Origin of the sequence: Streptomyces sp. NPDC020747 (genome assembly GCF_044334695.1) — a bacterium.
Lineage (GTDB): Bacteria > Actinomycetota > Actinomycetes > Streptomycetales > Streptomycetaceae > Streptomyces.
On record NZ_JBIRTJ010000006.1, the window covers coordinates 299935 to 357605 of the forward strand.

The 57671-nt window shown below is 70.9% G+C and carries 44 protein-coding genes and 1 tRNA gene (1 of these 45 running past the window's edge); 17 read left to right on the forward strand and 28 right to left on the reverse strand.

What is annotated here, in order from left to right:
• The 6 genes from ACH4YP_RS18685 to eccD all read right to left on the reverse strand — a co-directional run.
• The coding region (locus tag ACH4YP_RS18685; protein ID WP_398491222.1) for an AAWKG family protein at positions 1-2233 on the reverse strand (2233 nt) is incomplete at its 3' end.
• A 58-nt stretch (positions 2234-2291) separates the two neighbouring features.
• On the reverse strand, positions 2292-2828 hold the full coding sequence (locus tag ACH4YP_RS18690; protein ID WP_398491224.1) for a type VII secretion system-associated protein: 537 nt from the start codon (positions 2826-2828) through the stop codon (positions 2292-2294).
• Positions 2829-3090: 262 nt separating this feature from the next.
• Positions 3091-3411 (reverse strand): WXG100 family type VII secretion target, encoded by a 321-nt coding sequence (locus ACH4YP_RS18695; RefSeq protein WP_361072434.1) that lies wholly within the window; start codon positions 3409-3411, stop codon positions 3091-3093.
• Positions 3412-3544: 133 nt separating this feature from the next.
• A complete protein-coding gene (locus ACH4YP_RS18700; protein ID WP_361072431.1) occupies positions 3545-3922 on the reverse strand; it encodes a hypothetical protein in 378 nt (125 codons plus the stop codon).
• 383 nt (positions 3923-4305) lie between these two features.
• Positions 4306-5784 (reverse strand): type VII secretion protein EccB, encoded by a 1479-nt coding sequence (eccB, locus tag ACH4YP_RS18705; protein WP_361072428.1) that lies wholly within the window; start codon positions 5782-5784, stop codon positions 4306-4308.
• A gap of 18 nt (positions 5785-5802) precedes the next feature.
• The gene (eccD, locus tag ACH4YP_RS18710; RefSeq protein WP_398491227.1) at positions 5803-7200 is read right to left on the reverse strand and encodes a type VII secretion integral membrane protein EccD; all 1398 of its coding nucleotides are present in this window, start codon (positions 7198-7200) and stop codon (positions 5803-5805) included.
• Positions 7201-7475: 275 nt separating this feature from the next.
• On the opposite strand from eccD, the gene eccCa reads away from it, so the two are divergent.
• Positions 7476-11462: a type VII secretion protein EccCa gene (gene eccCa, locus ACH4YP_RS18715; RefSeq protein ID WP_398491407.1), complete on the forward strand. Its 3987-nt coding sequence runs from the start codon at positions 7476-7478 to the stop codon at positions 11460-11462.
• Between the two features lie 161 nt (positions 11463-11623).
• On the opposite strand, the gene ACH4YP_RS18720 is transcribed toward eccCa, so the two are convergent.
• A complete protein-coding gene (locus tag ACH4YP_RS18720; RefSeq protein ID WP_398491228.1) occupies positions 11624-12814 on the reverse strand; it encodes a S8 family serine peptidase in 1191 nt (396 codons plus the stop codon).
• Positions 12815-12924: 110 nt separating this feature from the next.
• Between ACH4YP_RS18720 and ACH4YP_RS18725 the strand changes: the two genes are divergently transcribed.
• The gene (locus tag ACH4YP_RS18725) at positions 12925-16260 is read left to right on the forward strand and encodes a right-handed parallel beta-helix repeat-containing protein (RefSeq protein ID WP_398491230.1); all 3336 of its coding nucleotides are present in this window, start codon (positions 12925-12927) and stop codon (positions 16258-16260) included.
• Between the two features lie 168 nt (positions 16261-16428).
• Here the strand turns inward: ACH4YP_RS18725 and ACH4YP_RS18730 are convergent, their stop codons facing one another.
• Entirely contained in the window at positions 16429-17277 is an 849-nt protein-coding gene (locus tag ACH4YP_RS18730; RefSeq protein WP_398491232.1) for a hypothetical protein, read from the reverse strand.
• Here ACH4YP_RS18730 and ACH4YP_RS18735 point away from each other — a divergent pair.
• Positions 17243-17848 carry a hypothetical protein gene (locus ACH4YP_RS18735; protein ID WP_361072587.1) on the forward strand — a complete coding sequence of 202 codons (606 nt, stop codon included), beginning with the start codon at positions 17243-17245 and terminating at the stop codon, positions 17846-17848. The genes ACH4YP_RS18730 and ACH4YP_RS18735 overlap by 35 nt on opposite strands.
• Before the next feature lie 98 nt (positions 17849-17946).
• Here the strand turns inward: ACH4YP_RS18735 and ACH4YP_RS18740 are convergent, their stop codons facing one another.
• The 5 genes from ACH4YP_RS18740 to ACH4YP_RS18760 form a co-directional block, all read right to left on the reverse strand.
• Positions 17947-21213 (reverse strand): hypothetical protein, encoded by a 3267-nt coding sequence (locus tag ACH4YP_RS18740; protein WP_398491234.1) that lies wholly within the window; start codon positions 21211-21213, stop codon positions 17947-17949.
• Positions 21210-21896: a type VII secretion system-associated protein gene (locus tag ACH4YP_RS18745; RefSeq protein ID WP_398491236.1), complete on the reverse strand. Its 687-nt coding sequence runs from the start codon at positions 21894-21896 to the stop codon at positions 21210-21212. The genes ACH4YP_RS18740 and ACH4YP_RS18745 overlap by 4 nt, the downstream gene beginning before the upstream one ends.
• Positions 21897-21990: 94 nt before the next feature.
• A complete protein-coding gene (locus tag ACH4YP_RS18750) occupies positions 21991-23193 on the reverse strand; it encodes a sugar-binding transcriptional regulator (protein WP_398491238.1) in 1203 nt (400 codons plus the stop codon).
• Complete coding sequence (locus ACH4YP_RS18755) at positions 23190-23744, reverse strand: YkgJ family cysteine cluster protein (RefSeq protein ID WP_398491240.1); 555 nt, start codon at positions 23742-23744, stop codon at positions 23190-23192. The genes ACH4YP_RS18750 and ACH4YP_RS18755 overlap by 4 nt, the downstream gene beginning before the upstream one ends.
• Positions 23741-24391 carry a hypothetical protein gene (locus ACH4YP_RS18760; RefSeq protein ID WP_398491242.1) on the reverse strand — a complete coding sequence of 217 codons (651 nt, stop codon included), beginning with the start codon at positions 24389-24391 and terminating at the stop codon, positions 23741-23743. The genes ACH4YP_RS18755 and ACH4YP_RS18760 overlap by 4 nt, the downstream gene beginning before the upstream one ends.
• Before the next feature lie 847 nt (positions 24392-25238).
• Between ACH4YP_RS18760 and ACH4YP_RS18765 the strand changes: the two genes are divergently transcribed.
• Positions 25239-26603 carry an EamA family transporter gene (locus ACH4YP_RS18765; protein WP_398491244.1) on the forward strand — a complete coding sequence of 455 codons (1365 nt, stop codon included), beginning with the start codon at positions 25239-25241 and terminating at the stop codon, positions 26601-26603.
• 54 nt (positions 26604-26657) lie between these two features.
• Here ACH4YP_RS18765 and ACH4YP_RS18770 read toward each other — a convergent pair whose 3' ends face one another.
• Complete coding sequence (locus tag ACH4YP_RS18770) at positions 26658-29570, reverse strand: LuxR C-terminal-related transcriptional regulator (RefSeq protein WP_398491246.1); 2913 nt, start codon at positions 29568-29570, stop codon at positions 26658-26660.
• A gap of 198 nt (positions 29571-29768) precedes the next feature.
• Here ACH4YP_RS18770 and ACH4YP_RS18775 point away from each other — a divergent pair, with 198 nt between their 5' ends.
• On the forward strand, positions 29769-32771 hold the full coding sequence (locus tag ACH4YP_RS18775) for an AAA family ATPase (RefSeq protein ID WP_398491248.1): 3003 nt from the start codon (positions 29769-29771) through the stop codon (positions 32769-32771).
• A gap of 156 nt (positions 32772-32927) precedes the next feature.
• Complete coding sequence (locus ACH4YP_RS18780) at positions 32928-33569, forward strand: response regulator transcription factor (RefSeq protein WP_361069433.1); 642 nt, start codon at positions 32928-32930, stop codon at positions 33567-33569.
• A gap of 25 nt (positions 33570-33594) precedes the next feature.
• Here ACH4YP_RS18780 and ACH4YP_RS18785 read toward each other — a convergent pair.
• Positions 33595-33671, reverse strand: a tRNA-Thr gene (locus tag ACH4YP_RS18785).
• 259 nt (positions 33672-33930) lie between these two features.
• Here ACH4YP_RS18785 and ACH4YP_RS18790 point away from each other — a divergent pair.
• The 3 genes from ACH4YP_RS18790 (at position 33931) to ACH4YP_RS18800 (ending at position 36632) form a co-directional block, all read left to right on the forward strand.
• Positions 33931-35067 (forward strand): sn-glycerol-3-phosphate ABC transporter ATP-binding protein UgpC, encoded by a 1137-nt coding sequence (locus ACH4YP_RS18790; protein WP_361069436.1) that lies wholly within the window; start codon positions 33931-33933, stop codon positions 35065-35067.
• Positions 35068-35303: 236 nt separating this feature from the next.
• Positions 35304-35786 carry a hypothetical protein gene (locus tag ACH4YP_RS18795; protein ID WP_055612807.1) on the forward strand — a complete coding sequence of 161 codons (483 nt, stop codon included), beginning with the start codon at positions 35304-35306 and terminating at the stop codon, positions 35784-35786.
• A 114-nt stretch (positions 35787-35900) separates the two neighbouring features.
• Positions 35901-36632: a nucleotidyltransferase family protein gene (locus ACH4YP_RS18800; protein ID WP_055612808.1), complete on the forward strand. Its 732-nt coding sequence runs from the start codon at positions 35901-35903 to the stop codon at positions 36630-36632.
• Positions 36633-36767: 135 nt separating this feature from the next.
• Here the strand turns inward: ACH4YP_RS18800 and ACH4YP_RS18805 are convergent, their stop codons facing one another.
• The 6 genes from ACH4YP_RS18805 to ACH4YP_RS18830 all read right to left on the reverse strand — a co-directional run bounded on the left by ACH4YP_RS18805 (position 36768) and on the right by ACH4YP_RS18830 (position 43467).
• Entirely contained in the window at positions 36768-38432 is a 1665-nt protein-coding gene (locus tag ACH4YP_RS18805) for a DoxX family membrane protein (RefSeq protein WP_398491251.1), read from the reverse strand.
• A 191-nt stretch (positions 38433-38623) separates the two neighbouring features.
• On the reverse strand, positions 38624-39580 hold the full coding sequence (rlmB, locus tag ACH4YP_RS18810; protein WP_361070231.1) for a 23S rRNA (guanosine(2251)-2'-O)-methyltransferase RlmB: 957 nt from the start codon (positions 39578-39580) through the stop codon (positions 38624-38626).
• Positions 39581-39702: 122 nt separating this feature from the next.
• Complete coding sequence (gene cysS, locus ACH4YP_RS18815; RefSeq protein WP_361070234.1) at positions 39703-41100, reverse strand: cysteine--tRNA ligase; 1398 nt, start codon at positions 41098-41100, stop codon at positions 39703-39705.
• A 300-nt stretch (positions 41101-41400) separates the two neighbouring features.
• Positions 41401-41901 (reverse strand): 2-C-methyl-D-erythritol 2,4-cyclodiphosphate synthase, encoded by a 501-nt coding sequence (gene ispF, locus ACH4YP_RS18820; RefSeq protein ID WP_361058365.1) that lies wholly within the window; start codon positions 41899-41901, stop codon positions 41401-41403.
• Positions 41891-42640, reverse strand: a complete 750-nt coding sequence (gene ispD, locus ACH4YP_RS18825) for a 2-C-methyl-D-erythritol 4-phosphate cytidylyltransferase (RefSeq protein ID WP_398491255.1) — start codon at positions 42638-42640, stop codon at positions 41891-41893. The genes ispF and ispD overlap by 11 nt, the downstream gene beginning before the upstream one ends.
• A gap of 344 nt (positions 42641-42984) precedes the next feature.
• On the reverse strand, positions 42985-43467 hold the full coding sequence (locus ACH4YP_RS18830; protein ID WP_006380568.1) for a CarD family transcriptional regulator: 483 nt from the start codon (positions 43465-43467) through the stop codon (positions 42985-42987).
• Between the two features lie 791 nt (positions 43468-44258).
• Here ACH4YP_RS18830 and ACH4YP_RS18835 point away from each other — a divergent pair.
• Positions 44259-44957 (forward strand): DUF461 domain-containing protein, encoded by a 699-nt coding sequence (locus tag ACH4YP_RS18835; RefSeq protein WP_398491257.1) that lies wholly within the window; start codon positions 44259-44261, stop codon positions 44955-44957.
• Between the two features lie 74 nt (positions 44958-45031).
• Here the strand turns inward: ACH4YP_RS18835 and ACH4YP_RS18840 are convergent, their stop codons facing one another.
• Together ACH4YP_RS18840 and ACH4YP_RS18845 are read right to left on the reverse strand one after the other, a co-directional pair.
• On the reverse strand, positions 45032-45712 hold the full coding sequence (locus ACH4YP_RS18840) for a response regulator transcription factor (protein WP_033322296.1): 681 nt from the start codon (positions 45710-45712) through the stop codon (positions 45032-45034).
• A complete protein-coding gene (locus ACH4YP_RS18845; RefSeq protein WP_361058371.1) occupies positions 45709-46986 on the reverse strand; it encodes an ATP-binding protein in 1278 nt (425 codons plus the stop codon). The genes ACH4YP_RS18840 and ACH4YP_RS18845 overlap by 4 nt, the downstream gene beginning before the upstream one ends.
• 369 nt (positions 46987-47355) lie before the next feature.
• Between ACH4YP_RS18845 and phoU the strand changes: the two genes are divergently transcribed.
• The 5 genes from phoU to ACH4YP_RS18870 all read left to right on the forward strand — a co-directional run bounded on the left by phoU (position 47356) and on the right by ACH4YP_RS18870 (position 50948).
• Entirely contained in the window at positions 47356-48033 is a 678-nt protein-coding gene (phoU, locus tag ACH4YP_RS18850; protein ID WP_361058373.1) for a phosphate signaling complex protein PhoU, read from the forward strand.
• A gap of 241 nt (positions 48034-48274) precedes the next feature.
• Positions 48275-48427 (forward strand): hypothetical protein, encoded by a 153-nt coding sequence (locus ACH4YP_RS18855; RefSeq protein ID WP_361058375.1) that lies wholly within the window; start codon positions 48275-48277, stop codon positions 48425-48427.
• A 329-nt stretch (positions 48428-48756) separates the two neighbouring features.
• Positions 48757-49206, forward strand: a complete 450-nt coding sequence (locus tag ACH4YP_RS18860) for a hypothetical protein (RefSeq protein WP_398491260.1) — start codon at positions 48757-48759, stop codon at positions 49204-49206.
• Between the two features lie 160 nt (positions 49207-49366).
• Positions 49367-49999, forward strand: coding sequence for an RNA polymerase sigma factor (locus ACH4YP_RS18865; protein ID WP_398491262.1), 633 nt, complete (start codon positions 49367-49369; stop codon positions 49997-49999).
• Position 50000: 1 nt separating this feature from the next.
• Positions 50001-50948 carry a CU044_5270 family protein gene (locus ACH4YP_RS18870; protein ID WP_398491264.1) on the forward strand — a complete coding sequence of 316 codons (948 nt, stop codon included), beginning with the start codon at positions 50001-50003 and terminating at the stop codon, positions 50946-50948.
• A 71-nt stretch (positions 50949-51019) separates the two neighbouring features.
• Here the strand turns inward: ACH4YP_RS18870 and ACH4YP_RS18875 are convergent, their stop codons facing one another.
• Positions 51020-51781 (reverse strand): phosphoglyceromutase, encoded by a 762-nt coding sequence (locus ACH4YP_RS18875; protein ID WP_143639553.1) that lies wholly within the window; start codon positions 51779-51781, stop codon positions 51020-51022.
• 152 nt (positions 51782-51933) lie between these two features.
• Between ACH4YP_RS18875 and ACH4YP_RS18880 the strand changes: the two genes are divergently transcribed.
• The gene (locus tag ACH4YP_RS18880; RefSeq protein ID WP_398491266.1) at positions 51934-53196 is read left to right on the forward strand and encodes an MDR family MFS transporter; all 1263 of its coding nucleotides are present in this window, start codon (positions 51934-51936) and stop codon (positions 53194-53196) included.
• Positions 53197-53239: 43 nt separating this feature from the next.
• Here the strand turns inward: ACH4YP_RS18880 and ACH4YP_RS18885 are convergent, their stop codons facing one another.
• Positions 53240-53737 carry a DUF2000 domain-containing protein gene (locus ACH4YP_RS18885; protein WP_361058383.1) on the reverse strand — a complete coding sequence of 166 codons (498 nt, stop codon included), beginning with the start codon at positions 53735-53737 and terminating at the stop codon, positions 53240-53242.
• Positions 53738-53786: 49 nt separating this feature from the next.
• Here ACH4YP_RS18885 and ACH4YP_RS18890 point away from each other — a divergent pair, with 49 nt between their 5' ends.
• Positions 53787-54611 carry an AraC family transcriptional regulator gene (locus ACH4YP_RS18890; protein WP_398491268.1) on the forward strand — a complete coding sequence of 275 codons (825 nt, stop codon included), beginning with the start codon at positions 53787-53789 and terminating at the stop codon, positions 54609-54611.
• Here the strand turns inward: ACH4YP_RS18890 and ACH4YP_RS18895 are convergent.
• The 3 genes from ACH4YP_RS18895 to mshA all read right to left on the reverse strand — a co-directional run.
• Positions 54586-56271: a glycosyl hydrolase family 28-related protein gene (locus ACH4YP_RS18895; RefSeq protein WP_398491270.1), complete on the reverse strand. Its 1686-nt coding sequence runs from the start codon at positions 56269-56271 to the stop codon at positions 54586-54588. The genes ACH4YP_RS18890 and ACH4YP_RS18895 overlap by 26 nt on opposite strands.
• 168 nt (positions 56272-56439) lie before the next feature.
• Positions 56440-56940, reverse strand: a complete 501-nt coding sequence (locus tag ACH4YP_RS18900; RefSeq protein ID WP_361058389.1) for a YbjN domain-containing protein — start codon at positions 56938-56940, stop codon at positions 56440-56442.
• Positions 56933-57671 carry the 3' portion of a D-inositol-3-phosphate glycosyltransferase gene (gene mshA / locus ACH4YP_RS18905; protein WP_361058391.1) on the reverse strand. It continues 599 nt past the right edge of the window, so the window shows 739 of its 1338 coding nt (coding positions 600-1338); the start codon falls outside the window, past its right edge; it ends in the stop codon at positions 56933-56935. The genes ACH4YP_RS18900 and mshA overlap by 8 nt, the downstream gene beginning before the upstream one ends.

A 57671-nucleotide genomic window follows, 5' to 3' on the forward strand; every position in this document is an offset into this window, starting at 1 on the left:
CCTCCGCCTTCGCGGCGGCCTGCTCCTGCTTCGCCTCGGCCTGGGCTTCGGCCTGCTCCTTCTTGGCCTCGGCCTTCTCCGCGTCCGCCTCCGCCTTCGCGGCGGCCTGCTCCTGCTTCGCCTCGGCCTGGGCTTCGGCCTGCTCCTTCTTGGCCTCGGCCTTCTCCGCGTCCGCCTCCGCCCTGGCGTCGGCCTGTTCCTTCTTCGCCTCGGCCTTCTCCGCGGCCTGCTCGGCCTTGGCTTCGTCCTTCTCCCTGTCCGCCTCCGCCTTCGCGGCGGCCTGTTCCTTCTTCGCCTCCTCCTTCGCGGCGGCCTGCTCCTCCTTGGCCGCGGCCTTCTCCGCGTCCGCTTCGTCCTTCTGCTTCTTCGCCTGGGTGAGGGCGAACGCCTGCTGCGCGGCTGCCTGTTGCTTCGCCTCGGCCCGGTCCTGGTCGTTCTGCGCCTTGGCCTCGGCCTTCTCCCTGTTCGCCTCGTCCTTCGCCGCGGCCTGTTCCGCCTTGGCTTCCGCTTTCTCCTTGTCGGCCTCGGCCTTCGCGGCGGCCTGATCCGCCTTCGCCTCGGCCTTCTCCCTGTTCGCCTCGTCCTTCGCGGCGGCCTGGTCCGCCTTGGCTTCAGCCCTGTCCTTGTCCGCCGCGGCCTTGGCCTCGTCCTTGTCCTTCCGCGCTTCCTCCCTGTCCTTGTCCGCCGCCGCCTTGGCCTCCTCCTTGTCCTTCCGCGCCTCCTCCCTGTCCTTGTCCCGCTCCGCCTTGGCCTCCTCCTTGTCCTTCCGCGCCTCCTCCCTGTCCTTGTCCCGCTCCGCCTTGGCTTCCAACTTGTCCTTGTCCGCGGCGGCCTTGGCCTCGTCCTTGTCCTTCCGCGCCTCCGCCTTGTCCTTGTCCGCCGCCGCCTTGGCGTCGTCCTTGTCCTTCTGGGCGTCGTTCTTCTCTTTCTGGTTCTCCACCTTTGTCGAGATCTCGGAAAGAGTCCGCTTGTCCTTGTCCGTTATCCTGGTGTCAAATGCCTTCTCCGCCGCTCTGAAGGCGTTCTCAACGGCGACAATGGCATCGGCACCTGCCGCGGCGAGCCAGTCCTGCGCGGTCTGTTCCCACCGCCTGACGGCCTCGGCGCCTATCGCCTTCCACGTCTCCATGTCGTTGGGCGAACCATAGGACTTGCCCTCGATCACGATGTCGTTACGGAACGTCGCCGTCGCGACGACCACGGTTCTGTATACATGCCCCGAACCCGCGACCTGGAAGTCGGTACCTTTGTTGTAACTGCCCACGAGGTCGAATCTGGCTGTTTCCAGCATGTCGTACAGCCAGCGCTGCGGGTTGCTCTCCGACTTCCATATCTCCCACGCGGTCTGGAGAGCCTTCGCCTGTTCGAATATCACGGTCTGGACGGCGGCCAGGGCCCTCGCGGGTTCGGACCTCGTGGACACTCCGTCGATGGTCGAGTAGGCGCCTTCGCCGCTCTTGCCGTCGCCGTTTATCTGGTCGGCGTACCCTTCATAGTTTCTTGCCAGTTTATGGATGAGCTGCTTGAAAATGGCCGCCGAGGTACCGTCCCAGGACTTACTGCCCTCGCCGATGTCCTCGGTGTCCCATTTCCCAAGGGTGACCGCACTCTCGTCGAAGAACGTGACGACCCGGTCGTACGCCTTCGCCGCCTCGGTGAAGGAGGCCAGGTCGACGTAGAGGCCGTCGCCCACGGGCCGGCCGTTGCTGGTGAACCCATGGGTGTTGTAGGGGTACGTGGTCAGGTGCCGGAGGGCGGCCACGGAGCCGTGGACGTACTGGGACAGGAGCGCGCTGTCCCACTTGACGGCCTCCCCTTCCTTGTTCCAGCCCCCCTTGTTCTTCAGGTGCTTGCTCGTGTGCTCGCCGCCGCCGAACACGTCGTCGCCGCTCGGCACCCGGTGGTCGGCGAAGGTGCCCAGGAAGGTGATGTGCGCCCGGTACTTGTCGAGCAGCGTCCCCTGGTCCGAGTCCTCCGCATCGCTGCCGGAGCGGTAGAACGGCATGACGTAGTCGGTGTTGAGCACTCTCCAGCCGCCCCTCGTGAGGAAACCGGGCTTGTAGTCCGAACCGCCCACACGATCCAGCCGGACATGCATCAGCGGGATTCCTTCGTTCCCCTTCAGACTGTCGAACAACGTGTTCCGCGGTGGAAGCTGGTAGCCGGTGAGCATGTCGACCGCTATTTTCCAGTTGTCGTCGTTGTTTCCTGTGACGTCTTTCGTTTCGGCCATCGACGTACTCCGCGAAATCGTTTGCGAAAATGGGCTGCCGGTTCTGCTTCAGGCCGCCCTAGTCCTCTCCGCCACCACTGCCACTGCCACTGCCACTGCCACTGCCACTGCCACTCCCACCGGAGTTTTCGCCGGAGTTTCCGAAATCGCTGTCGACGTCCTCGAAGATGTCCAGGAATTCATTCGCGGCGATGCTCTCCAGGTTCTTCCCCTGGCTTTCGGCCAGCTCTTTGATGGTTTCTTCCAGTGCTTCCTTGATGTCCTCGAAAAGCACTTTCTGATCCTCGAATATCCGCAGGATCTCACCCGCGGATTTCTGGATGACCGTGTTCAGCTCGCCCCCGCCGGCCCCGCCCGCCTTGTTCGGGTCGTCGGTCCCGCCCGGGGTCGGCGGGGCGGCCATGAGGCCGATGATGAGCGGGCTCGTGACCTTGAGCGTGGTGTTCGTCCGGCCGTCGGAGATGTACGAGATGGGCTTGGCGTCGGTGACCTCGTTGTGCTTGAGCATGGCTTCCAGTGCCACCGAGAACTTCTCGACGTGTTCTTGGATGAACTTCTTCAGATACTCGCTGTCGAGGACCGTGACGTCGGCCACGTCGTTTCCCTTCCGTCGGCGCCGTGGACCGGGGCGGTCCCGCGCACAGGGCTCCTGAAAGATCTGCGGTCACGTGAGAGATCCGCGGTAGAGATCCGCGGTCAAGCGTCGGGCGCCGTCGGCCTCGGCCGTTCCGGGCGATGTCCTCGGCGCCCGGAACAGCTGAGGCCGACGGCGCCCGGTCGTGCTCCTGCCGTTCCCCGCCGTCTTCGACCCCGTGCCGTCGTGCACGGGGAGGGCGGAGAAGGTCCGTTCCGCGCGGTCAGCTCCCGCCGATCCTGACGTCGCCCCACCTCTGCGAGCGGCTCTGCTCGTTCCTCCGGTAGTTCTCGGAGATCTCCTCCAGCAGTACGGAGTGATTGCCGAGCAGGTTCCTGATGTTGTCGACCGCGCCGTTCCACTGCGCCTGGACGTTGGTGTAGACGTCCTTGTCGTCACCGACCCAGCTCGCCTGGAGCGTGGTCAGATCCTGGTTCAGCTGATCGATGACGGCGTAGATGTCCCCCGAGATGGTGCGCATCTCCTCCACCGCGACCTCGGCGCCGCCGTAGTCGATGTGGATGAAGCCTTCGCTGAAGTCCATTGGAGTCCTCGATTCGCCGCGAGTGCGGTGGGTGTGCGATGACGGCCTGTGGGCGAGACCGTGACGGCCGAGCGGTGTTCCCCGGGGCTGTGCCGTACGAACGCGCGGGCGCTGACGGGGCGCCCGCCGGCCGTCAGGCGTTGGGGTTGGTGCCGCCCTGCCCGTTCGGGCCGGTGTTGTACCCGTTGAGCTGGTCGAACACTGCCGTGGACCTTGAGTACTCCTGATCGATCGCGTCGCTCGACGAACCCTGCGTCAGGCCCTGGTCCATGAGGGTGTTGTTGAGCTCGTCGACCATCCGGTCCAGGTTGAGCAGAATGGTGTCGACGTGCCCGTCCCACGCGGCCAGCAGGTCCTTGAACCTCTTGCCGTCCTCACCTCCGTAACTGGAGCTGAGATTCACCGAGTTGGTCTGGACGGCCTGCTGGGTCCGCTGGATGGAGGTGAACGCCAGCTCCAGCGCCTTGATTCCGCCGCGTGTCGCCTGTTCTTCGGACTGCTGCATGACCATGAGGGAATTTCCTTTCGGCGACAAACACCGACGTGTGGAGCCCCTACCACCCCGTGGGCAGACAAGGTGGCCCCTGCGATCAATCAACCGGCTCGCCGGGACACGGGGTGGCCAGATGCTAAGCAGGCGGCAACTTGTTTGGCAATCGACCGCCGAACCGAAAGGGAGCCCGATTCAAGGCCCTTTAATGCTCGATTGAGCAAGGGCCGTGAATTCACGCCGCTCACTTGAGCGTTGGCGTGGGTCGAGAGGGACAGACCGGGCGTAACTCCCCGTTCTGGTGTCGCCGCCGGACACGCGGACTTAACACCGAGTGACCGCGGAGAATCCAGAAGTTTCCTTTCCGGAAGATCCACCGCCGGGCCGCTACGCCCTATTGCCCACTAGGTCTTGGGACAACGCAGCGTGACGCGCGCCTCGCCCGAGGACGCCGCCTCGGGGGTGAGGTCCGGGCCGCTCGGCAGCATGGCCAGCATCGGCGAGGGCATCGTCCGCTCCTCCACGCCTTCGTATCCCAGCGCCTTGAGCCCCTCCTGGGACAGCAGCCGGTACTTCACGCCCTCGTCCGTCACCAGGTACGTGGTGTCGCCCAGCGCGCTGCCGCCCGCGCCCAACACCCTTACCAGCGCGCCCTTTCCGGCACGTACCGCGATGGCGTCGACCTTCAGACAGCCCGGGACGATCTCGGGGCCCGGTGGCTGCACGGCCTGTGGCAGGGCGCTCTCCGGCAGCACGGACGTGCCCACCCGTACGCTCCCCGTCGCGGAGTCGACGCCCGCGCACGCGACGGAGCCGGCCGCGACCCCGACCCCCTCCGGCGGCTTCGCGGGCAGCCGGGCCGAGTCGACCGCACTGTCCCCGGACCGCGGGGCGAGGTGCTCGGTCAGCACGTCGGCCCCGAGGGTCGCCACGGTCGCCGAGGATCCCCCGTACGCCTTCTCGCGGGTCGCCGGATCGCCCAGCAGAAGAGCCGCGCCGGTGGCCGTGAGCGGGACGAGCCCCTCCTTCCTCAGCAGGTGGTAGCGGGGCGCGGCGCCGGGTACGTCGACGCGGAAGAGCTGTCCGATCCGGGTGCCGCGGCCGGCGAGCGCGGGCCCGTTCGCGCCTCTGTCCGGCACGTCGGCCGGGGCCAGGTCGGGTCCCTGGGGGAAGGCGTCGAGGAACGCGGCCGTGACGGGCCGGGGGGTGACATCCCCGTATCCCAGGGCCTCGGCGGCGTTCGCCCGCTTGTCCAGGCGCAGCCGGCTGCCCTGCCACAGCAGATACGTGGTGCCGTCGGGCCCGGCGACCAGCAGGCCCTCGCTCTTCCCCAACTGCCGTCCGCCCGGCACGTCCTGGGCCTCGTCGGCGCCGAGGGCGAGCGTGGTGGTGGCCGTGACGACGCCCGTGGTCCTGGGCAGGACGCCGGAACACACCAGCCACGGCTTGCTGTCCAGGTCACCGGTGGCGGGCAGCGCCTCGGGCCCGTCCGGGATGCCGACGGGCGCCCCGTGCGGTGTGCCGGCGAGCGAGGAGGTCCCCACCGTCGTGACACCGAGGGCGCCGCCTGCCATCAACTGGGCCGACGCGTAGTTGCGTACGGGGCGCAGCCTGCCGTCCAGATACAGGTAGCGGGCGCCCGTCTGCTTGTCGACGATGAGGTCCTGCGACGTACGCCAGGAGTCGTTGCCGCCCGGTCGGATGAGCCCGAAAACGAAGGCGCCGGCGCACACCAGCACGGCGATGACCACGCCTATCGCGGCGCCGCGGTTGGTTCTGCCCAGGGGGCTCTCGGGTTCGTCGGGATCGGCCCGCAGCATGGCCGAGGCCAGTCTCCCCATGACGAAGAGATGCGCCTGTACCTGGTCGCGTTTGCTGTGCATCGGTGCGGTTCTCCCGGATCAGCCGTTGATGCCGCGGAGCATGCCGTAGACGCCCATGGACCAGAGCGTCAGCGGCAGCATGCTGATGGCGGCGAGCGAGTGCAGCAGCTCGGCGGCGCGTCCCCAGTACGGCACCAGCCGCCGCCCGGGCACGGTCCACGAGGCGATCGTGATCACGGCCGCCAGTGCCAGCAGACCGGCCGTCAGGACGAGCCGGTCCCGCGGGGCGAAGCCGTCCGCCGCTTCGAGCAGCAGCAGCGCGGTGCCCCAGGCCCCGGCCGTGGTCAGCGCGACCCGCTGCAGGACGTTGCCCAACCCCCTGCTGTGCAGCAGCAACAGCAGCGACAGGGCCACGACGGTGAGGACTCCGGGCAGGTCCGGGTCGGCCACGAGCGCCGTCAGACAGGGCAGACAGATCAGCCCGATGGCGATGTAGAAGGCGGTCATCCAGCCGTCCGCCAGCGTCGCGCGGGCCTCGACGTCCGAGGCCTGGTACGGATCGATGCCCTCCTGCAACTGCTGGACGTTGGTGGGCAGCGGCGGCATCCGCATGCCGGAGAGCCGGAACGACAGCGAGGGTACGAAGCCGCCGAACAGCACCACCACGACGGCGACCACGCCGGCCGCCTGCTCGGGCGTCAGGTCCAGGATGATCAGGGCGGCGCCGAGGGCCCCGGCCACGGCGACGGAGGCCGTGCCGAGGAACAGCGCCGGGTACATGCCGACCGCGGCCAGCGCGAGCACCGCGGCGCCGCCACCCGCGGCGGAGGCCGCCAACAGCCGTGCGCCCAGCACCGCGTCGCCCTCGGCGCCACCCAACTCCCCGCCGGGCAGCAGCCATCCGGCCGTCGCGAAGTAGGGGGCCGCCATGAGGCCGAGCATCGAACCCGCGCCGGAGTCCCCCACGGCACGGGTCGCGGAGCCCGCCCCGGCGAGCAGCAGCAGACCGGCGGCCGCGGCCACCACGGCCCGCAGCCAGCCGGGCGTGCCGGGCAGGGCCAGCAGCACGATGCCCAGGGTGAGGGTGGCGACGGCCATGCCGTGCAGCAGCCGCCGGGCGGCCTCCGCGCTCCAACTGTGCGGCCGTTGGCGCATGGTGGTGGAGATGCCGTCCACCAGGTCGTCGAGGTGCACCTCGGGGAGCGCCTCGTTGCGGGGGCCGAGGAAAAGAGCCTCGCCGTCGCGCAGGCCGAGGGAGTCCAAGGTACTCTCGGGGTCGAGCGGTGGGCCGCCGAGACGTTGCAGCACCCAACCGCCGTGCTCCAGGCCTGATTCCTCCAGGTCGTCACCTCCGTACCCGATGACTGTGGGCAGCAGATCGGCGACGGAGACATCGGAGGGCACAGCCAGGTCGACGGTCCTGGCCGGAGCACGCACGGTGACGCGGCACAGGCTTGCCGCATGAATTTCAGTCATGGGCTTCGGGTTCACGCTTTCTGGGTGACAGCAATTCGGGCGTGGTACGTGCCGGACGAGTTTGTCGGCAGCCGGTCCTTTTCGCAACTCCCCGAAGACACAACGTATCCCGCTTTCGCAGCGCCGACTTCCACACCCCTTACCGGAATCCGGCTGCTGCTACCGGAAACCGACTGCCATTGCCGGTTCCGGTAAACATCGGATTACGCCGCACTGTTGCCACGGAAGTCATACGGATTTTATTCCGACACCATCGAGGAGGCCATTCGTTGAGCGTGATCCTGTTCCGCAGGCCGGCACGCCGCAAAGGTCCGGAACTGCCGTCGGGAGACCTGAGTCTTCAGGAACCGCCGACACTTCCCGAGGTCGTGCCGGACAGTTCCGCGGTATGGACATACTTGCCGATGGCGCTGATGTCCGTTTCCATGATGCTGATGTTCATGCGGCCCGGTATGGCCAAGGCCAGCGGTGGATTCATCTATATCGCGCTCGGCATGATGGTGATCGCCTCGGCGGCGATGATGGTCGGCCAGGTCATGAAGCGCAACGCCGAGCGCAAGCAGCGGATGAAGGGCGAGCGGCGCGACTACCTGCGCTATCTGCGCCAGACGCGGCGCAAGGTGCGGTCCACCGTCGTCGACCAGCAGCGCGCCCTCGCCTGGCGGCATCCCGAGCCCGACGCGCTGTCGTCCTTCGTGCGCACCACCCGGCTGTGGGAGCGCCGGACGTCCGACGAGGACTTCGCGGAGGTCCGGATGGGCGTCGGTGACCAGCGCATCGCGATGAAGCTGACCCCGCTGTCGACCAAGCCCGTCGAGGACCTCGAACCGCTGTCCGCGCACGCCCTGCGCAGCTTCACCCGGGCCTATTCGACCGTACGCGACCAGCCCATCGCGATCTATCTGCGGGCCTGGTCGAAGGTGCTCCTGCGCGGCGACGAGGAGCGGATACGCGGCCTGGTGCGCGGCCTGCTCGCCCAGTTGGCGGTCTTCCACTCCCCCGACGACCTGTGGATCGCGCTGTGTGTGTCGGACGAGCGGCGGGCCGACTGGGAGTGGGCCAAGTGGCTCCCGCACAGCCTCCACCGGCACGAGGAGGACGGCGCCGGACCGGTCCGGATGATCACCTCCGCCTTCAACGAGCTGGAGAACCTGCTCGGCGCCGAGTTCCACGAGCGCCCCGGCGCCGACCCCGACGCGGCACCGGGCCGCGAGGAGCCGTACACCGTCATCGTGATCGACGGCTGCACCGTTCCGGCGGGCCACCGCTTCGACGGGCACGGGTTCCGCAACGCGGTGGTGCTCGACCTCTCGGGAGCCCTGGCCTGGAAGCCGGGCCGCACCACCCTGCGTCTTGAGGTGGACGAGGACAGCGTCGCGCTGGTGCGCACCGACCGCGACCGCAAGGAGCAGTCGACGGTCCTCGGCAGGCCCGACCGCCTGGGCCCGGTGGGAGCGCTGGCGCTCGCGCGGCTGCTCGCGCCCTACCGGATGACCATGGGCGGCGACGACTCCAAGCCGTTCTCCAACGACGTCGAGCTGACCGCCCTGTTGAACATCCCCGACCTGCACCGGCACGAGCCGGCCACCCTGTGGGACCGGTACACCGGCAGTGCCCGGCTCCGGGTGCCCATCGCGGTCAGCGGTGAGGGCAGGCCCGTGGAGCTGGACATCAAGGAGTCCGCGCAGGGCGGCACGGGCCCGCACGGCATGCTCATCGGGGCCACCGGCTCCGGCAAGAGCGAACTGCTGCGCACCCTGGTGCTGAGCCTCGCGCTGACCAACTCCTCCGAGACGCTGAACTTCATCCTCGTCGACTTCAAGGGCGGCGCGACCTTCCTCGGCCTCGACGAGCTGCCCCACACCTCCGCGGTCATCACCAACCTCGCCGACGAGGTGTCGCTGGTCGCCCGGATGCAGGACGCCCTGCACGGCGAACTGATCCGCCGCCAGGAGCTGTTGCGCTCCGCCGGCAACTACACCTCCGCCCTGGAGTACGAGAAAGCTCGGGCCTCCGGGGTGCCGTTGCAGCCGCTGCCCAGCCTGTTCGTCGTGGTCGACGAGTTCAGCGAACTGCTGTCCGCGCACCGGGACTTCATGGAGCTGTTCGTGATGATCGGGCGGCTCGGGCGGTCGCTGGGCGTGCATCTGCTGCTCGCCTCGCAGCGCCTCGACGAGGGCCGCATGCACCAGCTGGAGAGCCATCTGTCGTACCGGATCGGGCTGCGTACGTTCTCCGCGATGGAGAGCCGCGGTGTGCTGGGCGTGCCGGACGCCTACGAACTGCCCGCCCAGCCTGGCGCCGGTTTCCTCAAGAGCGGTGTCGACGCGCTGACCCGCTTCCGTGCCGCGTACGTGTCGGGCCCGTACGAGCGTCGCCGGGCCGTCGTCCAGGCGCAGGTGGCACGGCAGGTGGTGCCGTGGACGGCGGAGTGGGTGGTGCCGCGCGCGCTCGCGGACCCGGACCTGACGGGCGAGGGCGGCGAGGAGGAGCCGGAGGCGGAGGGTGCCGACGAGGAGAGCGGCGAGACGCTGCTGTCGGTGGCGCTCGACCGGCTGCGGCACTCGGGCCCGCCCGCGCACCAGGTCTGGCTGCCGCCGCTCGGCATGCCGGCCACTCTGGACCAGATCCTGCCTCCGCTGACCCCCGATCCGCGGTACGGCCTCACCACGGCGGACTGGCCGTTGCGGGGCCGGCTCACCGTGCCGGTGGGCATCGTGGACCGGCCGTTCGACCAGCTCCGCGATCTGCTGACGGTGGATCTCTCGGGAGCCGGCGGCCATGTGGCCATCGCCGGCGGCCCGCAGAGCGGCAAGAGCACGCTGCTGCGGACCCTCGTCACCGCGCTCGCGCTCACCCACACGCCACGCGAAGTGCAGTTCTACTGCCTGGACTTCGGCGGCGGCACGCTCGCCGCCCTCGACGAACTGCCCCATGTGAGCGGGGTGGCGGCCCGCGTGGACACCGAGCGGGTGGGCCGGGTGATCGCCGAGGTCAACACGGTCCTCAGCAGACGGGAGCGGTTCTTCCTGGAGCACGGCATCGACTCCATGCCCACGTACCGCAAGCGGCGTGCGGCGGGCGAGTTCGCCGACGAGCCGCACGGCGACGTCTTCCTGGTCATCGACGGCTGGTCCACCGTGCGGCAGGACTTCGACCGGCACATCCCCACCTTCAACGCGCTCGCCGCCCGCGGCCTCAACTACGGCGTCCACCTGGTGATCACCACGGCCCGCTGGGTGGAGCTGTCGTCCGCCGTGCGCGACCAGACCGGCACCCGGCTGGAGTTGAGGATGGGCGACTCGATGGACTCCCAGATCGACTCCCGCAAGGCGGCGACGATCCCGCGCAGCCCCGGCCGGGGCCTGACCGGCGACAAGCTGCACTATCTGGCGGCGCTGCCGCGCGTAGACGGGGTCGAGGACGCCGACGACCTCGCCGACGGTGTCGCCGGTCTCGTCGCCGCGATCGGCGAGAACTGGACGGGTCCGGCCGCGCCCCGGGTACGGATGCTGCCGACCAGCCTGCCCGTCGCCGAACTGCCCGCGCCGGAGGGCGACATCGGGCTGCGGATCGCCCTCGGCCTGGACGAGAACGAACTCGCCCCGGTCTGGCACGACTTCACCGAGAACCCGCACATGATCGTGGTGGGCGACACCGAGTGCGGCAAGACCAACCTGCTGAAGCTGATCGCCCGGGGCATCACCGAGCGGTACACCCCCGCCGAGGCCCGCATCATGACGGTGGACTACCGGCGGGAACTGGTGGAGAGCGTTCCCGAGGCGTACCGGCTCGGCAACGCCGTCTCGCTGGACATGCTGCGGGAACTCGTCGACGGGGCCGCCAGGGCGGTCAAGCAGCGGGCGCCCGGGGAGGACATCGCCCCCTCCCGGATGCGGCTGTGCGACTGGTGGCAGGGGCCGCGGCTGTTCATCCTGGTCGACGACTACGACATGGTCGGCAGCAGTTCCATGGCCCAGCCGTTCGCCCCGCTGCTCGACCATCTCGCGCTCGGCCACGAGATCGGCCTGCACATGATCGTGGCCCGCTCCTCCGCGGGCGCCGGGCGCGGCCTCAACGAGTCGCTGCTGCGCAGGCTCCAGGAGATCAACACCCCCGGCCTGCTGATGTCCTGTCCCCCGAGCGAGGGCTATCTCTTCGGCAGCGTGAAGGGCCGCGACCTGATCCCCGGCCGCGCGGTACGCATAGCCCGCCGCAAGACCCTCCAGATCCAGACGGCACGACTGGAGGACGACAACTGATGCCCCACAGCTTGCCTGTTGGGGGCCTGATCGGCCCTGACGAGGCCCGGTGCGGTGCCGCGCCCCGAGAGGGCCGCGGGGCTGCGCCACACACGGCCCTCTCGGGGCGCGACCAGTCTCCACCGGCCCGGGCCCCCGTCACCGTGCTTACGGCCGAGTGCTCAGCGGCCCGGCGGCAGCCAGTTTCTGGCACGGCCGCGCGGGAGCACGGCCGCGAGGGCGCCGACCAGCAGGATCACCGCGAGCCCCGCACCGGCGATGGCCAGCGCCCGGTTCCGGGGCCCGGAGTCGGCCGGCTCCGGAAGGCGCGCGGACACGCCCTTCGCGTACCCCTCCTCCGCCGTCTTCTCCCGCCCCGGCGCGAGGGACAGCGCGGCGTACGGATCGAGCCGGGGCGTGTCCGACGGATACGCCGTCGTGAGCAGCTGCCGGGACACCTCCGCCGCGGTCCACTCGGGCCGGTACGCCCGTACGAGCGCGGCCGCCCCGGCGGTACCGGCGGCGGCCAGCGAGGCGCCGGAGCCGATGTAGTGACCGGCCCCCTTCGGCCCGACGCTGACCATGGAGCTGCCGGGCGCCGAGAGGTCCGGTTCGTGGGCGGGCGGACCGTTCTTCTGCCGCAGGCCGCTGGGCCCGAAGTCCACGACGGCCAGCACTCCCGGCGCGGCGGCGGGCCAGTACGGTCCCACCGGCATCTCGTCGCCGGGCCCGAGCTCCTCCCGGGGCACCGCGTCCGGCGCGGCGGGGGCGACCACGAGCGCGTCACGCTCCGCGGCGTAGGCGACGGCGGAGGCCAGCTCCGCCTTTCCGGTGCGCAGGGCGTGGCCGACGTAGACGACCTGCGCACCCTCGTCCGCCGCCGTGCGGATGCCGAGGGCGACGCGCTGCGGCGAGGGCTCACCGCGGTCGTCGGTCCCCCGCAGGGCGACGATCTCGGCCTCGGGGGCGACCCCGGTGATACCGCTGCCCTTCTCGGGTGCGGCGGCGATGAGTCCGGCGGCGAAGGTGCCGTGTCCCACGCAGTCCTCGTCGGCCCCGTCGAGGGCCGTCACCCGCCCGGACAGGCTGGGCACGTCGGGCGAGACACCGGTGTCGACCACCGCGACGGTCACCCCGGCGCCCCGGGAGATCCGCTGGGCCCGGGTCAGCCCGAGCGTCGCCTGGGACCACGCGGCGCCGGTGGCCGTCTCCTCCGAGGCCCCGGTGCACGGGTTGTCCTCGCCGAGGCGCAGCGGCAGTGGCGGCAGCAGCGTCGTACCCGGGTCGTCGGTTCCCGCTGCGACGGCGGGCACGCAGGTGACCGGCAGGATCACGGCGGTCGCGAGCACGAGGCATGCATACCTGTATTTCATGATGTGTCGCAGCATACCCCTGAAATGCGCATGACATACTCCTTTCGCACACAGGGCCGCACGCACAGGGCAGGGCCAACGACCCAGGAACACAAGGAGGTTCGAGGCGCGTGGCACGGCAAATACTCACGGTCTGCCCGGAGCGGACGGACAGCTTCCCGACGATCGGCGAGGCGCTGGCCCAGGCACGCACCGGGGCGGTGATCCGGGTACGGCCCGGCCGCTACACCGAGAACCTCGTCATCAGGAACCGGGTGACGATCGTCGCCGAGGGCGAGCCCGGTTCCGTGGAGATCTGCCCGCGCTCCGGCACCGCGGTGAGCCTCATGGCCGACGCCGTCATGCTCAGCGGCCTGACCCTGCGCGGCCGGGACAAGGAACTGGCGGTCGTGGACGTACCGGCCGGCCAGGCGGCCCTCGACGGATGTTCCGTCACCGGCGCGGGCTGGACGGCGCTGCTGGTCCGCGGCAAGGGCTCGCTGGCCGCCCGCGGCTGCCGGATCAGCAACCCCGGCGGCGCCGGGATCGTCGACTCCTCGGAGTCCGAAAGCGTCGTCGAGGACTGCGAGTTCGAGAACTTCGGCACCTCCGCCGTGGTCATCGGCGAGACGGCCGGACCACTCGTACGCGACTGCCGGATACGCGGCGCGCGGGCCAACGGAATCCTCGCCGGCGGCGAGGCCAGGGGCACGATCGACGGCTGCGACATCTCCGGCACCGACAAGCCCGCCATCGCTCTGGAGGGCCACAGCTCCACCCGGGTCCTGCGGTCCACCGTCCACCACACCTCGGTGGGCCTGCTCGTCACCAGCGTCTCCCGCCCGGAGATCGAGGACACCACGTTCGAGTCGATCGCCCAGAGCGCCGTCGTCGTCTCCGGCGGGGCCGACCCCCTGCTGCGCCGCTGCGTCACCCGGCGCACCAAGCACAGCGGGCTGCTCGTACTCGACCGCTCGCGCGGAACCCTGGAGGGCTGTGAGTTCCACACCTCGACGCAGCCCGCCGTCCGCGTCGTGGAGGGCAGTTCACCGATGCTGCGGGACACGGTGGTGACCGACTGCGCCGACACCTCGGGGTCGGTACTGCTCGCGGACGACTCCACGGCAGAGTTCGACCGCCTGGACGTACTGGACGCGGCCGGGATCGGCATCTCCGTCCGCTCCTCCGCCAACCCGCTGCTGCGCCGCGCCAGGGTCGTCGGGGCGGGCGGCCACGGCATCGAATTCAGCGACGACGGCCGCGGGCGCGTGGAGCACTGCGAGATCGAGTCCGCGGGCGGCTACGCCCTGACCATCGACGACGACGCCGACCCCGTCGTCACCGACACCGTGCTGCGCTCCGCCGCCCGCTCGGGCCTCCTCGTCGGCGAGAACGGCCGGGGCACCCTGCGGGACTGCGAGATCCACGACAGCGCCGACGCGGGCGTGAGCGTCCAGGACGGCGCGGAGATCACCCTGGACCGCGTCCGGATCAACGGCTCGAAGACCCACGGGGTCCAGGTCGTACGCGGCGGCCGGGCCTCCCTCACCGGCTGCGAGATCACCGGCAGCACGGGCGACGGCGTACGGATCGACAGTGCCGAACCCGTCGCCGTCACCCGGTGCGTGGTGCGCGACAACCGGGGGGCCGGACTGCGCCAGAGCCGCGCCGGCGACCGGCTCTCGGTCGACTTCCTGACCAGCGCGGACAACGGCAAGCCGGACAGCTGGGGCGAGAGCGCCGAAGGCGGCGGCGACGGCGGGACGCCCGGCGACTCCCCCGGGAAGGAACCCGAGCCGGAAGGCCCCCTCGCAGCACTGGAGTCGCTCACCGGCCTGGACAACGTCAAGCACCAGGTGCACACCCTGGTCAACCTCAACCAGCTGGCGGAACGCCGCCGCCGGCTCGGCATGCCGGTCCCCTCGATGAGCCGGCACCTGATCTTCGCCGGACCGCCCGGCACCGGAAAGACCACGGTGGCCCGGCTCTACGGAAGCATCCTGGCGGACCTGGGCGTGCTGCGCTCCGGGCATCTGGTCGAGGTCGCCCGGGCCGACCTGGTGGCCCAGATCATCGGCGGTACGGCCATCAAGACCACCGAGGCCTTCACCAGCGCGCTCGGGGGCGTGCTGTTCATCGACGAGGCCTACACCCTCACCCCCGAGGGCTCCTCCAACGACTTCGGACGCGAAGCCGTCGACACCCTCCTCAAACTGATGGAGGACCACCGCGACGACGTGGTCGTGGTGGCGGCCGGATACTCCGAGCAGATGGAGTCGTTCCTGTCCGCCAACCCGGGCCTCGCCTCCCGGTTCACCCGCACCATCGAGTTCGGCAACTACGCGGTGGACGAGCTGGTGACCATCACCGAGAGCATGTGCGCCCAGCACCAGTTCGAGCTCGGGCCACTGACCCGGGAGGCGCTGGCCGTGCGCTTCGAGGGGATGACACGGGACGCCTCCTTCGGCAACGGCCGGGCGGCCCGCGGGGTCTTCGAGGAGATGGTGGACCGGCAGGCCTTCCGGCTGGCGTCCATGCCCGACCCCGCCGAGAGCGACCTGACCCTGCTGATGCCGCAGGACGTCGGGGACGAGGAGGCCGCGGCCGTCGACGGAACACCTCGGAAGGCGGACGACGCGGCCGATCCCATGGACGAACTCACGGCCATGGTCGGGCTCGGAGCCGTGAAACACGAGGTCTCCGACCTGGTCAACCTGCTCTCCAACGCCCGGCAGCGGATAGCGGCGGGGCTCCCCTCACCCAGGATCAGCAACCATCTGGTCTTCACCGGACCCCCCGGCACCGGAAAGACCACGGTGGCCCGGCTCTACGCGAAACTCCTGCACTCGCTGGGCGTGCTGCCCCGCACCACCCTGGTCGAAGTGGCCCGGGCCGACCTCGTGGGCCAGTACATCGGGCACACCGCGCAGCGCACCAAGGAGGTCTTCACCAGTGCGCTCGGGGGCGTGCTGTTCATCGACGAGGCCTACACCCTCACCCCCGAGGGCTCCTCCAACGACTTCGGACGCGAAGCCGTCGACACCCTCCTCAAACTGATGGAGGACCACCGCGACGAGGTCGTCGTCATCGTCGCCGGATACACCGAGGAGATGGAGCGCTTCCTCGACTCCAACCCCGGCCTGTCCTCCCGGTTCTCCAAGTACGTGCGGTTCGAGGACTACAGCACCGAGGAACTGGTCACCATCGTCTCCCGGCACGCCACCGCGTCCGGCTACGAGTGCGGCACCGACACCCTGACGGCGCTGCGCGCCCATGTGGACGCGATCCCCCGGGACCGCTCCTTCGGCAACGCCCGGCTCGCCCGCCAGTTGCTGGAGACCATGATGACCAGCCAGGCCCGGCGGCTCGGCGGACTCCCGTCGCCCAGCCTCGCCGACCTCACGACACTGCTCCCCGAGGACCTGCCGCCCGGCAGCCGTTCCGCCCGGCACCAGGCAGCCCTGTGAACCGGAACCGAGCCGCCCCGTGAGCCCGTGGGCTGCGTGAACCCGGGGGCCGCGTATGCCCGTGGGCCGCGTAAGCCCGTGGGCCGCGTAAGCCCGTGAACCCCGTACAGAAGAACGCCCGCCGGAAGACCGACCCGGCGGGCGTTCCCGTCACTCAGACGGGCGGCGTCACACGGTGAACCGCACGGCTTCGAGCCAGCGCGACGTGTCCAGGGTGCCGCCGAATATGTAGTTGTTCGCGGAGGCGGGGGTGTCGCACTGCACGCCCAGCCAACCCCCGTCCTTGACATGCGCGTTCTGGCAGACCTGGCTCTTGGCCGAATCGACGCTGATGCCGAAACCCGCCATGTTCGGCGCCGAGTTCGAGGCCGTTCCGATGGTCAGGTTGGCGCCGTTGGCCACGCCCCGCCAGTTCGTCCCCGCCCATCCGGTCCCCTGGATGTACGGGGTGGCGGCCGTGCCGTTGGCGCTGGGCATGCCGGTCACGGCGACGTTGATGGCCTTGATCGCACGGCTCTGCCCCTCGGTGCCGGCCGTGGCGCCGTCGCACCGCACGCTCTGCCAGCCGATGTCCTGCACATAGGCCCGGTAGCAGATGTGCCGGCCCGGGTTCCGGTCGGCCAGCTGCAGGACCGAGTACGCCGCGGTGCCCGCCGGAGGCCCGGCCGCCTGGCGCTGTGTCGACCCGGAGTCGGTGCCGGACCCCGAACCGGAGGACTTCTCCTTCGCCGGCTTCTTCGGGTCCCCCGGCGTGACGGCCGCCCCACCCGCGGGTTGGCCCGCTCCGACGGCGGACTGTGCCTTCCCGTTGGTCTTCGCCTTCCCCTTCGCCTTGGCCGACTTGGAGGGCTTCCCGCTCGGATCGGCCGAGGGTTCGGCCGGCGCGTACTCGCCCTGCGGAGCACCCGGGGACTCGCCGTCGAGGACGGTGTCCGAATCGGCGGCCACCGACGTCGTGTCCTTCTTCTGCCCGGAGTCGTCCGTGGCCCAGATCAGCAGCGGCACCACGAGGAGCACCGCGCCCGCGATACCGGCGGCGGCCAGCAGCGGCTTCTTCGGGTTCCCGGAGGGCGGTACGTCCTCCCCGCGCGCGGCTCCGTCGCCGGAGGCCCTGCCTCCACCGGCCGCGGCGGCAGCGGCGACACCGGCGGTGGCACCGGCACCAACACTTGTGCTGGCAGCGGCACTTGCGCCGGCGGCGGTGTCCGGGACCGCCGCCGAGGCGGCCTGGCCACGTCCGCGTCCGCGCCCCCACCCGCGCCCTGCCGATGCCGATGCCGGCTCCGCTTCCGGCTCCGGCTCCGGCTCCGCCTGCTGCCGCGAGGCCGCCGAGCCTGTCGCCGCGCTGGCCGCCGAGCCCGCTTCAGAGGTCGTACCGCTCGTGGTGCCCGACCCCGTACCCGCCGAGGCGACCGGACGCGACGGTGCCGTCTCCTCACTCCCGCTCTCGCCCTGCGCCGCACTGCCGGAGGCCGCACTGCCGGACGGCGGCGCGGCGGGCGCCAGGCTCGGTCCCGGATCCGCTCCCACCGACCCCAGCGCGACCGCCCTGCGAACGGACGATCCGTCAGGGGAGGATCGGTTCTGACGATTTGCCATCATGCTCCTTTGAACCTGTTGGATCTGTACGTGATGTGGACCTGTACGTGATGTGGAGTTGTATGTGAGCGGGGATGCGGTCCCCGCCTATACGCCCTGGCCGACGAGCCCGGTGCAGCGCTCCGGCCAGCTCCGGCCCTCGCCCGCGCGGAGGCCCTTGGCGAGCGCCTCTTCGAGATGGGTGCGCGCGATGAGGTCCCGCTGGTTCAGTTCGTCCGCGCCGTCCATGTAGAAGACGGCGTTCCCGGGCAGCTCCCGGAGCAGCACCACGGGAGAGCCGGCCGGCCCGGTCCGTACGCCCAGCACCCGGAAACTGGTCCCCGGCACGAAGACGACCTCCTCGGCGGTCTCCGGCGGTCCGGCCGGCTGGTCGAGCAGTTGTCTGACCTTGCGCCCGGTGACGGACCAGATCGCGTAGCGCACCGAGGTCCCGGCGGGCGGTGCCGAGGGCCGGGCCAGCGCGCTGACCGGCCCCGGGTCCTGCAGCAGGGAACCGGCCGCGGGCTCCGCCCCGGAGGCGTCCCCGCCGCGCAGGGCCACCCCGCGGTAGGAGGGCAGCCGCCGCAGCGCGGACGCGAGACACCCGGCGTAGGGCAGCAGCCGCCCGTCCCCCGCGCGCAGGTCCCGCATCAGCTCGCGGTGGTGCAACGGGCCTTCCTCGGTGGTGAGATACGCGTGCGCGGCGATGAGGTCGACCCTCGCCGCCTCCAGCTCCTGGCCGCGCAGCGCGGGCATCCGCGTGAGCACCCGCGAGACCGCGGCGGCATGCCGCTCCCAGGCCCCCGAGGCAAGCTCACGGAACGCCGCCCGTTCAGCCGCGCCGCTGGCATGCCCCGGAGCCACGGGGAGGGCCACGGCCCGCGCGACAAACGCCGACGACGGCGCCGACGCCGGCTCGGGTCCCGGTCCCGGCGCCGGCTTGGGTCCTGGTCCCGGCGCCGACTTGGGTCCTGGTTCCGGCTTGGGTCCCGGTCCCGGTCCCGGTCCCAGTTCCGGTCCCAGTTCCGGCTTCGGCTTCGGCCTCGGCTCCGAGTTCGGTTCCGGTTCTGGTTCTGGTTCCGGCTTCGGCTTCGGCTCGGGCTCCGGGTCCGGTTTCAACTCCGGGTCCGACTCCGGCCTCGGCTCCGGCTCGGGGTCTGGCGTCAATTGCCGATCCAGGTCCAGGTCCGGGTCCGGCTCCGGCTCCGGCTCCGCCGCAAGTTCCGGGGTCAACTCCCGGTCCGGCTTCGATTTCGGCCTCGGCGCGGGGTCCAGGTCCAGGTCCAACTCGGGGTCCGGATCCTGGCCCGGCTTCAACTCCGGTTCTGATTCCAGTTCCTGTTCCGGTTCGGGTTCCGGTTCCCGTTCGGGTTCCGGTCGATGCCGAGCCCGTACGCGGCCTCCCGGCTCCGGAGCCGATACGTCACTTCCCCGGCCGGGCGCCCCACCGGCCAGGCGCGTCTCCGTACCGGCGACCGCCGCCTCGCCGGTGGCGAACTCCCCCTCCGGCTCCGTGCCCGCGCCCGTACTGACCGCCGACGCCCCCGTGCTCGTACCGACCGTCGGTGCAGGCGTCGGCGCCTCCGCGGTGGTGCGGCGCCCGGGCGGCGTACGTCGGCCGGAAGCCGGCCCCGCCCCCGGTTCGCCGCGGCCGACCGTCCCGTCGCCGGCTTCCGTCGAGGCGGGCGGGGTCACCGTGGAGGTGCCCCCGGTCCCGCCCGTACGTACCATCGGCCCGGGTGACGGCGTGTGCCGTACGGGAGGTGTCGCCCGTCCCGGAGTGGGTCCGGGCGGCCCCTCGGCGGACTCCCGAACGGGCCGCCGTGGCACGGCGGTCGGTGGCACCGCCGCAGCCGGGCCGGTGGGGGGCGGCGCCGCGACGGCACCCGCGGACGGGGGCGAGCCCGGACCGGTTCGGCGTGCCGCGGCCCACGGTCGCCCGGGGGCGCCGGCCGTGACATAGCGGATGCCCAGTACGCCGTGTTCGGCGGCCAGTCTGCGCAGTTCACCCTCTCCGGCGGAGAGCCTGCCGCGCACCAGCAGCGTGGTCTTCGCCCGGGTCGCGGAGCCGAGGCCGGCCAGGAGCCGGGACAGCGCGGGGAGCACCGACTCGTCCAACGGCTGTCCCGGTACCCCCAGTTCGACGGCACAGGTGTCCGGATCCACGTCCGGCCCGGCGAGCGGAGGGCGGGGAGCGTCCCGTTCCCACAGGGCGAGACCGGCCCGTGTCACCGTGGCCTGCCAGCGGTCGGTCAGCCGTACGGTGCCCGGTTCCGTACCGGCGGGAAGCCAGTCGGGCGGACGGCTCACCACCAGCCGGGGAGCGGAAACCCTCCCCTGCGCGTCGGCGGGCCCGCAGGTCACGGACGACACGAACGGCTCCCAGCTCGGTCTCCCGTCGGTGCCCACCATGGTCGGCCGCGGAGGCGCTCCGGGCGGTGCGTGGTCGGCGAGCAGCGGCAGGCCCGTGAGCACTTCCACCTCGCCGCCCAGCAGGCCCGCGACCGAGTGGCCGAGCCGCAGCAGGTCGCGGCGGCCTCCCGGGGCGAGACGGACGCGGGACCGGTGGGCCACCGGCAGCGCGGCGAGGACGGCGGCCACCTCGTCGGCGGCGACGTCCTCCGCCCGGAGGGCGCCGACCAGCACGGTGGGGCGCTCGAAGTCGACGGGCACCGCGAAGCACAGGTCGTCGGGGGACGGTCCGGGCGCCTCGGCCGGACGCATCAGCACGCCCGCCGGTATCTGGTCCACCACGCAACCGCCCGCCGTACGTGCGGGCACCCGGCCGAGTGCCTCCTGCCACGCCGGTGCGGGGGCTCGCGGGCCCAGTTTCCGGGGCGCCTCGCCTGGTGCGAAGAGCCACCATCCGTACCCGGGCCGGGAGTCCCCGTGGACGAAGAGCGCGCCCCCGGGGGTGATCAGGACGGCCCCGTCGGGAGCGATCACCTCCAGCTCCCAGGCGTCGGCGATCCTGCGGGCCACGCAGGGCCGGCCCGGCTGGTCGTCGCCGGCACCGGACAGGACGAGCCGGACCCGGCCGGTGCCCTTGGCCCGCAGGGAGTCGAGGAGGGCACCCAGACGGGACCAGTGGTCGGCGTCCGGCCCGCCCCCGTCGCCGGAGCCGACCATCACCGTGACGATGTCCTCGTCCGCGGCGACCGCGCGGGCCACCTCGGCCAGGGTGTCCATCGGGAAGGAGTCGTCCTCGACCGAACGGACCAGCAGCACACCGTCGATGTCCTCGACCGGCAGGGCTCCGCCGGCCTCCCGGGGTCCGGCGCCGCCCGGCGGGTCCCCGGCCGGATTCCGCGCACCACGCACCGGCCCGGGCGGCCTGCCGCCCCGACGGGACAGCCGCGCTGACCAACGACTCACGCGCCCGTCCCCCACGCCCGCCGACCGTCCACCACGCTCGCCGACCCACGCCCAGGCCCGGCCACCGGCGGATCGGCCCCCTCCCCAGTCACCGGGCCGTCGGCCCTCCCGGTGGTGACCGCGTCGCGCAGGACGTCGAGTTCGAGGGTCATGCTGACCGGTGCGGAGGGGTTGAGATACAGCGCGTGCCCCTCGGGAACCCGCCCCACCAGGTCGTCGGCCTTGACCAGTTCGAAGGCGAGGCGGCCGACGGTGTGCAGGAACACCGGTGAGGTGAAGAGCGGGACGACCGGGGTTCCGTCCGGGGTCACGGCGCTCAGCGGGCCGCCGCCCGGCCCGGTCAGTACAGCCACCTCACGGCCGAGCAACGCCTCGGTCACCGCCTCGCCGGGTCCGTAGCCGGTCGCCGCGAGCTGGACGGCCCTGTCCACGTCGTCCGCCGGCTCGGGCCAGCCGTGGGCGCTGGGGGACGGCCGGTAGTCGGGGTTCTCCTGCCACTCCTCGATCTCGCCGTCCAGGCCCGACCGCCACCGGCCGACCAACGCCCAGTCGGGGGGCTGCCCTTCGCCGGACCACAGCGGATCGACCATGCCCAGCCAGTGGTCCGGTGCGAGCCTGGCCGCCTCACGGATCTCGTCCGGCACAGGCGGCAGCCCGTCGTCCACGGCACCCTGCTGGGTCATCACTGTCCTCACTCGGTGGATCGGTGGCTGGTCGGTCACGCGGGCCCCCGAGCCGGGGCGGGTAACAGGAACCGGGATGTGCCGCACGGCGAACTCACGTGGCCGTTTCCACCACGTACGCGTCCCTGGACGCATCTCTGGACGCGTCCAGCAACGCATCCCTGGACGCGTCCTTGACCGCGTCCCTGGCCGCGTCCCTGGAAAAGTCTCTGTACGCGTCCCTCGTCCGCGACGAGTCGTCCGGGCCCTCGTACCAGAGGAGACGGCGTGCGGTCGTCGCGTCCGTGACGACCCCGGTGAGGAGCCCGCTGCCGAGGACGGCGCGGACGGCCCCGGCGCTCCGCGGGCCGCCCGAGACGGCGATCAGCTCGGGCACACCGCGGAGCTGGGCGGCGCTCACGGAGATCGTCCGGGCGTTGAGCTCCGTGGGGATCACGTCACCGGTCGCGTCGAAGACATGGCCGGACATCTCGGCGCACGCTCCGAGCGAGTCGTACGTCTCACGCTCCCGTTCCGTCAGGACGTCGTACAGCGGCGAGAGCGCGGCCTCCCACGCACCGATGCCGACGACGGCCTTGGTGACCCGGCCGAACCGGCCGAGCGTCTCGGCGATGGCCGGCTGGCTCCGCAGGATCGACGCCGTCGGCGCGTTCGGCAGGACGAACGGCGCGTAGAGGGGCAGGGCCTGCCCACCCCCGGCCGCGGCGGTACGGCGGACCGCGGTGACCGCGGGGTCGTTGGCCAGGTCGGGCCCGTGTACGCCGGTCAACTGGACCACCTCGCAGGAGGGCAGCCGGGTGACCGCCTCGCTGAGCGCCTCCACCGCGCGGCTGCCGTCCAGGCCGAGGACGTCGCCCTCCTCGGCGATCTCCGAGATCAGCTGCGCCGCCGCCGTACCGAGCCAGCGGTCGACCTGACGCGTGTCACCCGGAGCCGGAGTACCGCCCTCGCTCCGGGTCAGGCTCACGACGACGGCGTGCCGCAGTCCGAAGCGCTCGGCCAGGGCCTGGGAGAGCGGGGCGTCGATCTCGGCCGGGACGGTGATGTCGATCCGCACGATGTTGTGGGCGACGGCGGCGTCGAGGAGCCGGGCCACCTTGAACCGGCTGATGTCGAACTCCTTGGCGATGTCCACCTTCGACTGGTTCTCTAGGTAGAAACGCCGGGCCACGGACGCGACGAGGAGCTTGTCGATCGGCGCGGGGGAAACCTCCGCCTCGGCGTACTCGTACTCGTACTCGTATTCGTACGCGTGGGCATGGGCCTGCGCGTCCCCGTCGTTCCTCTGCGGCCTCATAAGCCCGGCCCGGTCGGCCCGAGCAGGACTTCGTACAGTTCGCGGGCGGTTCTCTCCCGCTGGTCGGTGTCGACGGCCGCGTTCCACGTCCGCACCAGGCGCCGGTGCTCGGCCCAGGCGGCCCGGTTGCGCTCCAGGTCGCGCCGGTAGGTGGTCAGTTCCATCGCGGCGAGGTTCCAGGAGTCCGGTCCGCAGACGGTCTCCTGACGGATCGCCACCGCACCCCGTTCGAGGGTCGTCGGAAAGTTGCTGCACACCAGCGGGCGATGGGCGTACACGCCGCACCGGGCCTTTCCCGAGGCGATCTCCATCAGGAACACACAGCCTCCGCTCTCCGGTCCGCGGACGAGATACAGGTCGAAGGTGGGCCCGTCGGGCCGCAGCCGGAAGCCCGAGTCGTCCTCAAGAAGGGTGACGAACTCCTCGGGGTGCAGCGCGGTCCCGGCCGCGACCCTGCGGACGTCCGCGGCGGTGACGCCGACCTTGTACCTCCGGCAGCAGTCACCCGTACAGCCCGCGCAGCCGGCGACGTTGACTCCGCTTCCGTTCACCGGTCAGCCTCTCCGGGCCAGGCCGTCCCGGCCTCGCGAGCGGCGTGGGTCTCCAGCAGATAGCGCTGGAAGTCGCGGATACCGGACTCGTCGTCGGACCCGGACCCGGACCCGGAGCCAGTTCCAGATCCAGCCCCCGCACCGGACTCGTCGGGCAGCGCGTTCCACCGTTCGACGACCTCGAACCAGTGGTCCCGGTCCGCGGTCCAGCCGCGCTTGGCGTCCGCCAGCAGTTCCTGGTCGAGGTCCGCCTCGGTCAACTGCCCCGACCCGCCACGAGACTTCGTCGTCCCGGCGGGAGCGCCCTCCCCCAACTGGGCGGGAAAGGCACGGCAGGAGACGGGCGCGAGTTCGCCGACCCCGCAGTGGCCGAGTCCGCCGGCCGTGCGCAGGAGGAAGACACAGCCGTACGGGCCGTTGGCCAGCCGCAGATTCACCCGGCGCCGGCCGCCGTTCGTGACGATCCCGGTCGGGTCGTCGGCGGCGGCGGGCGCGGTCTGCGTCAGATGCCACGGCTCCAGGGCGAGAGCGCGCGAGACACGGACGATGTCCGATCCGGTGACATAGCGCGCCCCGCGGACACAGAGGTTCTCCGTGCGAGAGGCGTGCCATTCGGCGCGGGCACTCGGCGCACTGTCCGTTGTCAACACGTCGGTCCTTCCGTCAGGTTTCACGTCACCATGGGATGATGAACAACTCCCGCCCCACAGACGTCAGTTCGGGGTCACGGCACGTCTTGAGGGGTCGGCGGGGCGGCAGGGTTTCGCACGGCGGCAGGTCGCGCCGCGGCGTGGCTGTCGCCATCACCGCATGACCGCAGCAGGGCTGCACTCACAGCTTAGGAAGCGGCACGGACCGCGATGGACCCTCGGCGCGAACATTGCCCACGGGGACAAGCGACCCTGCCCGTCGGCTCAACGACCGGCACGCACAGACACCGGGCCCTGTATCTGACGCTGACACAGGGCCCGGTGTCGGAAGGCGACGAAAGGCCCGCACGCTCGAAGCGGCGGCCTCAGTGGTCGGCCGCCCGCGGAGATGACCATCGCCGCCGAGCACGGCCCCGCGCAATGTCATTTGCCCGCCAGTGCGCTGCGCACTGCACGGACGGGCCGAATTCGGGTCGTGGCGAGCGCGCGGCACGGTCGGGGGCATCCCTCGATTCCCGCTCCGGCGACGGCTGTTCCCCTCACCCGCGACGAGTCGGCGCCGCAGCCGGTCAACTCCGAACAACGAGCCCCTGATCAGCGCGAACATCGCCGCGACCGGCGCTACGGGCCCTCGACGAACCGGCGCGGTTCCGCCCGGATCACCGCCCCGGGAAGCCACTTCCACCGCCCGTGAGCGGGCGTGGAGCGGCGTTTGAGCAAGGCGGGCGCCACGCCGACCGTCCCCTACAGTCCGTACCGCCAAGAGACGGACCGATGGCTTCCCCCATGCAAACACCGTCGGACCCGCCGTCCCCCCATGCTCGAATCGGAGTCGAGTCCGCGAGTGAGAACCAGAATCGATCCGCTGTCCATCGCCGCGATGGCGGTCGCCGTGGTTTCCATATCCGCCACCGCCCCGCTCACCGCCGCCGCCACCGCGTCGCCGCTCGCCATGGCGTTCTGGCGCAACGCCCTGGGCTTCGCCACCCTCGGACCGTTCCTCCTGATACTGCGCCGCCGCGAGGTGGTCCGCGTCGCACGCGGCGAACGCGGGCTGCTGCGCCGGGAGCAGTGGCGGCCCATGTTCTTCGGCTTCCTCGCGGCCACGGCACTCGCCCTGCATTTCGCGGCCTTCATGACGAGTACGCAGCTGACCTCGGTCGCCATGTCCACCGCGCTCGTCGCCACCCAGCCCGTCTGGCAGGCCCTCATCGCCGCGGGTCAGGGCGTCCGGGCATCCCGCAGGACATGGGCGGGTCTCACGCTCGCCGTGGTCGGAGCGGCCGCGGCCGCCGGTGTGGACATCCAGTCCGGCAGCCGTACGGCACTGCTGGGGGACCTGCTCGCCCTCGCGGGGGCCGTCGCCCAGGCCGCGTACGCCGCGCTGAGCGAGAAGTCGCGGGCCGACGTGAGCACACCCCTGTACTCGACGGTCACCTCGCTGGTCTGCGGTCTCGAACTCCTCGCCGCCTGCTGGCTGTTCGACATCCCGCTCACCGGTTTCGACAGCACCACCCAACTGTCGCTGCTCGGCCTGCTCATCCTCCCCCAGCTCCTGGGGCTCGGCGCACTCAACTTCGTCCTCGGCAGGACATCGGCGACGACGATGAGCGTCCTCCTCCTGCTGGAGACCCCGGTGGCCGCGCTCATGGCATGGTCACTGATGGACCAGGGCGTCGCGGCCGCGACCGTTCCCGGGCTCCTGCTGATCATCGTCGGCGTCACGGTGGTGGTGACCAGCGACAGCGGCGGCAAGCCCGCACCGCGGGAGAACGACCTCCGCGGACCGCACGAACTCCACTGGCAGGACGAACAGCGCCGACGGAACGACCACGGTGCCGGAGCACCCCCGTACCCGGCCCACGCCCCCCACTCGTCCCAACTCCCGCCCGCGGTACGCCCCTCAGTCGGCGTGGCCATCGCCGGAGAGCCGGCGGACAACACACCGGCCCACGCCTTCGACACCTGGGCGGCCTTCGAGACCGCCCGACCGCCAACACTCCGACCGCCAACATCTCGGCACACACCGCTCCGGCCCAACGCCCGCCGGGACCCCCGAGTCGACTGGGCACGCCGCCCCGGGGACGAAAGTCCGACGATCCAGCTCAGCTATCACGGGGCGGGCGCGTTCGACACCATCTTCCTGGGCGGCCGGTCACTCGAACGCGAGGAACCGAGGCCGGACTTCGAGAACACCCACGGGACCTAGTACGCCTGGGACGCAATGCACTTGGGTGCACCTGGGACCCAGGTCTCCTGAGACCTAAGACCCCGGCACCAGGCCCTGTCGCGCGAGGCTGCCGTCCACCCAGGCCGCGGCCAGCTCCACCCGGGAACGGCAGCCCGTCCGCTGGAACAGCCGCGAAAGCCGCTGCTCCACGGTCTTCTCGCTGCACGCCAGCCGGGCGGCGATCTGCCGGTTGGTGGACCCGTCGCTCACCATGCCGATCAGCCGCACCTCGCGATCGCTCAGCCCCGCCCGGGCCGCCCGGCGCCTGGGGATCGACACGTTCCGCCGCCGCGCCGCCGCGCCGAGCAGGCTGCGGACGGGCCGCCCCATGCCCAGCGCGTGCCCGCTCCGCGTCGCCTTGTCCAGCCACAGCTGGGGGTCGTCACCGACCTCCGTCAGACACTGGCAACAGTCCACGCTCAACGGCAGATCCACCCGCCGCCGCACCAACCGGTACGCGGCCAGCGCGCTGTCCGCGTCGCCGTGCACCATCCCGCGGGCGACGAGCACCGCCTCGTACGTCATGGGCGAGGCGGCCTCCTCGTACAGCGCCTCCAGTTCCTCCAGAGTCCGCCGCGTCGCCTCCGGGCTGTCGCCCCGTACCGTGATCGACAGCATCCGCAGCAGCACCCTGTCGAGGCCCGCGAGCAGTCCGTTCTCGCGGGCCCGCCGCACGTCGTGCCGTGCCGCTTCCAGGGCCTCGTCCGCCGAGGCCTTTGCCGCCGGGGCCTTGTCCGCCTGCCCCGACCAGTACCGGACGCCCAGCCGCGCCCGGGCCACCAGCGGATGGCAGACCGAGTCCGGGATCAGGTCCAGCCACTCGCGGGCGCGCCCCAACTCCCCGCGCATGAGCTGGATCTCGGCCGCCAGCGCCCGGGCCGGCTGTCCGACGCCGGCCGCGCTCCCGGACCTGCCCCGCGTCTCGATCCGGCGGGCGCACGACAGGGCACCGTCCCAGTCCCCCGTCAGATAGTCGCGCACCATGAAGTGGTACCGGACGGCGGTGCTCTCCCCCGCCGCGACGTACCGCTCACCGAGCACGGCCTCAAGAGCACCCGCCAGATCCCCGTACGCGGCGGCGTTCCGCAGCCGGTCCAGGGCCGCCTCGCCGAGGGCCTCCCCGGGCAACTCCCGCCGAGCCAGCTCGAATTCGGCGCCGCTTCCCACGGCGGCGGCCAGCAGCCGCACTTCCGCGGGCGACGGAACCGGCCCGGGGCCGGAGCCGGACTCCTGCGCGGCCGGCCCCGGCCGTGGTGTCGTCGGCCGACCCGGGCCGATCCCGTACCGTCCGCCGACCGCCGCCAACTCCTCGGCGGCGGGCACCCGTTCGAGCGCCGCACGGTACCGGGGGTCGGCGTCCTCGCCGTACGGAGACCGGTGCTCGTGCAGTGCCGACAGAGCCCCTGCCCGGGTGACCCACTCCAGACCGTTCCGGTCGCCGCTGTCCCCCGGGTCCCCCCGGTCCGCCTGATCGTCCCCGTGGGGCACGTCGAGGCAGGCCAGCAGCGGCTCGCCGAGCGCCAGTACGCCGAGGTGGTCGGAGTGCCGCAGGCTCAGCCCGGCGGACTCGTGCAGCACACCGGGTGTTCTGGGGTCGTGCGGCGGCAGATGCCGCAGCACCGAGTGGTAACTGCGCACCGCCCACTCCTGGTTGAACCTGACACTGCTGCCGGCCGCCGCCAGCAGCAACGGCACCGCCAGGGCGTCGTCGAGCATCGCGCCCGCCGCCGCCACATGGCCGGCCAGCCGCGGTCGCCGGGTGCCCGCCGCGGTGGCACCCAGCCGGTCCGTCACCAGCCTGGTGATCGCGGCGTGCAGCGACCGCACCTCGCCGCGGGCTGGCAGCGTCCGCAGCGCCGCCGCGAGCGCCGGAACGGCGAACGCGATGCGCCCGTCCTGACCGACCGTCACCACCCGGTCCCCGACCAGCCCGTCCACCGTACGGCCGACGGCTTCGAGCGGCCCGTCCGGCGACTTCACGCGGTGCAGGTCCTCAAGCCGTACCTCGGCCCGCTCGACCAGACCGGCGAGCACGGCCGCCGCCGCGACCGTGCCGGCGTCCGGTGGCGTGTCCGGCCAGCAGAGCCGGCCCAGTTCAGCGGCGTCCGCCGTGAGCCGCAGCCCGCCCTCCGGCACGGTCAGGCACACCTGGCCGTCGAGTTCGACCAGTCCGCCGCGCTCCTCCAGCGAGGCGAGCACCGACAGCACGGCGGCCGGACTGCCCGCCAGCGGGCCCAGCGAGGCCAACACCGCCGTCACCAGGTCGGGTTCGACAGGACGGCCCAGCCGCCGCACGAGCAACGCGCCGACATCGGCCGACGACAGCGGCGGCAGTACGAGCACCCGGTCGGCCGCCGCGGGCAGTTGCGCGGCCGTGACGTGCCCCGGGCCCATCGACCGGCCGGCCATCACCACCGGCACGCCCGCCGGGCGGAACGTACGCAGCAGCACCCCCAGCGCGGAGGCCGTCCGGGCCGGCATCCGCTCGGTGCCGTCCAGGACCAGTGCGAAGGGGAACTCACGGGCCGCGTCCGCCAGCACCTCGCCCAGGGTGGACAGCAGGGCCACCTCACCGCCGGGGCCGGTGGCCCGCGCCTGCACCCGGCGTACCGCGGCGATGCGCGCCGGCAGCCGGCCGTCGTGCACCTTGGCGAGTACGCCGCAGACGGCGTCCGTGAGAGCGGCGGCACCGTCCGCCTGGCCCTCGCCGGATTCCCAGCCGAACCGCAGAACCCTGCCGCCCTCCTGGACCACCACCTGCCGCGCCTGTTCCAGCACGGCGGTCTTGCCGGTCCCGGCGCCACCGGTGACGAGCAGGGTCCGGGCCACGGCACCGGTGGTGCGTGCGGTGGTGGGCCCGGCGGTGTGTCCGGTGGTGCGTAACGCCTCGGCCACGTCCTCGACTTCACCGTGCCGGCCGACGAGAGGTGAAGAGTGCTGCTGCACGACGACTCCCTGTTGTCCCAATTTCTCCATGCCGAACCACTTCATGAGAATTGGAGTCGTCCAAATGACCGAACAGACCAACTTCTTGTACCGGGTTTGCCATGATTGCAGGCACTGGACCGAGACCCGTCCGTCGGGTCGGTCCGAGGCGGGCGCCGCCCGCCCGGTACGTGAATCCTCGAAGGTTGCGGTGGAGAAGTGGCTGCTCGGACAGACACCGAGTTGGTCTTCGGCGGCACGGCCGCACGATTCCACCAGCCGGGCGAGGACCTGCTCGGCCGAACAGCCGAGTCGGACGAGACCGACCGCTGCCTCCACGACCCGGCCGGGCCACGCCTGGTACTCGTCCGCGGCGAACGGGGCATCGGACGCACCCAGTTCGCGCACGCCACCGCCGAGCGACTGCGCGCGGGAGGCATCACGGTCCTGCCCGTCGTCTGCGTCCCCGGTGACGACGAACGCCCTCAACTGCTGGCGCTGCGCATCACCATGGCCCTGGAAGAACACGGGTCCACCACGACCAAGCGCAAGCCCGCACACAAGCCGGCCGCCGAGGCGCTGTCCGCGATGAAACGCGGCGACCGGACAGCCATGGCCGACGCACTCACCGCCGCTCTGGCGCGACCGACCCCCGCGGTCGTACTCGTCGACGACGCCCACCACGCCGACACCGAATCCCTCGCTCTCCTCGACGAGACCGACTTCGACCGGCTCCCGCCCGGCATCCGGCTGATGCTCACCGCCGTCCAACACACCACACCGGCCCGCACACCCCCGTCCCCCGTCCCCGGCCGGGCCATGGACCGGCTCACCCACAACCCGGCGGCACACACGATCTCGCTGTCACGCCTCACCCTGGACGACGCCACCGCCATGGTGACGCAGCGGCTGCGGTCGGCACCCGACGCCGACCTGATGCGGCGCCTCCACGAGCTGAGCCGAGGCATCCCCGGCGCACTGGACGCCCTCCTCGCCGAATGGACGGCACAGGACGCGATACGCACGGCCGACGGCCACGCCTTCCTCGGTACCGGCGCTCCGGTACCACCGCTGCCGGACCACGACCGGTACGTAGCGGCGCTGTGTGCGCTGAAGGAACCGTCCGGCACGGTGGCCACGGCACTGAGCATCCTGTGGCCGCTCGGCCGCCCGGCCGAATCCCTGGTCGCGTCGTCCACCGGGCTGCCCACCGAATCCGTGACCGCCGGCATCCGCACCCTGGTCGACGCGGGCATCCTCGACGAACTCCCCGGCCGGACCCCCACCTCCGCACCACGCGGCTGGACCTTCCGCGTCCCACTCCTCGCACACACCGTCCGCGAACGCCTGGGCCCCGTAAGACGCAGCCACCTGTCCGCCGCGGCGGTGGAGGTGCTGTGGGCGGACGGGGCGCCGGGGGACACCGAGAGCCGGGCGGACGCCGGGAACCGGACAGGTGCCGGGAACCGGACGGACGCCGGAGCCGCCCCACAGGCCCCACCCACACCCACACCCACACCCCCGCCCCCGCCCGCGCTCCTCGAAGAGGCGGACGCCGAGACCTATCTCCCCGACCGGATCGCCGACGCCGGATTCCTGGTCGACAGCGACCGCGCGGTGGCAGAACTGACAGCCGCCGCACGATCGCTGTACCCCGACCTCGAACACCGGGGAATGCTGCGGTGGCACCGGGGAGCCGTCCGCCTCATCGAGGAGCAGTACGACCGCGACCTCGCCATACTGCGCAGCGGCCAGGCCGCCTACGGCTGCGGCGACTACCGGACGGCCCGCACGGCGGCCGAGTGGCTCGTGTGCGGCCCCGCCGAGGACCTCGACCCACCGACGGTTCACGAGGCCGCCACCCTGCTGGTGGCGTCGGCGGCCGCCGAACGGGACTGGCCGGCCCTGTCCCGCATGGGCACCGCACATTGGTGGGAGGGACTGCCGCTGTCCGCCATGGCCACCGTGTCCGGCCGCGTCCAGGCACTGTGGCAGCTGGACAACTGGCAGGAGGCACTGACCCTCATGTCGCGGACCGAGCGGGTATGGCAGGCCACCCCGGCCAGCCGCGCACTGCTGGAACTGTTCGGCAGCGCCGCGGAGTACGTACTGGGCCGCCCGGACCGGTTCACACACGCACTGACCCAGCCGGAGGAACCCGGCCTGCCTCCCAGCAAGGCGTTCGCGAAGTACGTCGCCCAGTTCGACGTACTGCTCGGCAGCGGCGACCTGGGAGCGGCGGCGAACCTCCTGGCCACCCGACAACTGCACGTCGAACTCCTCCCCCAGGCCAGCCGGTTCCTGTGGCACCACATCAACGGGCGGTGGGACGAGGCACTCGCGCTGGCACGCCGGCTCCTGGCCAACGGCGGACTGCTGAACGTGGTCCCCGGACACCACCTGCTCCCCGCCCGCACGGCGGCCGTCCTCCTCGCCCGAGGACGAGCCACCAGCGCCGACCGCCTGATCAGCAGCGTGCGCGAACCGGTGAACGGGCCACTGGAACACATCCTGGACCACGCCCAAGCCGAAGTACTGCGCACCCTCGGCGACCCTCGCCGGGCCGAGGAACTGCTGCGACGCGGCCTGCGCGCGGCGGACGAACGCGGCTCCTTCTACGGCACCGACGAACTGCTGGCCCCACTCGCCGAGATACACGCGGAAGCGGGACACACGGACCGGGCGACGGCCTGCCTGCAGCGCCTCGAACGGACGGCCGAGCAGATGAACAGCGGCCGGACACGGCTCCTGTACCTACTGACGTCCGGAAACGTCCTGGGCCCGGACTCCACCGAAGCCCACAAGCACCTCCACGAGGCGGTCGACCTGGCCCGCTCCCGCACCCAGCCGTACGAAACGGCGCTCACACTCCTGACCGCCGTACGCGCCCACGCGGCCCCGGCGACCCTGCTGCACGAGGCGTACGAACGGTTCGACGAGCTGGGTGCCACCCTGTGGCGCTTCCACACCAGGACCGCGATGCGCGAGGCCGGGCTGACCGTACCCGGCCGCAAACAGGCCACGGCGGAGAACCACCACCTGCTGGCCACCCTGCTCGCCGAGGGACTCACCAACCGCCAGATCGCACACGCACTGCGGCTCAGCGAGGACGCGGTCGCCAACCGCCTGTCCCGGCTGTTCGCACGCACCGGTATGCGATCCCGCACCGAGGTCGTGACAGCCGTACTCACGGGCAACCCGATGCCGGCGGACGACCACTGACCCCATCCGCCCCCTCCGCTCCACCCGTCCCGCTCGTGCCAGATTTCCCTCTCCTTAACGAACGAGGGGTACGCGTAAGCGGAATGAGGCAACCTCACGTGCCACCATCAACCTCCTGAACGGCATGGACCACTTGGGTTCCCGAATGGGGGGCTAATGCCTCAGCAGGTACTCACAGACACCGTGCGCGTGGCGATCCACGCACCCGACGCCATCGTCCGCGCCGGACTGCTCAGCTATCTCCACAACGACCGCCGCATCCGCGAGGTCCCACCGGACAAACTCCGCGAGGCGGACGTCATCGTCGTCACCGTCGACGTCGCCGACACCTCCACCCTCGACCTGCTGCGCAGCCTGTGCGACAGACCGGACGCACGGTTCGCCGTGGTGGTGGGCAAGGAGTGGCACGCCGACGTCTCGGCCGCCGTCGACCGCGGGGTCCGCGCCGTCCTCTGGCGCGACTCCTTCAGCCAGGGGGCCTTCATCCGAACCCTGCACACCATCGCGGACGGCGGCGGAAGCCTCCCGCCCACTCTCCAGGGCACCCTGATGGAACAGGTTCGCTGGGCCCAACGCGAAATACTGGCCCCCCGAGGCCTCACCGCATCCGGCATCAGCCCCCGCGAGGTGGACGTACTCCGCCTGGTCGCCGAGGGCAAAGAACTATCCGAAATAGCGACAAAGCTGTCCTACTCGGAACGCACCGTCAAATACATCCTCTACGGCGTAATGAAGCGCCTACAACTAAGAAACCGCGCCCACGCGGTCTCCTACGCAATCCGAGCGGGCATCATCTGACCCGCTCGCGGGCCACCCTCGTCACTGGAGCCCCCTGTCGGATTCGAACCGACGACCTACGCATTACAAGTGCGTTGCTCTGGCCATCTGAGCTAAGGAGGCGGGGCCCGCGCACGGGCGGGCCGGGTGCGCGCACGCATGCACGCCCGTGCAGTGTACCCACGTCACAGCGGGCCCCCGTCGAAAATTTCCTCGAACTTCATCGCCCTCGGAGTACTGACAGAACGTGTGAACGCGAGGTAGCGTCCTGAACCAGTCCACTCATGTGGACTACACCACTACGGACCGTTCCGCAGTGGTTACACCACCTTTACTACGGATCGTCCGGCACGTTCCTGCCGGTGAAGGGGGCCTACGACCCATGGCCACTGTCTCGTTCAACAAGGCGACCCGCATCTACCCGGGTGGCGACAAGCCCGCCGTCGACCAGCTCGAACTCGACGTCGCGGACGGCGAGTTCCTCGTCCTCGTCGGTCCCTCCGGCTGTGGAAAGTCCACCTCCCTGCGGATGCTCGCGGGTCTTGAGGACGTCAACGCCGGCTCGATCCACATCGGTGACCGCGACGTCACGCACCTGCCGCCGAAGGACCGGGACATCGCGATGGTGTTCCAGAACTACGCGCTGTACCCGCACATGACGGTCGCCGACAACATGGGCTTCGCGCTCAAGATCGCCGGCGTCAACAAGGCCGAGATCCGCCAGAAGGTCGAGGACGCGGCGAAGATCCTCGACCTCACCGACTACCTGGCGCGCAAGCCGAAGGCCCTCTCCGGTGGTCAGCGCCAGCGTGTCGCCATGGGTCGCGCCATCGTGCGTGAGCCCCAGGTCTTCCTCATGGACGAGCCGCTGTCGAACCTCGACGCCAAGCTCCGCGTCTCGACCCGTACGCAGATCGCGTCGCTGCAGCGCCGCCTCGGCATCACCACCGTGTACGTCACCCACGACCAGGTCGAGGCCATGACCATGGGCGACCGGGTGGCCGTGCTGAAGGACGGTCTGCTCCAGCAGGTGGACAGCCCCCGCAACATGTACGACCGTCCGAAGAACCTCTTCGTGGCCGGCTTCATCGGCTCTCCGGCGATGAACCTGATCGAGGTCCCGATCACGGACGGCGGCGTGAAGTTCGGCAACAGCGTGGTGCCCGTCAACCGCGAGGCCCTCAAGACCGCCGCCGACAAGGGTGACACCACGGTCACCGTCGGCGTCCGTCCGGAGCACTTCGACATCGTCGAGCACGACGGCGCCGCGGCCGCCTCCCTGTCGAAGGACACCGAGGACGCCCCGGCCGGCCTCGCCGTGACGGTGAACGTCGTCGAGGAGCTCGGCGCCGACGGCTACGTCTACGGCAGCGCCAAGGTCGGCGAGGACCTCAAGGACCTGGTCGTCCGCGTCAGCGGCCGCGCGGTGCCGGACAAGGGCGCCACGCTGCACGTCGTGCCGCGTCCGGGCGAGACCCACGTGTTCTCGACGTCCACCGGCGAGCGCCTCTCCGACTGACCGAGCCGGTCGGGCCGACCGGGCCCGACCCGGCCGATCCCGGAGAATTCACCCAGGTTGACGAAGAAGGCCCCGCAGGCTGCTGCGGGGCCTTCTTCGTTGTCGACAAATACCCCGGCAGAACGGGCATTTCGATACCCGTACGTCAACATCAAACTCGAAAACGACGGTTTACCCGTCCCCCGAACTGATTACTAAATGTCGCCAAATCATCACCCCGCGCTACCCTCACTCGCGTGAAGCACTCCACTAACCACTCGACGCGACACGGCCGTGGTCCCGCCGGCCGACCGACACGGCACGGCCGCGGTCCGGCCCGCCGGATCGGCCGTACTCTCGCCCTCGTTCTGCCCGTCGTCCTGGTGCTCTCCGGGACGCTGGCGGTCACCCGAGTCAACTGGTCGGGAAACAGCTCCTCGACGTCGGTGCTCGCCGCATCCGCCGAGGACGTCTCCCGACGCGCCCCGTCCCGCGCCCCGCAGGACGTGCTGCGCGACAAGCTCCTCCTCGAACTCCAGGAGAAGAACCCGGGCGTTGCCCTCACCCATCTCCAGGAGGCGGTGAACGGCCGTCCGTCGCTCGCCAGTCACTGCGCGTCCATCGCCCGCGCCCTGGGCCGCGCCGCGGTCCGCGCGTACGGCCCGACCCGAGCCCAGTCGTTCGCCCGCCCGGTCTGCGACACGTCCTTCGCCACGGGCGTGGCAGCCCAGCACACCTGAGGCGCCAGGAGGGCCCGCGCCTCGGCAGGCCCGCGGATCCCCACCCCGCGCAGCCTCACAGTCCCGCAGAAGCCCACCCGCAAATCCCGCGGGGCGCCACGTACAGTTCGGGTCATGACCGATCCGAACGCCGCGTCGCGCCCCGTTCAAGCCGTCGTCCTGGCCGGCGGCCAGGGCTCGCGGCTGCGTCCCTACACCGACGACCGTCCCAAGCCGATGGTCGAGATTCCCGGCACCGGGACCCCGATCATCGGCCACCAGCTGGCCTGGCTCGCCGAGGAGGGCGTCACCGACGTCGTCGTCTCGTGCGGCCATCTCGCCGAGGTGCTCCAGCAGTGGCTGGACTCGGCCGACCTGCCCGTCTCCGTGACCACCGTGGTCGAGACGGAGCCGCTGGGCCGCGGCGGCGGCCTCAAGTTCGCCGCCAAGCACCTGCCCCACCCGGACCGCCCCTGGTACGCGACGAACGGCGACATCTGGACCCGTTTCTCGCTGCGTGAGATGGCGGACTTCCACACCGAGCGCGACGCGGTGGCAACCCTCGCGCTGGCCCGCCCCCGCATCCCGTGGGGCGCCGTCGAGACCGACGACTTCGGCCACATCACGGATTTCATCGAGTCCCCGCCGACCGCGTACGGCATCAACGCGGGTGTGTACGTCTTCTCCCCCGAGTTCGCCGCCCTGCTGCCCGACCTCGGCGACCACGAGCGGTCCACGTTCCCCCGCCTGGCCCGTGAGCGCCGTCTGGCCGGCTATCCGATCCCGCAGGGCGCGTACTGGCGCGCGATCGACACCGCGAAGGACCTCACGGAGGCCGCCAAGGAGCTTGCGGCGCTGGGGCGTTGAGGCTGCACTTACTCCGCTCCACGAACGTGGCAGGTACGACGATGGGGCCCGGCACCTGAGTGGTGCGGGCCCCATCGTCGTACGGTCCTTCGCCGCCGTACCGGCTTGGCCGTGCCGCCCTGTCGGCGGGCGGTGTCAGCCCAGCAGGCCGCCCACGAGTCCGGAGCCGCCGCCGGAGCCTGAGCCGCCACCGCTGCCGCCGCCCGTGCTTCCGCCGGAGCCGGTGCCGCCTCCGCTGCCGGTGCCGCCGCCCGAGCCCGCACCGCCGGTGGTGCCGCCCGAGGAGGACGGGCCGGCGGTGGTGCTGGGTGCCTGCGGCGGGGCCGACTGCTGGGGCGGGGCCTGACCGGAGCCCTGCGTCTGGCTGGGCTGTCCGGCACCGGCGCCCGCGGTCTCGCGGGCCGCGCCCGGTGTGGTCGCGGCGGCGCCCGAGGGGCTCGCGGAAGTGGCGCCCTGGGTGGGCGAGTTGGCCGCCGAGGGGCTTTCCTTGTGCCGGCGCCGGCCGGGCTCCTCCGGGAGCGGGGAGCCGGGCAGTTCGTTGCGCGGGGCCTCGCCGGGGCCGGGGACGACCACGCGGTCGGCGTCACGGACGGCGCCGCCGAGCAACGAGCCGATGAGCAGGGTGAGTCCGACGACGATGGTCGTGACGACCGCGCCCCGGCGCAGGACGCGGCTGCGCAGCTCCCAGATGTCGGTGCGGGGCCCGAGCGTGCGCCAGGCCTCGCCGGCGAGGCGGCCGTCGATGGAGTAGACGGGGGCGCCCGCGATGATCAGCGGGGACCAGGCGGCGAGGTAGATGATGTCCGGCGCGTCGTAGGCGGGGACGGACTTCCAGCTGACGGTGAGGAGAAGGGCCGCCGACAGCAGTGCGCCGACGACCGCGGCGATCCGCTGCCACAGGCCGAGCACGGTGAGGACGCCGACGATGACCTGGAAGAAGGCGATGAGGAGTCCGGCGCCGACGGGGTGTTCGAGGGCGAACTGGCGCAGTGGCTCGGCGAGTTCCCAGGGGTGCAGGGAGTTGAGCCACTTGACCATGGAGCCGCGCTTGCCGCCGTCGAAGTAGACGGGGTCGCAGAGCTTGCCCATGCCGGCGTAGATGGAGATGAAGCCGAGGAAGACGCGCAGCGGGAGCAGGACGACGCCGAGGTTCATCCGGCGGCCGGGGTAGTACCCGTGCCGGACGGGGGCGGCGCCGTGCCGCCTGAGCTCGCCGTCGTCGTCCCGGTACTCGTCGTCGTAGGAGTCGTCCTCGAACTCGCCCTCCGTGTACGGGCGTTCGTCGATCTCCTCGTACGCGCTGCCCGCGCTGCGCATCTTCGGCAGGAGGCGGGTCTCGGGGCCGCGGACGGTCGGCGTCTCGACGGTGGCGTCGACGTCGAACCCGGGGGGTCCGCCCTCGCCGACGCGCGGGATGACCTGGGTCGCACCGCCGTCGCCGGCGGGTGCCTCGGCGCCGTGCCGCAGACTCGTGCTCCGCACCGCCTGCAACAGCCGGGTGGCGCCGGTGTCGTCGGGGGCGGACTTCCCGCTCCAGACGACGGGCGCGCGGCGGCGAGTGCCTGCGGTGGTTCCGACGACGGGGATGCGCGCGGTGTCCTCGCCCGAGCTCAAGTGCCGCGCGGCGCGCGGGGACTGGGCCCGCGGGGAGGCGTTCAGCTGCACGCGGAAGCTCGCATGATTGACGATGACCTGCGCCGGATCGCTCGGCACCTTCACCATGCTCAGCGCGGGAGCGTCGTCGAATCCCAACGAGCGGTCCCCCGTGGGTGTGCGGGGTGTTCTGGTGTCCACACTCATCTAACCGAGTGACGTGTGTTTAGGACACTGCTTTGACCGGCCCGATCTGTCCGGACCCCGTCAAGATCAACGAGGTGCGGTCAAGGGGCCCGGTTCCGGGCCCCTTGAGGGGTGCGGGGCTGTGATATATGCGGCTCCCACGCACCCGCGGATCACCACACCCCGGCGTCGGCCGAGCCGGCGATCCGGTACTAGGCCCGCTTCCGCGAAGCCTCGTACAGCACAACTCCCGCGGCCACACCGGCGTTCAGCGACTCCGTGCCGCCCGGCATCGGGATCCGCACCCTGAAGTCACAGGTCTCACCGACGAGTCGGGAGAGCCCCTTGCCCTCGCTGCCGACGACGATGACGACGGGCCCGCCGAGCGCCTCCAGTTCGCCGACCTCGGTCTCGCCGTCCGCGGCGAGGCCGACCACGATGAGGCCGGCCTTCTTGTAGGACTCAAGGGCGCGGGTCAGGTTGGACGCGCGGGCGACGGGCGTGCGCGCCGCGGCGCCCGCGGACGTCTTCCACGCACCGGCGGTCATGCCGGCCGCACGGCGCTCGGGCACGACGACCCCGTGGCCGCCGAACGCGGAGACGGACCGGACGACGGCACCGAGGTTGCGCGGGTCGGTCACGCCGTCGAGCGCGACGATCAGCGGGTCCCTGCCCTCGTCGTACGCGGCGGCCGCGAGGTCCTCCGGGTGCGCGTACTCGTACGGCGGGACCTGGAGGACGAGCCCCTGGTGGTTGAGGCCGTTGGTCATGCGGTCGAGCTCGGGGCGGGGGGCCTCCATGAGGTGGATGCCGCCGCGCTCCGCGGCGAGCTGGAGCGCCTCGCGCACCCGCTCGTCGTTGTCGATGAACTGCTGGACGTAGAGCATCGACGCCGGGACGCCCTCGCGCAGCGCCTCGACGACGGAGTTGCGCCCGACGACCATCTCGGACGTGCCCTTGCCGCCCCGGCCGCCGCGCGGCGACGGGCGGCGTACGGTCTGCTTCGCGTTGGCCTTGGCGACGGCGCCGGCGATGCGGTTCTTCTTGTGACCCTTGCGCGCTTCGGCGGGCGGGGTCGGACCCTTGCCTTCCAGGCCCCGGCGTCGCTGGCCGCCACTGCCGACCTGCGCGCCCTTCTTGCCGGACATGCGGCGGTTGTTAGCGGCCATGACCTACCTGTCTGTGTGAGGGCGTACACGCGTACGCCTCTGGTGTACGTGTCTGTGAAATGTCGTGCGTCTATGAGTGTGCCGCCCGGAGACCCGAGCGGCACAATCGATCAAGGAAAAGCTCAGCGCGGGCCGAGTGTCCAGCGCGGCCCCTGGGGGCCGTCCTCGATCACGAGCCCGGACTGGTTGAGCTGGTCACGGATGGCGTCGGCGGTGGCCCAGTCCTTACGGGTGCGGGCGGACTCGCGCTGCTGCAGCACCAGTCGTACGAGCGTGTCGACGACTCCGTGCAGGTCCTCGCCGCGGTCGTTCTCGCCCGCCCAGTGCGGGTCGAGCGGGTCGAGTCCGAGGACGGCGAGCATGGCGCGGACCTCGGCCAGCCGTGCGACCGCCGCTTCCTTGTCGTCGGCGGCCAGCGCGCTGTTGCCCTGGCGGACCGTGGTGTGCACGACGGCGAGGGCCCCCGGGACGCCCAGGTCGTCGTCCATCGCCTCGGCGAAGGCCGGCGGGACCTCGGCCGCGGGCTCGACGGCTCCGGCCTTCTCCACCACCCGCTGCACGAAGCCCTCGATCCGCGCGAACGCGGACTCGGCCTCGCGCAGTGCTTCCTCGCTGTACTCGATGGTGGAGCGGTAGTGCGGGGTGCCGAGGTAGTAGCGCAGCACGATGGGCCGCCACGCCTTGACCATCTCGCTCACGAGTACGGAGTTGCCGAGGGACTTGGACATCTTCTCGCCGCTCATGGTGACCCACGAGTTGTGCACCCAGTAGTGCGCGAACTCGTCGCCGAAGCCCCTGGCCTGGGCGATCTCGTTCTCGTGGTGCGGGAAGATCAGGTCGATGCCGCCGCCGTGGATGTCGAAGGCGGGGCCCAGGTACTTGTGGGCCATGGCGCTGCACTCCAGGTGCCAGCCGGGCCGCCCCCGGCCCCAGGGCGTCTCCCAGCTCGGCTCGCCGGGCTTCACGGCCTTCCACATCGCGAAGTCCCGCGGGTCCCGCTTCCCGGTCTCGCCGTCCTCGGCGGGCTGGCGCAGCTCGTCCAGGTCCTGGTTGGACAGGGCCAGATAGCCGGGCAGGGAGCGCACGTCGAAGTACACGTTCCCCTCGGCCTCGTACGCGTGCCCGCGCTCGATGAGCGTGCGCATCATCTCGACCATCTCGGTGATGTGGCCGGTCGCGCGCGGCTCGTACGTCGGCGGGAGGCAGCCCAGCGCCGTGTAGCCGTCGTTGAACGCCCGCTCGTTCTCGTAACCGATCGACCACCACGGCCTGTTCTGCTCGGCGGCCTTCCTGATGATCTTGTCGTCGATGTCCGTGACATTCCGGATGAACGTCACGTCATAGCCGCGGTGCTCGAACCAGCGGCGCATGATGTCGAAGTTGAGGCCCGACCTGATGTGCCCGATGTGCGGGGCCGCCTGCACGGTGGCGCCACAGAGGTAGATCGAGACACAACCCGGCGTGATCGGGGTGAAGTCACGGATCTGCCGGGCGCTGGTGTCGTACAGGCGAATAGTCACCCCTCCAGGGTAGTGGCCGCCGACCAGTGCCCCGAGACCCTTCCGACACATGGCTCACGATTCGTGACATCCACGCCGGGGGCGTCCGGCCCGGCCTTTTTTCGCCCCCGCCGCCCCTTCCCGTCCCGTCCCTGGGGGCTGCCGCCCCCAGACCCCCGCATCGCGCTGACGCGCTCGTCCTCAAACGCCGGACGGGCTGAAAATCAGCCCCTCCGGCGTTTGAGGAGCGGGGGTTCGGGGGCGGAGCCCCTGAGTAAGTGAGGGGAATGGGTAGGGGCGGCGGGGGCGAAAAAAGCCCCCTCACCCCACCCGAGCCACCAACGCCGTGGCCACCGCCATCAACCCCTCGCCCCGCCCGGGAAACCCGAGCCCGTCCGTGGTCGCGCCGGACACCGACACCGGCGCCCCCACGGCCTCGGAAAGAATCTTCTGCGCCTCGTCACGCCGCTTGCCGATCTTGGGGCGGGGCCCCACGACCTGAACGGCCACGTTCCCGATGGTGAACCCCCCGGCGCGAACGATCCGCGCCGCCTCCGCCAACAGCACAACCCCCGACGCCCCGGCCCACTCGGCCCGCCCGGTCCCGAAGTGCTGCCCGAGATCCCCCATCCCCGCCGCGGAGAAGAGCGCGTTGCAGGCGGCATGCGCGACGACGTCCGCGTCGGAGTGCCCGGCGAGCCCCGGCCCCTCCCCCTCCCACTTCAACCCCGCGCACCACAGCTCACGCCCTTCCTCGAAGGCGTGAATGTCGGTACCGATACCGACGAGCGGCAACAGTGGAACAGGGATCTCAGAAGCCATCGTTCAACCTCCGCCGCGCCAGAACGGCCTCCGCCAGCACCAGGTCCAGGGGACGCGTCACCTTGAACGCCTCCTCGTGCCCGGGCACGACGACCACCCGGAGCCCGAGCTGCTCGACCATGCTCGCGTCGTCGGTGACGTTCTCGGTGACGGTCTCGTGCGCGCGCACGAGCGTGTCGCGGTCGAACCCCTGCGGAGTCTGCACGGCCCGCAGCCGCGCCCGCTCCGGCGTGGCGACGACGGGCTCGGGCTCCCCGGGCGCCGCGGGCTCGACCTGCTTGACGGTGTCCGCGAGCGGCAGCGCGGGCACGACGGCGGGAGCCCCGTCCCGTACGGCCTCGATGACGGCGTCGACGGTGTCGACGGGCACCAGCGGACGCGCCGCGTCGTGCACTAGCACGATGTCGATCCCGGGCGGCAGCGCGTCGAGCCCTATCCGTACGGACTCCTGCCGGCTGTCTCCGCCTGGTACGACGAGGAAGTCGGTCCGCTCGGGCAGGGCGTGTGCGTCGAGGAGGGTCTTCACCTCGGCGGCCCCGTCGGGCGGAGCCACGACGACGACGAGGGAGACGGCACGGGACGCGGCCATGGCGCGTACCGCGTGGATGAGCATGGGGGTGCCGTTCAGCGCGCGAAGCGCTTTGGGGGCGCCCGGACCAAGGCGTACGCCCCGGCCGGCGGCCGGAATCACGGCCGCCGTACGGGCCTCGGAAGGCGAGGGGCGCGAATCGTCAGACATCGGTTCCTGTCAGGTTTGTATGCTCGGCCGACGTGGGTATGGCCTGGGCGTGGTACCCCCGACCGAAGGTTGGCTGGGGGAGTGCCGGGCGCGACGCCTTGACCGGACCCTTCCGTGACATTCGGTCGAGCCGCTGCCCGGGCCCGGCACGCCAAGTATCGGACCCGTGAATGTTCGCCGAGAAATGATCGGAAGAATGTTCGGGGCGCCGGGAGCAAGGTATCCGGGTACGAACATGCCGCAGCGCCCGGCGACAATGGATACGTCATCGGGCACCGCGGCATTTCATTGCGCCGAACCGCTCGTTTCGCCTCTGGTCGGAAGCGATCGGAGCGTGACGGGCGTCAGGACGCGAGGACCTCGTCGAGCAGTGCCTCGGCCTTGTCTTCGTTCGTGTTCTCCGCGAGGGCGAGCTCGCTCACCAGGATCTGGCGGGCCTTGGCGAGCATGCGCTTCTCACCGGCGGAGAGTCCACGCTCGCGCTCACGACGCCACAGGTCACGGACGACTTCCGCGACCTTGATGACATCGCCGGAGGCGAGCTTCTCAAGATTTGCCTTGTAACGACGGGACCAGTTCGTGGGCTCCTCGGCGTACGGCGCGCGCAGTACCTCGAAGACCCGGTCCAGCCCTTCCTGACCGACCACATCACGTACGCCGACGAACTCCGCATTGTCCGCTGGCACACGCACTGTCAGGTCACCCTGGGCGACCTTCAGCACCAAGTAGGTCTTGTCCACGCCTTTGATCTGGCGAGTTTCGATAGCCTCGATCAGCGCGGCCCCGTGATGGGGATAGACCACGGTGTCGCCAACCTTGAACGTCATGTGACAGGTACCCCTTCCGTGGCTATCCAGGGTAACACGGAAACGGCGTGTTCTGAATGGCGTTTTCGCAGGTCAGGGCATATCTCGGGGCTTGACAATCGCGACATGAACGTGCTGCGGAGGGGTAGCGGAGGACGGTATTCGCAGGTCGGAGCGGCTCTCCACGCGAAGGGAAACGCGCACGTTACAACACCCCGAGACCCCACTCACGTGCCCGAACGTCCAGATTTGTCGGGTTCCGAGAGCTCATGTGCCGCTACTCCGTTCGGTGAGCGGGGTCGGGTACGAGGAGAATCCGGAATTGATCACGGGCGCGGAAGGCGCGTCGGAGATCAACCGGAGAGTCGACACGAGTGTGGCCCCGAGAGCGGACCCGAGAGTGGACGGAAGATCGATGGAAGATCCGTGAAAGATCAACGGAACATCGCCCGAAGATCGATTTCCGGGATCGCCGTGCATTCCTTGCGCGATATCCGCAAGAGCCGGACGGGCGACTTACCGCTGCTTCTTATGTGAATGGCGGACCGGCGTGCGCCCAATGCGACCGCCGAGTGCCTTGCGAGGCGAGAGCGACAGGGCAGTACGGGGGAGGACGAGGGCGGACGGGAGCGGACGGGAGCGGACGGGGACGGCTCCACCCGGCGGCCGGACAGCACCCAGCGGCCGCTAGAGGCGGGTCGGGTGCGGTGGCGCGGGAACGGCTCGGTAACCTAAGGCCGCTGACAGACCCTTAGGGCGGCTTTATACAGAAGCCGCTCTGCTTCGCCCACGTTCAAGGAGTTGCCGCCGCCGTGAGCAGCAGCCTTCGACGCGGCACACTCGCCGCCGCCGCCATCGCGTTCTCGGCCGCCTCGCTCGCCGCGTGCGCTGCCGGCAACAAGCCCCAGACGCTGGAGATCAAGCCGGACAACGCCGCCACCAGCGTCGGTGACATCAAGATCCAGAGTGCCGTCGTCGTCACCCAGCCCGAGCTGGAGTCGACCGGCCCCGCCGTCGTCTCCGCGACCGTGTTCAACGATGGCCCGCTCCCCCAGACGCTCGACTCCATCTCCGTGGAGGGCATCGCCCAGCCCGCCGAGCTCAAGCCCGCGAAGGGCTCGGGAGCCCTGACCATCCCGGCCGGCGGTTCGGTGGTCCTCGGCGGCAAGGGCAACGCCTCCGCCGTACTGGAGAGCAGCCGTGAGGCCTTCGACGACGGCGACGCGCAGCCGGTCACCTTCACCTTCAGCAAGACCGGTGACGTGACGCTGCAGGCGTTCGTGGTGCCCGCCGAGAGCTACTTCTCCAAGTGGGGCCCGACCGAGATCCCGACGACGCCGTCCACGAAGCCCTCCGGTTCGGGCAAGCCGTCCGGCTCGACGAGCGGATCGCCCACGGGCACCCCGTCCGGGTCCGCGTCGGGCGACGTCACCGGCGAGGCGGGCTCCGAGCCCTCCGACACCGCCGCCTCGTCGAGCGCGACGGCCTCGGAGTCGACCGCGGGCCACTGACACCCGTACGACGAAAGGGCGGGCCCCCTCACAGGGGCCCGCCCTTTCGTCGTACTCGAACGCTCCTACGCGGTTTACGGCTCGAACTTGTAACCGAGCCCGCGGACCGTGACCAGGTAGCGCGGCGCGCCCGGGTCCGGCTCGATCTTTGCGCGGAGGCGCTTGACGTGGACGTCGAGGGTCTTGGTGTCGCCCACGTAGTCGGCGCCCCAGACCCGGTCGATGAGCTGCATACGGGTCAGTACGCGGCCCGCGTTGCGCAGCAGCATCTCCAGGAGGTCGAACTCCTTGAGGGGGAGGTCGACCTTGGAGCCGGAAACGGTGACCACGTGGCGGTCCACGTCCATACGGACCGGACCGGCCTCCAGGGCCGCCGGGGTGACCTCCTCGGGCTCGCCGCGGCGGCGCAGGACGGCCCGGATACGGGCCACCAGCTCGCGGGAGGAGAAGGGCTTGGTGACATAGTCATCGGCTCCTATTTCGAGCCCCACGACCTTGTCGATCTCGCTGTCCTTGGCGGTGACCATGATCACCGGGACGTTGGATCGGCTGCGCAGCTGGCGGCACACCTCGGTGCCGGGCAGTCCGGGCAGCATCAGGTCGAGGAGGACGAGGTCGGCGCCGTTGCGCTCGAACTCGTCGAGTCCGTCGGGCCCGGTGGTCGCGATGGCGACCTCGAAGCCCTCTTTTCGGAGCATGTAGGACAGAGCGTCGCTGAAGGACTCCTCGTCCTCGACGACGAGCACTCGGGTCACGGAAGGACCTCCGGGGCAGAAAACGGTTCGTACGGGGATGAGACGGTGGTCGTCCCGTCGGTCTGACCGGTCTCGTCGTCTTCGTCGAGTCCGGGTGTCTGGTCGTCGGTCGCGCGTTCGCGGGCCGCGCCCGCCTCCGGCAGCCTCAGGGTGAAGGTGGAGCCCTGACCCTCGGAGCTCCACACCGTGACCTCCCCGCTGTGCGAGGCTGCCACGTGCTTGACGATCGCGAGCCCCAGTCCCGTACCGCCGGTTGCGCGGGAGCGGGCCGGGTCGACGCGGTAGAAGCGCTCGAAGATGCGCTCCTTGTCCTTGTCGGAGATGCCGATGCCCTGGTCGGTCACGGCGATCTCGATGAGGTCTCCGCCGGGCGCGGTCACCCGGCGCGCGGCTATGCCGACCCGGGTGCGGGCGGGCGAGTAGTTGACGGCGTTCTCCACGAGGTTGCCCAGCGCGGCGGCCAGCTGACCCCGGTTGCCCCAGATACTCAGATCGGCGGTGCCGCCGGCGGCCATGGTGATCTGCTTCGCGCCGGCCTGGTGGCGGCAGCGGTCGATCGCCTCGGCGACCAGCTCGTCGATACGGACGGGCTCGGCGTCCTCCAGCGGGTCGTCGTTCTGGACCCGGGAGAGGTCGATGAGCTCCTGGACGAGGTTGGTGAGGCGCGTCGCCTCTATCTGCATCCGCCCGGCGAAGCGCTCGACGGCCTCCGGTTCCTCCGAGGCGCCCATGACCGCTTCGGAGAGCAGCGAGAGCGCGCCGACGGGGGTCTTGAGCTCATGGCTGACGTTGGCGACGAAGTCGCGTCGTACGGCCTCGATACGGCGGGCCTCGGTGAGGTCCTCGACGAGGAGCAGTACGAGCCGGGAGCCGAGCGGCGCCACCCGGGCGGACACGGCGAGTGCGTCGCCGCGGCCGGTGCCCCGCCGGGGCAGGTCGAGTTCGACCTGCCGTATCTCCCCGTCCCTGCGGGTGTCCCGCGCCATCTGGAGCATCGGCTCGACGGCCAGTTTTCCACCCCGGACAAGACCGAGGGCGTACGCCGCCGAGCTGGCCTTGACCACGGCGTCGGCCTCGTCGAGGACGACCGCGGAGGAGCGGAGCACGGACAGGACCGTGTCCACGCCCGGCGGAAGCACCGGGTCCGTGTGCAGGGAGGTGCGGGTGGGGCGTTTCTGTTCCCGCTCGCTCCAGCGGAACGCCAGCATGGCGATGACACCGGTGAGTACACCGGCGATCGCTGCCGCTGCGGCGACCGCCGCGTTCACGTCCATGGCTCCAGGTTAGGCACGCTGTACGTCCCGGTCACAGCCGTCCGAGGGTGGACTCGAACACTCGTCGCCCAGAGTTCACTCTGGAGACCGTGTCGGTTCACTTCGTACGAGGGGATGCGGGCGCCTCCCACCAGGGAGAAGAGGCGGTGTCGCCCAGAGTTCACCTGGGGGCCAGTGATGGTTCATTTGACGGGGCGGAAACCGACGCGTTCAGGCCGGACCGTGGGAGCGTGGGGTTCGAGGGCCTGTGTCGAAAGCGGCGGCGTCCGCCCGAAGGGCGGGCCGGGCGGCGTCCGGCAGACGACACTTTCGGTTCAGAGGCCCTGGCCCCCTGAACCCCCGAATGCAGACGTAGAGAGGGACATCCTGATGCGGGACGCGTACCACGAGGAACTTGACTCGATCGGCGAGGGCCTGGTCGAGATGGCCCGTCTCGTCGGCTCGGCGATCGGTCGCGCGACGACGGCGATCCTCGACTCCGACCTGAAGCTGGCGGAGAGCGTGATCGCCGGCGACCAGAAGGTCGACGATCTCCAGCACGACCTGGAGGCGCGGGCGATAGCCCTGCTGGCCAGGCAGCAGCCCGTGGCCACGGACCTGCGGATCGTCGTCACCTCGCTCCGGATGTCCGCCGACCTGGAGCGCTCCGGCGACCTCGCCCAGCATGTGGCGAAGCTCGCGCGGCTCCGTTTCCCGGAGCGCGCGATCCCGCACGACCTGCACGCCACGATCCTGGAGATGGGCCAGCTCGCGCAGCGCCTGATGGCGAAGGCCGCGGAGGTCATCATCACCAAGGACGTCGACCTCGCGCTGCAGCTGGAGCAGGACGACGACGCGATGGACCTCCTCCACCGCACGCTCTTCCAGCACCTGCTGGACGACCGGTGGAAGCACGGCATCGAGACGGCCGTGGACGTGACTCTGCTCGGCCGTTACTACGAGCGGTTCGCCGACCACGCGGTGTCCGTGGCCAACCGCGTGGTCTACCTGGTGACCGGCGAACACGTGGACGAGATCCAGGGCACGCCGCAGGTGGAAGGGGCGTAGGCCTCCGGCTGTGGGCGCTACGGGGTGGGGCTGATGAGGTACGTGGGCGGGTGCGGGTGATCGGATGATCCGGGCCTGCCGCGCCCACGCGGCGGAGCCGCACATCGACACACCCCCGCGCCCCTTCGGGCGCCTGGCGCATTGAGTCCTCGTAAGGGCGCGCGAGCCTCTGTGCGCCGTTGATGCGCCCGACCAGGTGGGCATGCAATGGGTGTAGGCACAAGCCTTCGAGGAGGGACCCATGGCCGAATCCCCCACCACACCCGACCCGACCCAGGAACGCCAGACCGAGCAGCCCGCCGAGATCAAGAGCCTGCCACTCTTCGGCGCCTGCGGCTGCGGCTCGGGCTGCGGATGCGGGTGCCAGTCCGGCAACCCGTGCCAGTGCGGCTGACCGAGCCGGTGCGGACGATCGCGCCGGGGCGCTTGATGCTCCGGGGCGGCTGACGTGTCGCGCGGGTGATGCGCCGACTCGGCTGCCGCGCCGGCGCCGCTGATCACGTACGACGCATGACTGCGCATGACTGCGAATGACTGCGAACGGGCCCCACTTCAGGTGCGGGGCCCTTTCGTAGTGCGGTTTGAAGGGTCGCAGCGCGACGGAGTGGCGCCAGAGCCTCGGAATGCCGACCGGGTGTCGTCGTGCCACGCTGGGATCGGGGATCGAGCCGGTCCGGGTGCCCGGAGCTGAACCGGACGGCTCTGCGACCCGAGGAGGCCGGCATGGCCAGTCACGCCACCCAGCCCGCATCGGCCGACGCGGCCGATCCACGCCCCTGGCACGGGCCCACATCCGGTGTCACCGTTTTCGCGGCAGTGCTGATGATGTTCGGTGGAGCGATGGCGATCTTCGAGGGGATCGCGGCCGTCGCCAAGGACGACCTGTTCATCTCGACACGCAACTACGTGTTCGAGTTCAGCCTGGCGGGCTGGGGCTGGGTCCACCTCATTCTGGGAATCGTCCTCGTCTTCGCGGGTTGCGCGGTGCTCACCGGAGCGCTGTGGGCGCGCTTCTTCGGTGTGTTCGTGGCCGGCCTGGGCGCACTCGCCAACTTCCTGTGGGTGCCGTACTACCCCCTGTGGGCCCTGTCGCTGGTCGCCGTCAACATCTTCGTCGTCTGGGCGCTGTGCACGGGCATGCACCGCGAGGCCGCCGACGGCCGGGTGACCTGACTCGGGTGTGCCCGTGTCAGCCCCGGCCGAGATCCTCCCCATGCCAAAGCCCCCGCCCGCGAAGAAACCGCGGGGCGGGGGCTTTCAGGCGTGTGCTTACTTCACTGGCTAGGTACCTGCGCGTGAACCCTCCTGGCCGCTTCGGACAACAGAGGGTGGAATGCACTCCACTCCTATTGCACGAAGAAGCGAGGGCCTCGTGGGGGATCCGCCCACCGACGACGCGCTGGTCATCCAGGAATCCCTGGAGAGGCCGGAGGTATTCGCCAGGCTTTACGACAGACACGCCGCCGAGATCCACCGGTATGTGATGCGCCGGCTGGGCGACAGTCACGCCGACGACATCACGGCGCAGACCTTCCTCATCGCCTTCCGCAACCGCGCCCGCTACGACGTCGCGCGCACCAGTGCCCGGCCGTGGCTCTACGGCATCGCCGGCAACCTCATCGGCAGCCACCGCCGCTCCGAAGTGCGGGCGCTGCGGGCGCTGGCCCGTACCGGCGTCGACCCGGTGGCCGAGTCCTGGTCGGAACGGGCCGACGAGCGGGTGACGGCCGAGGCCTCGCAGCAGGCGCTGGCCGGGGCGATCGCGGCCTTGCCCGGGAAGGACCGGCATGTGCTGCTGCTGGTCGCCTGGGCGGACTTCACTTACCAGGAGTGTGCCGACGCCCTCGGGGTGCCGGTCGGCACGGTCCGCTCCCGGCTGAGCCGGGCGCGGCGCAAGATGCGTACGGCGCTCGGCGCCGACCCCACCCTCGTAAGCGACCACAACGGGGCGGTAATCCATGGATGACATGACCAAGATGCACGAGTTGCGCGCCGATGCGCCGACGCCGGACCGGGTGCGGCTGGTTCCCGGCCGCCAGAAGCTGCTGACAGCAGCGCAGCAGGGCTCTGCCCGCAGGATGCGGCTGGACTGGCGTGTGACGGCTGCGGGGGTCGCCGCGACGGTGATCACCATCGCGGTGCTGGTGGCCACGCTCGTCGGTGGCGATGGACCCGAGCGCGGCGTGCAGCCTGCCGGGCCCGACCTGACGTCCGCGACGGCACTCCTGGAGCAGGCGGCGGAAGTGGTGTCGCGGCAGCCGGATCTGCATCCGCGCGACGGCCAGTGGGTCTACCTGAAGACCGCACAGTGCCAATACAGAGCGTCGGACGCGGCGCCCGATGCCAAGCCCGAGGTGAGCGAGGAGTGGGTCCAGTACGACAGCCCCGTGAGGGAGGACGACAAGGACGGCGACAACGAGCCCTCGCAGCGGCGGCTGTATCGCCTGCTCGACTCGCTGCCGGACGACCCCGCCGAGATCCGGAAGCAGGCGGCGGACATGTTCCCCATGGGCAAGGACACCGGCTTGACGGGTGAGCAGCCCGAGACCTTCGCGCTCCTGGCGACCCTCGACGAGGCCTATCCCGTGCCTCCGCAGGGGATGGCCAAGCTGTACCGGGCCCTGGCCGCGGACCCCGGGATCGAGGTGGTCCCGCACCTGGTGAAGGACCCCATGGGGCATGACGCCATCGCCATATACCCGGACCTGGGCAGCAAGGCCGTTCAGCGCCAGGAGTACCTCCTCGACCCCGACACCTTCCAGTACCGGGGGAACCAGTCGGTCGCTGTGCGCGACTACGAGGAGAAGTACGAGGACGGCTCGTCGGCTGGGCGCTCGCACAAGAAGGGCGAGGTCACATTCTGCGAGATGAAGACAACCCAGTCCCTCGTCGACCGGGACGGCGAGAAGCCCTGAACCGGCCCAGACACAACAACAGGCCCCCTACCAGCGGAGAACCCGCAGGTAGGGGGCCTGTTCGTACGTGCTTACTTCTTCTTGCCCTGGTTCTTCACGGCCTCGATCGCCGCCGCGGCCGCGTCCGGGTCCAGGTAGGTGCCGCCCGGGTTCACCGGCTTGAAGTCGGCGTCGAGTTCGTAGGCGAGGGGGATGCCTGTGGGGATGTTGAGGCCCGCGATGTCGGCGTCAGAGACTCCGTCGAGGTGCTTGACCAGGGCGCGGAGGCTGTTGCCGTGGGCCGCGACCAGGACCGTGCGGCCCGCCAGGAGGTCCGGGACGATGCCGTCGTACCAGTACGGGAGCATGCGGACGACGACGTCCTTCAGGCACTCCGTGCGGGGGCGGAGCTCCGGGGGGATCGTCGCGTAGCGCGGGTCGTCCGACTGGGAGAACTCCGTGCCGTCCTCCAGCGGGGGCGGCGGCGTGTCGTAGGAGCGGCGCCACAGCATGAACTGCTCCTCGCCGTACTCCGCGAGGGTCTGCGCCTTGTCCTTGCCCTGCAGCGCACCGTAGTGGCGCTCGTTCAGGCGCCAGGAGCGGTGGACCGGGATCCAGTGGCGGTCGGCGGATTCGAGGGAGAGCTGCGCCGTGCGGATCGCTCGCCTCTGGAGCGAGGTGTGCAGCACGTCGGGGAGCAGGCCGGCGTCCTTCAGTAGCTCACCGCCGCGGACTGCCTCCTTCTCGCCCTTCTCCGTCAGGTTGACGTCCACCCAGCCGGTGAACAGGTTCTTCGCGTTCCATTCGCTCTCGCCGTGGCGGAGGAGGATCAGCTTGTACGGTGCGTCGGCCATGCGTCCGAGCGTAATCCAAGGCTCTGATCCGTTGCGCGTCCGCCCGGCAGCCGGACAGTTGACGGGATCTGTTAATTGGGTGGCCCTCCCCCAGATGAGGTTCGTAATGTGTGATCTCCGTCTGAGGCGCTTACATCCGTGGGGGATCCGTCATGTCCGTCGTCGCTGCCCTGAGACGTGCCACCCGCGAGACCGTCTCCGGCCTGCCCCGCGAGTTCTGGTGGCTGTGGACCAGCACGCTCGTCAACCGGCTCGGCGCGTTCGTCGCCACCATCATGGCGCTCTACCTCACCCTCGACCGCGGCTACTCCGCCTCGTACGCCGGACTGGTCGCCGCGCTCCACGGGCTCGGCGGTGTCATCTCCTCCCTCGGCGCGGGCGTCATGACGGACCGGCTCGGACGGCGGCCCACCCTCCTCGTCGCCCAGTCGTCGACCGCCGTCTCCGTCGCACTGCTCGGCTTCGTGCACCACCCGGTCGCGATCGCCGCCGTCGCCTTCCTGGTGGGGATGGCCAGCAGCGCCTCCCGGCCCGCGGTCCAGGCGATGATGGCCGACATCGTGCGGCCCGAGGACCGCGTCCGGGCCTTCTCCCTCAACTACTGGGCGATCAACCTGGGGTTCGCCGTCTCCGCCATGGCGGCCGGGTTCATCGCCGAGTACAGCTACCTCGCCGGCTTCCTCATCGAGGCCGGGATGACCATGATCTGCGCGATCCTCGTCTTCGCGAAGCTGCCCGAGTCCCGGCCCGAGCAGGTCTCGAAGGGGGTCGCCGAACCCGAGGTCGGGCTCGGGACCGTGCTGCGCGACGGGCGCTTCATGAGCGTCGTCGGGCTGTCCTTCCTCGTCTCGCTGATCTTCCAGCAGGGGTATCTGGGCCTGCCCGTCGCGATGGGCGAGGCCGGGTTCACGCCCGCCGACTACGGCATGGTGATCGCGGTCAACGGCGTCCTCATCGTCGTCCTCCAGATCCCCGTCACCCGCTTCATCGAACACCGGGACCCGAGGCGGCTGCTCGTCGTCTCGTCCCTCCTCGCCGGGTACGGGTTCGGGCTCACCGCCTTCGCCGGGTCGGTCGGCGTCTTCGCGCTCACGGTCTGCGTCTGGACCCTCGCCGAGATCGTCAACGCGCCCACCCAGACCAGCCTCGTCGTCCGCCTCTCCCCCACCCACGGCCGCGGCCGCTACCAGGGCATGTACACCATGTCCTGGTCCGTCGCCGCCCTCGTCGCACCCCTGATGTCCGGATTCGTCCTCGACCGGTACGGGGCGGAGTGGCTGTGGGGCGCGTGCGCGGTCATCGGCACGGTCGCCGGTGTGGGGTACGGGGCCCTGATGCGCCACCTCCCGACGCACGACCCGGAGGCAGTCGAGGCGCCTCTCCCCACCTCCGAGCCCGAGGTCAGCGCGACATGAGCCAACCTGGCCCCACGTAGCTCACGGCGTGCCCCCGCACGCCTCACGGATGCATCCGCGCCCCCTTGAGCACCTTGTCCACCGCGTTGCGCGGCCCGTACACCGCGAGCCCCACCAGGTCCAGCTCCGCCGTCGATACGGCCCGTACCGCAGCCCGGTTGTCGCGGTCGTTGCCCGTGGTGAACAGGTCGGAGGTGAAGAGCGCGCGGGGCAGCGCCCTGGACAGCACGCGCGCGTGGGCCGCCGTCAGCGTCTCCTTCGTACCCTGGAACACCAGGACCGGCTGGCGGAACATCGGCAGATAGCCGGTCCCGTCGGCGTCCTCGTACGGCTCGCCGATCACCTCGGGCACGGACGACCCGATCCCGCTCACGAGGAACGCGGTCACGTTCAGCCGCTGCCACGGCTCCAGGTCCTCCCGCAGCAGGACGGCGATCTTGGTGTCGAAGCGGACCGGTTCGGCGTGAGCGGGTTCCGTGGAGACGCGAGCGGGTCGCGTGGAGACGTGAGCGGGTTCCGTGGGAAGGGGTTCGGCGTTCATGCACTGAGACTGCCGGGCCACGTACACCCCCGTCTTGTACGTTCTTTGCATGGTCGCCCAGCGTGAGGTCTCCGCGTGGCGCCCGCGCGTACCGGGTGTCGTGGAGGTCTTCCACGCCCATTTCACGGAGTACGCGTATCCGATGCACGTGCATGACGCGTGGACGCTGCTGATCGTCGACGCCGGGGCCGTGCGGTACGACCTCGACCGGCACGAGCACGGCACCCCGCACGACACGGTCTCGCTGCTGCCGCCGCACGTCCCGCACAACGGCTCGCCGGTCACGCCGTCCGGCTTCCGCAAGCGGGTGCTGTACCTCGACCTCAGCCGGCTCGACGAGACCTACATCGGCCCGGCGGTGGACACCCCGGACCTCGTCGACCCCGTACTGCGGACGCGCGTCGGGCAGCTGCACACCGCCCTCGCCCACCCCGGCGACGAGCTGGAGGCGGAGAGCAGGCTGACCCTGATCGGCGAGCGGCTGCGCGGCCATCTGCGCCCGCGGGCAGGGACACAGACCGGGGAGAACCCTCCGCCTCGGCCCGACCAGCCCCTCGCCCGCCGCCTCCGCGAACTCCTCGACGAGCGGGTCGTCCAGGGTGTGAACCTGGACGAGGCCGCGAGTCTGGTGCACGCGCACCCCGCCCACCTGGTGCGGGCGTTCAGCGGTGCCTTCGGGATCGCCCCGCACCAGTACCTGATGTCCCGCCGCGTCGACCTCGCCCGCCGCCTCCTCCTCGAAGGCCGTACGCCGGGCGAGGTGGCGGCGGAGACCGGCTTCTACGACCAGTCGCATCTGACCCGCCACTTCAAGCGGCTGGTCGGGGTGGCTCCGGGGCGCTACCGCCTCAGCGCGCGCCGAGGCGGTGACTGAGGTCCAGCTCGCGCTGAGCCTCGTACAGGTTCCGCGGGCGCACCGTCCCCGAGGTCCCGTAGAGCTCCAGGCGGGAGTGCGGGTCTCCGGAGAAGTCGGGTACGTCGATCTGGTCGAACTCCGTCACCTCGTTGATGCCGACGGTGGCGCTGTAGGGGGCGAGGCCGTCGATCCTCGTCAGGCCGGCGCGGGCGTTGGTGACGCGGATGTTCCAGTGCGTGAAGCGGGCGCCGAAGAGCGGCCCGGCATTGGTGTCGCCGCCGTGGCGGCCGTTGTTGGTGACCGTGATGTCGGTACGGACGTTCGCGAAGGGCATGCCCCGGTGGGTGTCGAAGGTGCCCATGCGCATGTCACCGCGCGACCAGACGTTGTACGAGGACAGCCCCTCCACGTTGATGCCGTGCAGCTGGGCTCCCACCGGGACCTGTGTCGTGCGCTGCTCGACGACGAAGTCCTGGATCAGGTTGTCGTGGGAGCCCTCGCGGCAGAAGTACGGGTGGTGCGAACCCCGGCCCGCGACCCGGGTGTTGCGCAGGGTGCAGGCGGAGGCGGCCACCAGGCCGAAGCCGTTGTCCATGTGCCGTACGACGACGTCGTCGGCCCAGCAGTCGTACGCGCACTGGAAGGTGACGCCGTTGTGGCCCCGGTCGAGGAGATGCGGGGCCTGCGGGGTCTCGACGGCTTCGAGGGTGAGGCCCTCGACGCCCGAGCCGGTCAGCGCCTCCACATGGGTGGTGAGGCGCGGGTCCCACTCGGGGCGGGTGTCGAGCGGGAGCGGTCGTTCCAGGGTGACTTCTCCGCCCCGCACGCGCGCGATGCGCACGGGCCATTCATACGGGATGTAGCTGGTCAATTTTGTCTTGTCGTTCCAGTGGTACGCCTCCGGGCCCGGGCCGCCGCCCGCCATGTGTTCCAGGAGGGTGTGCCCGGCGTCGTCGGCGAGGCGGAGGAGGACGAGCCGGCCGGGTCTGAGTCGTCCCGGGTCCGCGACCGTCACCGTCCAGGAGCCCCGGCGGGCGGGCTCGACCGTGGTCAGGGTCTCCCACTCGTCCCGTTGGTTGCCGGTCCAGCCCTCGAAGGGCCAGGCCTTCGCTCTGATGGCGCCCGTCAGGGCGGCGAAGCGGTCCGCCGGGCAGAACCAGACCAGGCCGCCCGCCCATGACCAGGACGACTTGTCGCCGCCGTAGCGCGAACCGTAGGCGCCGATCAGCTCGGTGAGACTGCGGGTCGCGTACAGCTTCGTACGGGCGCTGCCGGCGCCGCGCAGAACGACGTTCGAGTGTCCGACGTGGACCAGGCCGTCGAGGCGGTAGGTGCCGGGCGGGATGAGAACCGTGCCGCCGCCGGCCCTTCCGGCGGCAGCGACGGCACGGTTGATCGCGGGGGCGGAGTCGGCCGAACCGTCCGCCGCGGCGCCGTACGCGCGGACGTCGGCCACGACGGGGCGGCGGGGGAAGTGCGCCGCCCCGGCGCGTTGACCGGCCCTGCCGACGTACGGGATCTGCGGGTGCGTGAAGGGGGTGCGGGTGAACTCACGCCAGAGGGCGGGCACTTGGCCGCCGACGTCGCCGGTGACGGTACCGGTCGCGGCGTCGGCCGCCACCGCGGTCGCGCTGCCGAGCACGGCCCGTCTGGTGGGGCCCTCCCAACGGTCACTCATGTCCGAACCGCCTTCCAGGGATGGGGATTCCATGGATGTGAACGACGTTCAGATGTGCGTTGGCAGCGAGCATGACACGCGGCCCTTGCACGGGGAAAGGGTCGTGCAAGGGTTGGTTGATACTTGGGCGTTAGAGACGTGGCTGGAGAGTTGGTGCGGACCGGTTGGTCAGTCGGTCGAACGTCGAGTCAGATGGCTGAACGCGTCGAGGTTGCGCGTGGACTCGCCGCGCGACACCCGCCAGGCGTACTCCTTGCGGATCGCGGAGGCGAAACCGAGCTCCAGGAGGGTGTTGAAGCTGCCGTCGGCGGCCTCCAGGACCGAGCCGAGCAGCCGGTCGATCTCGTCGGCGGTGACCGCGGCGAGCGGGAGCTTGCCCGCCACATAGATGTCGCCGAGGCGGTCGACCGCGTAACTCACGCCGTAGAGCTTGAGGTTGCGCTCAAGGAGCCAGCGGTGCACGCCGGGCTCGTTCTCGTCCGGGTGCCGGATGACGAAGGCGTTGAGCGACAGGGAGTGCCTGCCGACGATCAGCGAGACGGTCGTCGACAGCTTGCGGGTGCCGGGCAGCTTCACCACGAAGTGGCCGGGCTCCGGACTCTCCCACTCGATCTCGGCGTCCTTCAGGACCTCTTCGACGGTCCCCGCCGCGCTCTCCACGTCAGCCATGGTGGGAGCGTACGTGACGCCGGTGCTCGTGCATCGCCGCCGTGTAGACGTCCGCCGTGGCGGCGGCGGACGTGTCCCAGCCGAATGACTTGGCGTGCCAGGCGGCTGCCGCGCCCATCCGGTCCGGGAGCGCCCGGTTGTCGGCGAAATCGCGCAGCACGCGCGCGTAGTCGACGGGATCGTGGCCGGGCACCAGAAAGCCCGTCTCCTTGTGGCGCACCGCGACGGGCAGGCCGCCCACCGCGGCCGCGAGCACCGGTGTCCCCGCCGCCTGCGCCTCTATGGCGACGAGCCCGAAGGACTCGCTGTAGGAGGGCATCACCAGGACGGACGCGGCCCGGAACCAGTCGGCGAGCTGCTCCTGTCCGACCGGCGGCCGGAACCGCACGACGTCGGCGATGCCGAGCCTGGCGGCGAGTTTCTGCAGGCCCTCGGGCTTGGCGAGACCGCTGCCGCTCGGGCCGCCCACGATGGGCACCACGATGTTCGAGCGGAGGTCGGGCCGCTCGTCCAGGAGGACGGCGACCGCGCGCAGCAGCACGTCGGGCGCCTTCAGGGGCTGGATGCGGCCGGCGAAGAGCGGTATCAGGGCGTCCTGCGGCAGGCCGAGCCGGTCGCGCGCGGCGGCGCGTCCGTCGGCCGGGCGGAAGCGTTCGAGGTTCACGCCCGGGTGGACGACCGCGACCTTGCCGGGCTCGGCCTCGTAGTGCCGTACGAGCTCGTCGGCCTCT

Coding starts and splice junctions, on each gene's coding strand:
- rlmB (WP_361070231.1), bottom strand. CDS start 39,580: ATGGCCGCTAACAACCGCCGCATGTCCGGCAAGAAGGGCGCGCAGGTC.
- ACH4YP_RS18870 (WP_398491264.1), top strand. CDS start 50,001: ATGACCAAGATGCACGAGTTGCGCGCCGATGCGCCGACGCCGGACCGG.
- ACH4YP_RS18860 (WP_398491260.1), top strand. CDS start 48,757: ATGGCCAGTCACGCCACCCAGCCCGCATCGGCCGACGCGGCCGATCCA.
- ACH4YP_RS18780 (WP_361069433.1), top strand. CDS start 32,928: ATGCCTCAGCAGGTACTCACAGACACCGTGCGCGTGGCGATCCACGCA.
- ACH4YP_RS18805 (WP_398491251.1), bottom strand. CDS start 38,432: ATGAGTGTGGACACCAGAACACCCCGCACACCCACGGGGGACCGCTCG.
- ACH4YP_RS18865 (WP_398491262.1), top strand. CDS start 49,367: ATGCACTCCACTCCTATTGCACGAAGAAGCGAGGGCCTCGTGGGGGAT.
- ACH4YP_RS18695 (WP_361072434.1), bottom strand. CDS start 3,411: ATGGACTTCAGCGAAGGCTTCATCCACATCGACTACGGCGGCGCCGAG.
- ispF (WP_361058365.1), bottom strand. CDS start 41,901: ATGGCTTCTGAGATCCCTGTTCCACTGTTGCCGCTCGTCGGTATCGGT.
- ACH4YP_RS18750 (WP_398491238.1), bottom strand. CDS start 23,193: ATGAGGCCGCAGAGGAACGACGGGGACGCGCAGGCCCATGCCCACGCG.
- ACH4YP_RS18745 (WP_398491236.1), bottom strand. CDS start 21,896: ATGACCCAGCAGGGTGCCGTGGACGACGGGCTGCCGCCTGTGCCGGAC.
- ACH4YP_RS18890 (WP_398491268.1), top strand. CDS start 53,787: ATGGTCGCCCAGCGTGAGGTCTCCGCGTGGCGCCCGCGCGTACCGGGT.
- ACH4YP_RS18790 (WP_361069436.1), top strand. CDS start 33,931: ATGGCCACTGTCTCGTTCAACAAGGCGACCCGCATCTACCCGGGTGGC.
- eccB (WP_361072428.1), bottom strand. CDS start 5,784: ATGCACAGCAAACGCGACCAGGTACAGGCGCATCTCTTCGTCATGGGG.
- ACH4YP_RS18900 (WP_361058389.1), bottom strand. CDS start 56,940: ATGGCTGACGTGGAGAGCGCGGCGGGGACCGTCGAAGAGGTCCTGAAG.
- ACH4YP_RS18880 (WP_398491266.1), top strand. CDS start 51,934: ATGTCCGTCGTCGCTGCCCTGAGACGTGCCACCCGCGAGACCGTCTCC.
- phoU (WP_361058373.1), top strand. CDS start 47,356: ATGCGGGACGCGTACCACGAGGAACTTGACTCGATCGGCGAGGGCCTG.
- ACH4YP_RS18875 (WP_143639553.1), bottom strand. CDS start 51,781: ATGGCCGACGCACCGTACAAGCTGATCCTCCTCCGCCACGGCGAGAGC.
- ACH4YP_RS18800 (WP_055612808.1), top strand. CDS start 35,901: ATGACCGATCCGAACGCCGCGTCGCGCCCCGTTCAAGCCGTCGTCCTG.
- ACH4YP_RS18855 (WP_361058375.1), top strand. CDS start 48,275: ATGGCCGAATCCCCCACCACACCCGACCCGACCCAGGAACGCCAGACC.
- ACH4YP_RS18720 (WP_398491228.1), bottom strand. CDS start 12,814: ATGAAATACAGGTATGCATGCCTCGTGCTCGCGACCGCCGTGATCCTG.
- ACH4YP_RS18885 (WP_361058383.1), bottom strand. CDS start 53,737: ATGAACGCCGAACCCCTTCCCACGGAACCCGCTCACGTCTCCACGCGA.
- ACH4YP_RS18845 (WP_361058371.1), bottom strand. CDS start 46,986: ATGGACGTGAACGCGGCGGTCGCCGCAGCGGCAGCGATCGCCGGTGTA.
- ACH4YP_RS18700 (WP_361072431.1), bottom strand. CDS start 3,922: ATGGTCATGCAGCAGTCCGAAGAACAGGCGACACGCGGCGGAATCAAG.
- ACH4YP_RS18830 (WP_006380568.1), bottom strand. CDS start 43,467: ATGACGTTCAAGGTTGGCGACACCGTGGTCTATCCCCATCACGGGGCC.
- eccD (WP_398491227.1), bottom strand. CDS start 7,200: ATGACTGAAATTCATGCGGCAAGCCTGTGCCGCGTCACCGTGCGTGCT.
- ispD (WP_398491255.1), bottom strand. CDS start 42,640: ATGTCTGACGATTCGCGCCCCTCGCCTTCCGAGGCCCGTACGGCGGCC.
- ACH4YP_RS18895 (WP_398491270.1), bottom strand. CDS start 56,271: ATGAGTGACCGTTGGGAGGGCCCCACCAGACGGGCCGTGCTCGGCAGC.